Source organism: Streptomyces sp. NPDC005281 (assembly GCF_040607495.1).
GTDB lineage: Bacteria > Actinomycetota > Actinomycetes > Streptomycetales > Streptomycetaceae > Streptomyces.
The window spans coordinates 113164-169054 of the sequence record NZ_JBEXGX010000006.1 but is presented as its reverse complement, the minus strand read 5'-3'; the positions used below and the strand labels follow the sequence as shown (position 1 = coordinate 169054).

Below are 55891 nucleotides of genomic sequence, written 5' to 3'. Positions count from 1 at the left end.
TGAACAGGACGAGCAGCAGCGTCGGGATCACGACCGTCAGCAGGAGCTGCTCGCCGTTGCGCAGCAGCATCCGGGTCTCCAGGGCGGCCTGCGCGCGGATCATGCGGGGCAGCGGGGCGGCGCCCGGCTTCGGGGTGTACGTGCCGGTGGTCACGGACGCGGCTCCTTGCCGGTCGGTTCCGAGCTGGGCCTGGCTCATGAGCGCAGCTCCTTGCCGGTCAGTTCCAGGAAGACGTCTTCGAGGGTGTGGCGTTCGACCGAGATCTTCTCCGGCATCACACCGTGCTGGGCGCACCAGGACGCCACGGTCGCCAGCAGCTGCGGATCGACCTTGCCGCCGATCCGGTAGGCACCCGGTGTCAGCTCGGCCGCCGTGCAGTCCGCGGGGAGGGCCTTCAGCAGCGAGCCCACATCCAGTCCCGGGCGGCCGGTGAAGCGCAGGGTGTTCTCGGCGCCGCCGCGGCACAGCTCCTCGGGGGAGCCCTGGGCGACGACCCGGCCGGCGTCGATGATCGCGACGTCGTCGGCGAGCTGCTCGGCCTCGTCCATGTGGTGCGTGGTGAGGATCACCGAGACACCGTCGGAGCGGAGGTCGCGGACCAGGTCCCAGGTGGCGTGGCGGGCCTGCGGGTCGAGGCCGGCGGTCGGCTCGTCCAGGAAGACCAGTTCGGGACGGCCGACGACCGCCATGGCGAGCGCGAGGCGCTGCTGCTGGCCGCCCGACAGCCGCCGGTACGTCGTGCGGCCGCAGCTCTCCAGGCCGAGCCGCTCGATGAGAGCGTCCACGTCCAGGGGATGGGCGTGCAGTCTCGCGACATGGCGGAGCATCTCGTCCGCGCGGGCGCCCGAGTAGACGCCACCCGACTGGAGCATCACGCCGATGCGGGTGTGCAGCTCACCGGACTGTCTCGCCGGGTCGAGGCCCAGGACGCGCACCGTGCCGGAGTCCGGCTTCCGGTATCCCTCGCAGGTCTCGACCGTGGTCGTCTTGCCCGCGCCGTTGGGTCCGAGTACGGCGGTGATGCCCGCCGTGGCCACCAGGTCGAGGCCGTCCACCGCGGTCTTCGTGCCGTACCGCTTCACCAGGGCCTGGACCTGGACCACGGGCTCGCTTCGCATGAGGAGCAATTCTAGGGACGTCGCCGCGGCTCCGGACCGCCGGGGGCGGCGGCGGTCTCGACGTCCAGGTCCCGCGGCCGGTGCACGGGCAGCCACCGCTGCGCGTACGCCACCGCGTCGGCCACCGGGAAGAGCCGCGCCCGGGCCGCGCCCACGATGCCGCGTACGACGGGGCGGTCCCGTTCGAAGTCGGAGCCCAGCTCCTCGAAGAGATCGGAGTCGATGGACACCTCCCGCACCTTCTCCCAGCCGGTCGGGGACGGGCGTCCGACCTCCACGACGGGCGAGGGCATGCGGTATTCGGCGAGGTGGAAGCTGGTGCAGGAGTCGTAGCCCGCGCCGAGCAGCAGGACCCGGGCGCCGCCGGCCTCCAGCCGGGCCAGCGGGCTGCGCTCGCCGAGCCGGCAGTCGGCCGCGTGCCCGGCGAGGACCGTCGCCGCTCCCGGGCCGATGGCCGCGAACGAGGTCTCCGGATGCGCGCTGCGCAGGGCGCCGGGCCAGTTGCGGACCGTCTCGGGTATCACGCCGACACCCCGGGACGGCGTCACCCGGGGGTCGTAGGCGGGCATGGTCGCCCGGATGGTCGCCCACCACTCCTCGGGAACCGGCGGGCGGCCCCACAGCGCCGGGTCGGAGAGGTCGCCTGACTGCGTCGGGACCACCAGGGTGCCGTCCGGGCCGAGGGCGTCGAGAAGTCCCTGCACGACGGCCACGGGGCCGCCGTTGACCCAGCCGAGGGCGCTGAGCGAGGAGTGCGCGAGAAGCGTCTCTCCCGCTCGTACTCCGAGCGTGCGCAGGTCCGCGGCAAGGGTGTCCCGGGTGACGAGAGGGCCGGTCGGAGGGGGTGTGGGCATGGTCCGGCAGTCTTCCCGAGGGACGGCAGGCGCGCCACCGAATTGATCGATCAAAGATCGTTCGCCCAGGTCACCTTAGGTATGCCTAAGTGACACAGCGCACCGCCCGCCCCGGAGGGCGCGGCTTGTCAGGCCCTGAGGAATTACGCAACAATGGCGTTGTGAAAAACGTTGGCGAGGCTCGGGAGACCCCCGCGGGGGCCCCGCAGGAGGAACTCGCGACCGGTGAGCGCTCGACGCGCAACCGGGTCGCGCGGTCGATCCTGGACCACGGCCCGTCGACCGTCGCCGACCTGGCGGGCCGACTGGGCCTGACCCATGCCGCCGTACGCCGTCATCTGGACGCGCTGGTCGCCGACGACGTCGTGGAAGCACGTGAGCAGCGGGTCTACGGAGCGCGTACGCGCGGCCGTCCCGCCAAGGTGTTCGCCCTCACCGACTGCGGCCGGGACGCCTTCGACCAGTCCTACGACAAGCTCGCCGAGGACGCACTGCGCTGGATCGCCGAGCGCGAGGGCGGGGACGAGGCGATCCTCTCCTTCGCCCGCGCCCGGATCGCCGCGCAGGCCGGGGCGTACCGCGCGGCCATCGAGGCCGCGACCCCCGAGGAACGCACGGAAGCCCTGGCGAAGGCCCTGAGTGCCGACGGATACGCTGCCACGGCGCGCAGCGCACCGGTCGGCGAGCAGCTCTGCCAGCACCACTGCCCGGTCGCGCATGTCGCCGAGCGGTTCCCGCAGCTGTGCGAGGCCGAGACGGAGTTCTTCTCCCAGCTGCTCGGCACGCATGTCCAGCGACTGGCCACCATCGCCCACGGCGACGGGGTGTGCACGACGTTCATCCCCAAGATTTCGCAAGCCACTCATAACGCATCCGCAAGCACGGCCGGGAGGAACCCCGCATGACGCTCCCCACGGAGACTGCTCACCCCGAACTCGAGGGCCTGGGCAAGTACGAATACGGCTGGGCCGACTCCGACACGGCCGGTGCCTCTGCCAAGCGCGGTATCAACGAAGACGTCGTCCGCGACATCTCCGCGAAGAAGAACGAGCCGGAGTGGATGACCAAGCTCCGTCTCAAGGGCCTGCGTCTCTTCGCGAAGAAGCCCATGCCCAACTGGGGATCCGACCTGTCGGGCATCGACTTCGACAACATCAAGTACTTCGTGCGTTCCACGGAGAAGCAGGCGGAGTCCTGGGAGGACCTGCCCGAGGACATCAAGAACACGTACGACAGGCTCGGCATCCCGGAGGCGGAGAAGCAGCGCCTCGTCGCCGGCGTCGCGGCCCAGTACGAGTCCGAGGTCGTCTACCACCAGATCAACGAAGAGCTCGAAGCGCAGGGTGTCATCTTCATGGACACCGACACGGCGCTGAAGGAGCACCCTGAGCTCTTCAAGGAGTACTTCGGCACCGTCATCCCGGTGGGCGACAACAAGTTCGCGTCGCTGAACTCCGCGGTGTGGTCCGGCGGCTCGTTCATCTACGTGCCGAAGGGTGTGCACGTCGAGATTCCGCTCCAGGCCTACTTCCGTATCAACACGGAGAACATGGGCCAGTTCGAGCGGACCCTGATCATCGTCGACGAGGGCGCCTACGTGCACTACGTCGAGGGCTGCACGGCTCCGATCTACTCCTCGGACTCCCTGCACTCCGCGGTGGTCGAGATCATCGTGAAGAAGGGCGGCCGCTGCCGCTACACGACGATCCAGAACTGGTCGAACAACGTCTACAACCTGGTCACCAAGCGCGCCGTGGCGTACGAGGGCGCGACCATGGAGTGGATCGACGGCAACATCGGTTCCAAGGTCACCATGAAGTACCCGGCCGTCTACCTGATGGGCGAGCACGCCAAGGGCGAGACCCTGTCCATCGCCTTCGCGGGCGAGGGGCAGCACCAGGACGCCGGCTCCAAGATGGTCCACATGGCGCCGAACACCTCCTCGAACATCGTGTCGAAGTCCGTGGCGCGCGGTGGCGGCCGTACGTCCTACCGCGGTCTCGTCGAGATCGGCGAGGGCGCCCACGGCTCCAAGTCGAACGTCCTGTGCGACGCGCTGCTCGTCGACACCATCTCCCGCTCGGACACGTACCCGTACGTCGACGTCCGCGAGGACGACGTGTCCATGGGCCACGAGGCGACCGTCTCCAAGGTCTCCGAGGACCAGCTCTTCTACCTGATGAGCCGCGGTCTGACGGAGTTCGAGGCGATGGCGATGATCGTGCGCGGCTTCGTCGAGCCGATCGCCAAGGAACTGCCCATGGAATACGCCCTCGAGCTCAACCGGCTGATCGAGCTCCAGATGGAGGGCGCGGTCGGCTGACGCCGAACACCGCCCCCGTCACGCCACTCACGTAAGAAAGCGAGCAGACCGACAGCCATGGCTGAGGCTCAGAACTCCCCCAAGTCCTCGACTGCGCTCGGACAGGGGGGACCCCCACCGTTGGGCTCGACCACCGCGGGCCAGATCGCGGTGGCCGCCGAGTCGACCGTCGCCACGCGCATGAGCGCGCCTCCGTCCTTCGACGTGGCGGACTTCCCCGTCCCCCACGGCCGCGAGGAGGAATGGCGGTTCACCCCGCTGGAGCGCCTGCGCGGGCTGCACGACGGCACCGCCGTCGCGACCGGCGGAGGCGTACGGATCGACGTGAGCGCCCCCGAGGGCGTCACCGTCGAGACGGTCGCCCGGGACGACGCGCGCGTCGGAAAGGCCGGCACCCCGGTCGACCGCGTCGCCGCGCAGGCGTTCTCGGCGTTCGAGAAGGCCGGTGTCGTCACCGTCCCCAAGGACGCGGTGCTCACCGAGCCCATCCGGATCGCCGTGCACGGCGAGGGCGGTATCGCCTACGGCCACCAGATCATCGAACTGGGAGCCTTCGCCGAGGCCGTCGTCGTCATCGACCACACCGGTGACGCGGTCCTCGCCGCCAACGTCGACTACGTCCTCGGCGACGGCGCCAAGCTGACCGTCGTCTCCGTCCATGACTGGGACGACACGGCCGTCCACGTCGGCCAGCACAACGCGCTGATCGGCCGCGACGCCACCTTCAAGTCCTTCGTGGTCACCTTCGGTGGCGACGTCGTGCGCCTGCACCCGAGGGTCGCCTACGCGGGCACCGGCGGCGAGGCCGAGCTGTTCGGCCTGTACTTCACGGACGCCGGCCAGCACCAGGAGCACCGTCTCCTGGTCGACCACAACACCCCGCACTGCAAGTCCAACGTCATGTACAAGGGCGCGCTCCAGGGCGAGGGCGCGCACGCGGTCTGGATCGGCGACGTCCTCATCGAGGCCAAGGCCGAGGGCACGGACACCTACGAGATGAACCGCAACCTGGTTCTGACCGACGGTGCCCGCGTCGACTCCGTGCCGAACCTGGAGATCGAGACCGGCGAGATCGTCGGCGCCGGCCACGCCTCCGCCACCGGCCGCTTCGACGACGAGCAGCTCTTCTACCTGATGGCCCGCGGCATCCCGGCCGGCGAGGCCCGCCGTCTGGTGGTGCGCGGCTTCTTCGCCGAACTGGTCCAGAAGATCGGTGTCGACGACATCGAAGAGCGCCTTCTCGTGAAGATCGACGAGGAGCTGGAGGCGTCGCTCTGATGCCCGGCACCTTCGTGCGCGTCTGTGGGCTGAGCGAGCTGGAGGAGAACACCCCGAAGCGGGTGGAACTCGACGGCACGCCGGTCTCGGTCGTGAGGACCGAGGGGGAGGTGTTCGCGATCAACGACATCTGCTCGCACGCGAACGTCTCACTCTCCGAGGGCGAGGTGGAGGACTGTCAGATCGAATGCTGGCTGCACGGCTCCGCGTTCGACCTCCGCACCGGCAAGCCGTCCGGCCTTCCCGCGACGCGCCCCGTCCCCGTATACCCCGTTCAGATCGAAGGGGACGACGTGCTCGTCTCCCTCAACCAGGAGTCCTGAGGCACCCATGGCAACGCTTGAAATCCACGACCTGCACGTCACCGTCGAGGCCGACAACGCCACGAAGGAGATCCTCAAGGGCGTCGACCTGACCGTGAAGCAGGGCGAGACGCACGCCATCATGGGCCCCAACGGCTCGGGCAAGTCGACCCTCGCCTACTCGCTCGCGGGCCACCCGAAGTACACGATCACCGGCGGCACCGTCACCCTCGACGGCGAGGACGTCCTGGAGATGTCCGTCGACGAGCGCGCCCGCGCGGGCCTGTTCCTGGCGATGCAGTACCCGGTCGAGATCCCCGGCGTCTCGGTCTCCAACTTCCTGCGCACCTCCGCCACCGCCGTCCGCGGCGAGGCCCCCAAGCTGCGGTTGTGGGTGAAGGAGGTCAAGGAGACCATGGAGCGCCTCTCCATGGACCCCTCCTTCGCCGAGCGCAACGTCAACGAGGGCTTCTCCGGCGGTGAGAAGAAGCGCCACGAGATCCTTCAGCTCGAACTGCTCAAGCCGAAGATCGCGATCCTCGACGAGACCGACTCCGGCCTGGACGTCGACGCCCTGCGCGTCGTCTCCGAGGGCGTCAACCGCGTCCGCGAGACCGGTGAGGTGGGCACCCTGCTCATCACCCACTACACGCGCATCCTGCGCTACATCAAGCCCGACTTCGTCCACGTCTTCTCCGGCGGCCGCATCGTCGAGTCCGGCGGCGCCGAGCTCGCGGACAAGCTGGAGAACGAGGGCTACGAGTCCTACGCGAAGGGTGGCGTATCAGCGTGACGCAGCTGCCGGGCCTCCTCGACACCGAGGCGATCCGCAAGGACTTCCCCATCCTGGACCGCCAGGTCCACGACGGTAAGAAGCTGGTGTACCTGGACAACGCGGCGACCTCGCAGAAGCCGCGCCAGGTACTGGACGCCCTCAGTGGCTATTACGAGCGCTACAACGCCAACGTCCACCGCGGTGTGCATGTGCTCGCCGAGGAGGCCACGGCGCTGTACGAGGGCGCGCGCGACAAGGTCGCCGCGTTCATCAACGCGCCGAGCCGCGACGAGGTGATCTTCACCAAGAACGCCTCCGAGTCGCTCAACCTCGTGGCGAACATGCTGGGCTGGGCCGACGAGCCCTACCGCGTGGACCACGAGACCGAGATCGTCATCACGGAGATGGAGCACCACTCCAACATCGTTCCGTGGCAGCTGCTCTCGCAGCGCACCGGCGCGAAGCTGAAGTGGTTCGGCCTCACCGACGACGGCCGTCTCGACCTGTCGAACATCGACGAGATCATCACGGAGAAGACGAAGATCGTCTCCTTCGTGCTGGTGTCGAACATCCTGGGCACCGTGAACCCGGTCGAGGCGATAGTGCGCCGCGCCCAGGAGGTCGGCGCCCTGGTCCTGATCGACGCGTCGCAGGCCGCGCCGCACATGCCGCTCGACGTCCAGGCCCTCCAGGCCGACTTCGTGGCCTTCACCGGCCACAAGATGTGCGGTCCGACGGGTATCGGCATCCTCTGGGGCCGCCAGGAACTCCTGGAGGACCTCCCGCCGTTCCTCGGCGGCGGCGAGATGATCGAGACCGTGTCGATGCACTCGTCGACGTACGCGCCGGCGCCGCACAAGTTCGAGGCGGGCACCCCGCCGATCGCGCAGGCGGTCGGTCTGGGCGCGGCGATCGACTATCTCTCCGCGATCGGCATGGACAAGATCCTCGCCCACGAGCACGCGCTCACCGAGTACGCGGTGAAGCGGCTCGCGGAGGTCCCCGACCTGAGGATCATCGGCCCCAGCACGGCCGAGGACCGCGGGGCGGCGATCTCGTTCACGCTGGGCGACATCCACCCGCACGACGTGGGCCAGGTTCTCGACGAGCAGGGCATCGCGGTCCGGGTCGGTCACCACTGTGCCCGTCCGGTCTGCCTGCGGTACGGAATTCCTGCGACCACGCGGGCGTCGTTCTATCTGTACTCCACGCCGTCCGAGATCGACGCTCTGGTCGACGGCCTGGAGCACGTACGGAACTTCTTCGGCTGAGGGGCTGGCTGGGAACGTGAAGCTGGATTCGATGTACCAGGAAGTCATCCTGGACCACTACAAGCACCCGCACGGGCGCGGTCTCCGGGACGGCGACGCCGAGGTGCACCACGTCAATCCCACGTGCGGTGACGAGATCACCCTGCGTGTGAAGTACGACGGCGAGCGGATCGAGGACATCTCGTACGAGGGCCAGGGCTGCTCGATCAGCCAGGCCTCGGCCTCCGTACTGAACGACCTCCTGGTCGGCAAGGACGTGTCCGACGCGCAGAAGATCCAGGAGACCTTCCTGGAACTGATGCAGTCCAAGGGCCGGATCGAGCCCGACGACGCGATGGAGGAGGTGCTGGAGGACGCGGTCGCGTTCGCCGGTGTCTCCAAGTACCCGGCCCGGGTCAAGTGCGCCCTCCTCAGCTGGATGGCGTGGAAGGACGCGACGGCCCAGGTTCTGGGCGAGAGCGCCGAGAGGAAGACGGCATGAGCGAGAACACTGTGACATCGGACGAGACCGCGGTGACGCCGGACGAGTCCGCTGTGGCATCGCAGCAGACCGCGGTGGCGCCGGGCGATACCGCCGCGGCACCGGGCGGGAACCTGACGACGAAGCCCGCGTCGGAGGAAGAGGTCCGCGAGGCCCTCTACGACGTCGTCGACCCCGAGCTGGGCATCGACGTCGTCAACCTCGGCCTCATCTACGGCGTTCACATCGACGACGCGAACATCGCGACGATCGACATGACCCTGACGTCCGCGGCCTGTCCGCTCACCGACGTCATCGAGGACCAGGCCAAGTCCGCCACGGACGGCCTCGTCAACGAACTGCGCATCAACTGGGTCTGGATGCCGCCGTGGGGCCCGGACAAGATCACGGACGACGGCCGCGAGCAGCTTCGGGCGCTCGGCTTCAACGTCTGAGTCCTCGCTCCGGAGCTCCGGCTCCCGAGTACCTCGCACGGGGCGGCACCTTCGGGTGCCGCCCCGTCGCGTTTCCCTCGGGAGACGGCCCGGTCTCAGGCCAGGCCTCCCACCAGCCGGAACGCCGAGTCCTCCCCGTAGAGCCGGTCGCGCTCGTAACGCCCGAGGACGAGCTGGAAGTTGCGGTGGCGCAGGAAACGGCCCGGGTAGTTGACCGACTCCAGCGTGACGGCGCCCGAGCGGGAGGAGTCCCGCGGACAGAACGTGGCGTCCTCCCGGAAGAGGGAGGAGCCGTCGTCGCGGTCCGCGTGCAGGACGAAGTCACGGTGGCGCAGATACGAGCCGTCGACGGTGGCGAAGGAGTAGCAGGAGGACTTCGCCAGTCCCGGGACCACCTTGAAGCTGGCGGCCCTCCGGGTCGCGGCCGGACTGGACGAGCTCACCGGGTCGAGCCGGACCTGACCGCCGCTCAGATGCCAGTAGCGGTCCGGGTAGTTGACCGCCTGGACGGACTTCAGCCGCGAGGCCGGCCGGGGTGCGGAAGCGGTGCCGGAGGCGGCCGGCGCCGACTTCCCGGGGGCGGGCCGGCCGTCGGAGCCCTTGCCGGACGGCTCCGGCGAAGTTGAGCTGCGCGAAGCGGAATCCGGTGATGCCGAGCGTGAACTTCCCGGTGAGGACAGCGCGTCCTTTCCGGCCGGAGCCGTGGTCCCTCCTGCGGGAGCGACGGGGGCGCCGAGCAGGAAGGGGTTCGCCGTGTCGGCCGTGGTCCTGTTGTCCGCCTGATGTGATGAGGCGTCAGAGGGGCGTGCCTGCACGGAGATCACGGCTATGACGGCGATGGAGACGGCCATCGCGAGCCCACCGGCGAGCCAGAGCCGCCGTGTTCCCGGCAGCCTGTCCTCGTCGTCCGCCCGGACCGCCTCCCAGGGTGCCGAAGACGCGGGGACGAGGTCGGCCGGCACCGGGTAGGGCGCGCCGCGCGGTGTGGGGCGCCAGGGCACGATCTCCCTGGAGGGGGTGGATCCGTCGGAGCCGGATCCGGGTGTCACTTCTGGCATACGCGTTCCTAAGCGGGGGAGGGCGAGCGCGTGAGGGGGGGCGAAGCGGAAGGTGCGGAATGCGTGCGGCACACGGAGCGGGGCGGCCATGGAGACCCGGTGTGCGGCTGGTGAAACAGTAGTGGAACCGGTGACTACCGAGCGGTCGTTCCTCGTAGTGGCCAGGAAATTACGGACGGCTCTTTTCGGGCAATCACGCACAGAGCCACGGGAGTTGGGCGGGGGAGAGGGGCTCGTCCGGGTGAGGGCCGGCGGCGGCCGAGCGAGAACACCCGCCGGGGTGTGCTCACCGGTGTGTCCCGTGGCGGAGTCTCCGCCGCCGGGAGAGACTGCCGTTCATGGCTGTCTCCCTCTACCAACTGGTCATCGACGCCCACGACCTGCCGGCGCTCGCCCGCTTCTGGTGCCAAGTCCTGGACTGGCAGGTGCTGTTCGAGGACGAGAACGAGATCGTCATCGGCTCGGGCGCGCACGCGCTCCCCGGAATCTGCTTCGTACCCGCGGGCGAGCGAAAGACCGTCAAGAACCGTCTCCACATCGATCTCGCGCCGGACGACCGGGCGGCCGAGGTCGAGCGGATCCTCGCCCTCGGGGCGCGCCGGGCCGACGTGGGGCAGGGCGAGGACGTCACCTGGACCGTCCTCGCCGACCCCGAGGGCAACGAGTTCTGTGTGCTGCGGCCGAAGAAGTCGCTACTCGACTGAGCCGGGAGTTCCCGGCCCGCCTGGTGCCTGCGGCCCGCCGGGTGCGGCGGGTCCCCCGGATGTGTCAGGTCCCCCGGGTATGTCCGTGACAGCGGCCGCGCGCAGCAGTACATCCGCCAGGCCTTCCCTGCGGATGCGCTGGTCGATGTACAGCAGGCTGCTCACCAGGGGCATGAACACCATGAAGAACAGCTGGGCGAAGAGACCCGCGATCGCCGAGAGCACCAGGGCCGGTCCCAGGTCCGGCAGCATCTGGACGTAGACCTCCGCCATGTTCACGGACGCCTGTGTCCCGGGGGTGTACGGCTGCGGGGTCGGCATGGCGAACCTGAACGGCACATTGATCACGATGGAGACGATGAACGCGATCAGGCCGCCCAGCAGGGTGATGCCGAACGTGCGCCACCACGCACCGCGTACCAACCGCGCCGACCGGCGCAGCGCCGTCACCGGGGACGCGCCCTCCAGCACGGCGGCGGCCGGGGCGAAGCTGAACCGGACGAGCAGCCAGACCGTCAGCGGTACGGCGAGCAGCAGGAGCAGGAAGGCGAGACCGGGCGGCATGAACGGCTCGCCGTTCCTGACCGTGGTCAGCATCAGCCCGAAGAACATCAAGGCGAACAGCGCGATCGGGATCGCCAGGAACAGGCCCAGCAGCAGTGTCACCCCGAGCACGGCCGGGGTGCGCGACCAGGCACGCTTCCAGACGGCACCGAGGGGCGCCCGCCGCCCCAGTACGGCGTCGTGCAGGGTCGCCGCGGACGAGGCCTGGACGAAGGAGCTCGCCACCAGCGAGACCAGCATGCCCACGACCCACACGGAGCCGAACGCGATCAGGACGGCGCGCAGGTCGGTCCAGTGGATGGACCGGGGGGCCGCGGTCATGCGGTGCAGCTGGTCCCTGGTCGAGTAGTAGGCGAGGACTTCCAGGCCGATCGTCAGGGCCGCCAGGGCCAGGACGCACAGCAGTGCGAGCCCGAACAGCGGCTTCACGTAGCGGCGCATCGTGACGAAGGCGCCACCGAGGATGTGGTCCACGCCGAGCGGGGCCAGGGGGATCACGCCCGGCTTGGGCGGTGGCGGCGGCATCCAGCCCCAGCCGCCCGGAGGGCCCCAGTGCGGTCCCGGTCCCGACGGTCCCCACCCAGAACTGTCCGACATGCCCCACGCGCTCCTGTTGTCGGGAGTCTGTTCGACTCCGGCCCCCTTGTGATCGCGAACGATATCCGCTGGGGCGCACGATGCCCACGGCATATACGGGATCCGTACACGGACAACCGGACACCTGGGATGCGTACACCTGTACCCATCGCGGGTGCTCCATGTGTACAGTCGTACGCATGGGATACGTACTGCTCGCCGGTGCCATCGCGGCGGAGGTCGGCGCGACCACCGCGATGAAGTACACGGAGGGCTTCAGCAGGCTGTGGCCCTCCCTGCTGACAGTCCTCGGCTACGTCGTCGCCTTCGCGCTGCTGGCGCAGACCCTGAAGACCGTCTCGGTCGGCACGGCCTACGCGATCTGGGCCGGCGTCGGCACCGCCGCCATCGCCGCGATCGGCATGCTGTTCCTCGGCGAGGGGCTCACGGCGGCGAAGGCCGCCGGGATCGTCCTGATCATCGGCGGAGTCGTCGTGCTGAACCTGGGCGGGGCGCACTGATGGCCCGGTCCTGCGCCCCGGACGGCGGACCGTGAAGACGCGGCGGTACGACCCCGAGCGGCGCCAGCGGATCATCGACGCGGCGATCCGTGTCGTCGGCGCCAAGGGCATCGCCGGACTCAGCCACCGCTCCGTCGCGGCCGAGGCCGATGTGCCGCTCGGCTCCACCACGTACCACTTCAAGACCCTCGACGAGCTCATGGTCGCCGCTCTTCGCCAGGCGAACGAGGGCTTCGCCAAGGTGCTCGCCGCGCGCGGCACCCTGGAGGACACCCGCGCGGACCTGGCCGCCGAACTCGCCGGACTCATCGGCGAATGGCTGGCCGGCGACCGCACGGGGGTGGAGCTGGAGTACGAGCTCTACCTCGCCGCCCTGCGCAGACCCGCGCTGCGCCCGGTGGCCGCCGAGTGGATCGACAGCCTCGTCGGACCGCTGACCCGTCGCACGGACCCGGTCACCGCACGGGCGCTCGTCGCCCTGCTGGACGGGATCTGTCTCCAGGTCCTGCTGACGGGGACCTCGTACGACGAGGGGTACGCACGGGAGGTGTTGGAGCGGGTCCTGCGGGACGGCGGGGGCGCCGGCGCGGGACTCCGTGGGGTGGCCGGCGGCAATCCGGACCGACCGGCGGCGGACCCGGCGCGGTGACCCGGTGCCCGGTCGGCGAGACGCCCCGCGTAGCGGTTCGCCCGCGCGGCCCCCGTCAAGTTAGGTTGCACTCATGACCGACACGACTGCTTCTCGTACCACCGGCGCCGTCGCCGCCGGGCTCGCCACCCTCGCCGCCGACGGCACTGTTCTCGACACCTGGTTCCCCGCCCCCGAACTGTCCGCCGCGACCGGCGAGGGCCCCGGCCCGTCCGGCACCGAGCGGCTGTCCGCCGAGCGGGCCGTGGAACTGCTCGGCGAGGGAGCCGCGCAGGCCATCGGCCCCGACGCCCGCCGTGGCGTCGAGGTGGTCGCGGTCCGTACGGTCATCGCGTCGCTGGACGACAAGCCGCTCGACGCGCACGACGCCTACCTGCGCCTGCACCTCCTCTCGCACCGCCTGGTCAAGCCGCACGGCCAGAACCTGGACGGCCTGTTCGGGCTGCTCGCCAACGTCGCCTGGACCTCGCTCGGCCCGGTCGCCGTCGACGACATCGAGAAGGTCCGGCTGAACGCGCGCGCCGCGGGCCTGCACCTCCAGGTGACCTCCATCGACAAGTTCCCGCGCATGACGGACTACGTCGCGCCCAAGGGCGTCCGTATCGCCGACGCCGACCGGGTCCGCCTCGGCGCGCACCTCGCCGAGGGCACGACCGTCATGCACGAGGGCTTCGTGAACTTCAACGCCGGCACGCTCGGCACCTCCATGGTCGAGGGTCGTATCTCCGCCGGTGTCGTCGTCGGCGACGGCTCGGACATCGGCGGCGGCGCGTCCACCATGGGCACCCTCTCCGGCGGCGGCAACGTCCGCATCACCATCGGCGAGCGCTGCCTCGTCGGCGCGGAGGCGGGCGTCGGCATCGCACTCGGCGACGAGTGCGTGGTCGAGGCCGGGCTGTACGTCACCGCCGGGACGCGCGTGACGATGCCCGACGGTGACGTCGTCAAGGCCCGGGAACTGTCCGGGGCTTCGAACATCCTCTTCCGCCGCAACTCGGTCACCGGAACCGTCGAGGCCCGCCCGAACAACGCGGTCTGGGGCGGCCTGAACGAGGTCCTGCACAGCCACAACTGACCTTCGGGGGCCGTGACTTGAGGCCTCCAACCGGATCATCGCCCTGAACTGCTGCCGAGCTGTCGGCAGTTGTCGACGCTGGTCACCATCGAGCGCCCTTCCATGGCCCCAGGACGGCCCGGGAGGGCGCTCGTGCGTCGGGGGAGACAGGTGCCTCGTAAGTTCGATCCGGGCTCTTGCGGCTGGTGTTGCCGCCTGGCCCGGCGACCTGGCAGAGCTGCTGTGTACGCCTCCGCGGTCCAGTCGACGGCGTCTCCTGCTCCCGGACGGGAGGGCATGAGCTGCCTGAGCGTGTCCATCCAACTCATGGCGTCTCTGCCTCCGTGCCAATGAAGATCGCGAGCCGACCCGCCCCGTTGAAGCACTGCATGCGGTCATCGTCCATGACGGAGCCCGGGCCTAAGGGCTGTCCCGTAGTCCCCGGCGGGCGCACGACGACAGCTACGGCTCCCCCAAGCTCTTCGAGCAGGGGGTACCCCCACGCCGCGTTGTCGGATCGCCCGAATACGCCCGGTATGAGGACGACCCTCCGCCTTGCGATGCACCGCATCTGACGCCGCGCGCTGGTCCACCGGGGATTACGGGACAGCCCTTAGGTAGACCAACTGCGGTGCCCTGACGTGATCTCAGCTTGGGAAGCTAAGGTCCTGCACCGTCGAGAGGCTTGCTGGCCTGCTGCGGAGCGGCGTCATGGCCGAGGGCGTGCTGGGTGGGGTCACCGGTGTTCCCCGTGGTTCCCCGCAGCATCTGGCACGGGATTGGCACGGGAGTACGTTCAGGCGGGTGAGTCAGTCGCGCCGCGGACTCGACATGTCAATGTCGGCGCCGAGGGCGTTGGAGGAGGTCAACGAGTGGGCCGCGCTTCTCAGGTCGTGCTCCCATCTTGAGAGCTCGCCGGGGCCTATCCATTCACTGTAGTCCGCTGCGACGGAGAGAAACCGTGTTTCCTCCTGGGTGCCGGCTGCGACCGTCATCGACAACCGGTCAGCCACGTCCTTGGGGCTCAGCTCGCCTCTCGCGAGGCCGAACGCGAGGCTCGCGAGGAGGCGTCGGCCGGCCGCCTCTTCGTCGGGAAGCGGTACGCCGAGTTCGTGCAGGGCCTGGACGTACAGCTCACGGATCTCTGTCGCGTCGCTCCTGCGCGACAGTCCGGCCAGCTCGCGCAAGGCGGGGGAATCATGCCCGTCGACGAGCGCATGAGCAGCGAGCATCGGGAGTTCCTCGGGCGGGAGTACCTCCGCTACGTACTGCCAAGCGCGCTGCTGCAACCGATCCATGCGCTCATCGTGAAGGCGATGAGACGTCCTGGCCAGCCGATTTGCCGGTGGGGCCTCGGCCTCCTCTTGCCCTGGGTCTTGCCGGGGATCTTGGGGACCTGCATTTTCGCTGCTCAGGGGCGGTGGGGTCCGGGCGCCTGGTGGTCGTCGTTGGTCGTCCTTGGCCGCTGTCGAGCGACGTCGGACGGCCCAGCTTTTGCGCACTCGACCGCCGGCACCTCTTTGATACGCCCTGTCTGGACCCCCGCCGACGACAGTCAGCCACGACGGCGAGTCAGCCGACACCACTGGCGCGCGTGCCGCGCTGCACCCCCAGCGGCCTGAGCCGCGCTGTCCGCCGTCAACCAGAGCAAGCCCCCACGGCTCAGACGCGTCATAGGAAGTTCTGTGACCCGCCCCGATGATCCAAAGCGGCCCGGACGGCAGGGGTTTGTGCGACAGCGTCCTTGAGGATCAGGTGCCAGAGTTGTCGACGAACCCCACGATGTCGAGGTATTCGATTTTGGGCGGGACGCCATAGATCCCCGTCACCTTGGCGACGATCTCCTCCGTGAAGAAGGCACGGGCTTTCTCCTCGTCATCCCACACGTAGAAGTTCCTTGCCTGAACGCCGTCTTCGCCGAGCGTGAAGCTCTTGAAGCGAAGGCCGGCCATGCCTTCGAACGGTCCTCGGAGTTCGTCGGCAATCTTTGCGATGGTTGAGCGATCGAACTTTTCGGGCTGCGTGAAAGTCACCAGCACGCCGATCATCGGGCCTCCTGTCGATTGGGTGAGCGACGGTCGATCGAGTGATGCTCGCGGCGGATCCTAGTACACACAGCCGGAGGTTCTGGTCGTTAGGTCGCGAATGTCGGTGAACTCGGACAGATCGCCCTGGGTGGCCGCGGACAGCTCGGTGATGCCGCGGTCGGCGAGCCGCTGGGCGACATCGACCCGTGGTGGAGAGGTCTGCCGTGAGCTGGCCCGCGCTATGAACGCCCTGCCACGATTCTCCTCGGAGTGTCAGTCGCCTCGGACACGTCGGGCACCGGTGGGCGGGGGCCGGCATGGTGATGGTCGGGCATTTACACCATTAGGTGCTGGTTTTGCGGCAGTGGCGGTATGCACCACCGCCATCAGTTCCGCGGTGACGTTCGGGACCCGGAGGCTTCCTGCGGTGGTGGACGTGGGGCTACGTCTCGCTAGTCGCATGCGTCCTACTCGTGCTGCTGGCCTCCGAAGCGTGGCTGGAGCGACGCGGTGGTCGACCTCGGCCCGCGCCCAGAGGGCGGCGAAGATCTGGGGGCATGGGCTACGCGTCGATTCCATGCCCTTGGACATCTGGCGCGATCGCGAACTGCCCGATGTCGCCCGGGATGGACTCGTGATCGGCATCAACTGGAGCGGGCCGCGCCTCGTCGGCTGGAGCTTCACCACGATGGAAGTCCTCAACCGACTGGCGGCGGCCGACTAAGGGCTGTCCCGTAATCCCCGGTGGATCAGCGCGCGGCGTCAGATGCGGTGCATCGCAAGGCGGAGGGTCGTCCTCATACCGGGCGTATTCGGGCGATCCGACAACGCGGCGTGGGGGTACCCCCTGCTCGAAGAGCTTGGGGGAGCCGTAGCTGTCGTCGTGCGCCCGCCGGGGATTACGGGACAGCCCTTAGCTCCTGGCGTCGCCCGCCAGAGCGCGCCGTCGCCGCCGGCGGATGATCCTGAGGGCGAGGGCGAGGGCGAGGGAGACCTCGTCGATGTCGTCGCGTATCTTCCGGCGGATTCGCAGGCGGCGGAACCCATGCGAATGGGCGAACGCGCGCCCCACGACTCGGCGTTGGGCGCCAAGGCCGGATCCGTGCTCGGTGCCGCGGCGCGCGATCGGCGGCTTCACGCTCGGACGCGAGAACGGCATGCACGCGCTTCGTTTGTGGTGGCGGAACGGGTTTTGGCCTTACCCGGGTGGATGGTTGTATATGCATTTCTGAAATGCGGTAATGATTCGATTTGTAAATTCCGATCAAATTCCGATGCCTGCCGCATTGATGCTGCGGTCGACTCAATGAGTTGCTTTCCCGGGCCGGACCGGCGTGCTGCATCGATCTTCCGAATCGGCCCTGTATCCCTTGGGCGTTACGCGAGGCGATGGAGAGGCACAGACGATGTTCGGGCGAAGGAAATTCCTCAAGGCCGGTGCCGTGGGCGGTGCGGTCATGCTTCCGCAGGGTGTTCTGGAGGCGCGGGCGTCCGCGTCGCCGGAGCACGGGACGGGGGCCGCGGACGACACCTCGGTGCCGCAGACCCCTCCACTGGCGAAGTACGTCGACCCGCTGCCCCGGCCGAGGACGGCCATCGCGGACCGATCCGTCTACCCGGGCGCCGACTACTACGAGGTCACGATGAGGGAGGGCTCATGGCGCTTCCACCGGGATCTCGCGCCGGCGGCCACGTGGGGTTACTGGGCCACGAACCCGCATGATCCCCGCAAGCCGATCGGCATGGGCTATCTGGGCCCGACCCTCGACGTCACCAGGGATCGCCCGACTGTCGTCAAGTGGCGCAACGAGCTGCCGACCACCCACATGTTCCAGTTCGTGATCGACGCCATTCGAAGCGGGGACCCCCAGCTCACCCCGACCGCCCCGCCCCCGTACAAGAGCGAACCGCCCTTCCCGTCGAACGTCAACGTGTGGAACGTCGTGCACCAGCACGGCGGTTTCACGGCACCGCAGTCCGACGGTATGCCGTTGCAGTCCTACAGCCCGGACGGAATCCACGCGGAGGCGTACACCACCCTTGACCCGAGCCGGGTCGAAGCCAACGAGGCGATCTGCGCCTACACCAACCACGACCACTCGTGCATGCTCTGGTACCACGACCACGGCATGGGGATGACGAGTCTCAACGTCTACGCGGGTCTGGCCGGCCTCTACCGGATCGGTGACCCGGCCGACGACCGGCTCGGGCTGCCGCAGGGCGAGTTCGAGGTCCCCCTCGTCCTACAGGACCGGACCTTCCACCCGGACGGTTCGCTCGCCTACACGATGACGATGCGGGAAGGCGAGGACACCCCGGTCGTCAACGGGAAGGCGTACCCGTACCTGGCCGTCGAGCCGCGGCGCTACCGGCTGCGCCTCCTCAACGCCTCGAACGAGCGTTTCTGGCGGCTGACGTTCGAGGTTCCCAGGGACGTCCTGCCTCAGCCCACACTGCCGTTCTGGCTCATCGGCACGGACGGCGGTTTCCGTGCCCCGTTGCAGATGCTGAACTTCCTGATCTCGCCGGCCGAGCGGTACGACCTGATCGTCGATTTCAGCAAGATGCCCATGGGCACGAACGTCACCCTGACGAACTACAACGCCCCGGTCCACTTCCCCGGCATGCCGGGCGAAGGGCCGGTGATCACGGAAATCATGCAGTTCCAGGTCACCAAGCCCTTGTCCGGCGGCGGGGACAGGACGAGGCCGCCCAGGAAACTCCAGCTGCCGGCGGTCGTACCCGTCGAGCCGAAGCCGCACATCCGCCGCCGGGAATGGGTCACCTACCAGCACAAGCTCTTCGGCACCATGACATTCAACGCGGTGCCGTTCATGGAGCCGTCCGAGGACTTCATCAAGGTGGGCTCGCCGGAGATCTGGGAGTACATCAACCCCAACCACGACGCCCACCCGATGCATGTTCACCTCGTCAACTTCCAGGTGCTGAACAGGCAGCCGATCGACGCGGCCGCCTATCAGGCGGATTACGAGAAATGGCTCGACGGTGGCCGCAAACCGGAGGACCGTCCGGTGCTGGCGAACTATCTCACCGGCCCGCCGATTCCGCCGGACCCGGACGAGGCGCGGTCGTACAAGGACACGTTCAAGTCCTATCCGGAGACGGTGACCAGAATCATCGTCGACGAATTCACCCCGCCGATGGAGACGATCGGGGGGATTCCGGGCAGCGGCGCCGAGCTCCCGGCGACGTACGTCCACCACTGCCACATCCTCGAACACGAGGATGACGACCTGATGCGCCCATGGACGATCGTCGGCCCGGGTGACGACTCCGGTGACGGTGACCACGATGGTGGCTACGGCGGTCACGGCGGCGGTCACGACGGTGCTCACAGCAGCAGTCACGACGGCGGTCACCGCCACTGACGGTTCGGTCGGCCCGCGTGTGCCACGGTCCCCGCCCTCCCGCTCCGGCGGGAGGGCGTTCGCCTATGTGCCGAGGCTCGTGCCGAACTCCGCCAGGGCCTCGAAGTCGGGCTCACGCAGGCCGAGACGGGGGTCGACGTGGTGCAGCAGCGCGGGGGCCGGGTGATGAGCGGCCACGAACGTGTCGTCGGCCGGGCTCTGTTCGTCGTCCACCCAGGCGAACGGGCGGCCCTCGGCGTGAGCCACGATCCTTGCCGTCTTCCAGTGGACGCCGTCGGGGCGCTCGGCGAACAGGGCGCCGGTGAAGTCGACATAGGGTAGTTCCGGCAGGCCGATCACAGGGGCGATCCAGCGGTTGGCGGCGCCCATCCAGGTGGTGGCCCAGCACAGGTCGTAGCCGAGGGCCAGGAGCGCGCGGCCGTGGTCCGGGTGGAGCCAGACGCGCAGCGGCCGGCCGGGCTCCAGAGCGACCCGGATCGTGGTGTACCCCGCGGGCCGGCGTTCCTTCTGGGCCGCGTACGGATTGAGCGGGCCGTCGACGTCGAGGAACAGCAGTGGCCGGTTCACCTCGACAACGTACGGCAGAAGCCGCATGGAGTCGCGGGAGATTCGCACCCCGCGCAGGGCCCTGGACACGCCTCACGCACGGACAGGCAGCGCACCATGCTGGTGCTGCGCTACTTCGAGGATCTGCCGGAGTCCGAGGTGGCCCGGATCCTCGGGTGCCCCGTGGGGACGTACGGTCCACGACGCACCGCTCGCTGGCCCGGCTGCGCGCCCTCGCTCCGGAGCTGGAGCTGCTGGGCCCCGCCGCGGCCGAGCGGCGGTCGTCCCGTGACTTCTCACCCGTGGAGGTGCGTCCGTGAACGTCGAAGAACTGGTGCGCGATGCCTTCCGCGAGGAGGCCGCGGACACCCCGCACGCGTCTCCGTCGCTCGTCGACCGGGTCCTGGACGTCCGGCGCCGTATCCGGAGGCGCCGGCTCGCGTCGCTCGCCGCGGCCACCGCCGCCGCGGTCGCCCTCACGGTGGCCCTGCCCCTCCTCGGCCGTGGCGGCCACGAGGTGCGCCCCGCCAGCGAGATGAACCGGAGCGACATCATCGGGCACCCGGACCAGTCGCCGCCGAAGACCATGATCGCGGCGGGGGACACCGTGCTGTCCGCCTTTGTGACCAAGTGGGTCAAGCAGCCGGACGGGGACATGGTCTCCCAGCGTGTGTACGGGCTTCTCGACCAGAAAAAGGGCACGTACGAGAAGACCGAATGGGCCTTCCTGGATGTGGCGCCGGGCTCCCGGACCGCCGCCGTGCTGGAGGGCGAACTGCCCGCCAGGCGCATCGGACTGCTCGACCTGATCACGGGCAAGGTGGACCGCTGGATCGCACTGGACCAGGGCGTCGCCAGTGTCGCCTTCTCCCCGGACGGCACGAAGCTCGTCGCGACGACCTACGCCAAGAACCCCGACCGCCGCCTCGCCGCCCATCCGGAGATCGTGGACGGCAGGAAGACCCCGGGGCCCGTGCCGAGCCGTACCGGATTCACCGTCGTGGACGTGGAGTCGGGCCGGTCGGACTGGCACAAGGCGCCGTACTCGACGGACGGGACGGGGTGGTTCGGCAACGCCCGCGAGGATTTCGACTGGAGCCATGAAGGCACGCTCGTCCACTCGGATTCCGTGATGAAGCCCTTCCGCGCCTACTACGGCCTGGACGGCACCAAGGCCGACTGGCCGAAGGACGAGCAGGGTTCCCCCTCCGTGGCGGCGGGACTCTCGCCCGACGGGAAGCTCTCGGCCGGTGACTTCGCGGGCTTCGGCAGCACGGTCGCTGCCGCGATCCTGGACCCGCACACCGGCAGGCGGGTCACCACCGTACCGGTGCAGCAACTTCTCGCCTGGGCCGACAACAAGAGGCTCGTCGCCTGGGGCTGCGACCCGAAGAGGTGCTCCGGAAAGGGCGAGTTCCACAACCAGTTGCTGCTCGTCACCATCGGCACCGACAGAGTCGTACAGCTGAGCGGATTCCGTAAGGCCGATGCCGCGTACCCGGGACGCTGGACGCCGGTCTTCAGCTCGCGCTGACCGAGGTCTCGTACGCCGCCAGCAGCCCGTCGACCGCCTTCCGGTCGGCGGGCCGCAGCGGTGCCCGTACCGGACCGGCGGGCCGCCCCAGCGAGTTGAGCAACGCCTTCGCCGTGACCGCGCCGGGCAAGCCGGCCGACATCATCGACTCGACCAGCGGAAGAACCCGGCGCTGGCCCAGGGCCGCCCCCGCGGTGTCTCCGGCGTCGAACGCGTCGAGGATCGAACGGAACTGACGGGGTGCCACATTGGACACCGTGCTGACGTATCCGGCCGCGCCGATCGCGTACAGCGCGAGGACGTACTCGTCGCAGCCCGCGTAGTACGCCAACTCCGTCCGTGCCAGCACCTTTTGCGTACCGAGCAGGTCGTACGCGCAGTCCTTCACCGCCACGATCCGCGGATGTCCCGCGAGCCGGATCAGCGTCTCCGGCTCGATGCGGGTCCCGGTGCGTCCCGGGATGTCGTACAGCATGACGGGCAGCCGCGAGGCGTCCGCGATCTCCCGGAAGTGCGCCTCGACCGCGTCCTGTGGAGGCCTGCTGTAGTAGGGCGCGACCACCAACAGCCCGTCCGCGCCCGCCCTCTCGGCCGCGCCGGCCAGTTCCACGGTGTGCCGGGTGTCGGCGGTCCCCACTCCCGCCACGATCGGGACCCGGTCGCCCACGGCCTCCCGCACCGCCCGCACCAGCGTGGCCTTCTCGGCGTCCGTCGTGGTCGGCGACTCGCCCGTCGTCCCGGAGAGCACCAGCCCGTCGCACCCCTCGGCCACCAGCAGTGCTGCGAGCCGCTGCGCGCCCTCGACGTCCAGCGAGCCCGCCTCCGTGAACGGCGTGACCATCGCGCAGAGGGCGCGGCCGAAGGGAGGCGCGGGCCGCGTCGGGTGCGGGGTGCCGTCGGTGGAGGTGACGGCAGGCGTGGAGGGGGTGGGGGAGGCGGAGGAGGTGGCGGAGGCGGATGGGGTGACGGTGGCGGGACTGGTCCTCGGAGCGGTCATGAACGTAGTGTCGGCCACTCCATTGTGAAGCTCCACTTAAATCTTCTACGCAATATCGTCAATGATTGCTACGGCTTTTGGGCGGTGGCGGTGGCGGTGGCGACGAGGGTGGCGGCCGCGACGGCGGTGGTGGCTGCCACCGTGGACGCGGGTCTCCGGGTTGCCGCACCGGGCGCCGTCGTGGACTGCCGAAGGAGTCGGAGGGGATCGGTGCGGCGGCGGTCCGGACTGCTCAGCCGGTGTCCCGGCCGGTCCGCGTGCGCGTCGGCACGATCCCCGTGTCCACCTTCTCCCGGGCCGCGCGCAGAGCCCGCAGACGCGGGGGCCACTTGCGGGTGTCCCGCGGTTCGACGTAGGGCTCCTCGGTCGGGGGCCGGCCGTGGGTGATGGCGCGCTGCCGGGCCAGCTCCGCGTCGAACTCGAGGCCGAGGAGGATGGCCAGGTTGGTGAGCCAGAGCCATACGAGGAAGATGATCGCGCCCGCAAGCGTGCCGTACGTCTTGTTGTACGAGCCGTAGCCGGCCACGTAGACGGCGAATCCCCCCGACGCGGCCAGCCAGATCAGGGTGGCGACGACGCTGCCCGGACTCGACCAACGGAAGCCGCGGGCCGAGACGTTGGGGGCCGCCCAGTACAGCAGCGCGATCATCAGCTCGACGAACAGCAGCAGGACGGGCCACTTGACGATCGACCACGCCGTGATCATGGCGTCGCCGAGCCCGAACGCGGTGCCGGCCCGCTCGGCCAGCGGTCCGGTGAACACGACGATGATCGCGCTCCCGATGAGAAGCAGCATCAGCGTGACGGTGAGCGCCAGCCTCAGTGGCGTGATCTTCCAGACCGGACGGCCCTCCGGCAGGTCGTACACCGCGTTGGACGCGCGGATGAACGCGCCGACGTACCCCGACGCGGACCACAGCGCCGCCAGCAGCCCGACGATCGCCAGCACTCCGCCCGTACCGCCGCTGTGTCCCAGTTGCGCGACCGCGTCACGCAGGATGTCGCGCGCGGGGCCCGGTGCCAAGTCTCCCACGCTGGTGAGGAGTCGGTCCGTGACGCGTTGCCCCATGACACCCAGCAGGGAGACCACCACCAGCAGCGCGGGAAACAGCGACAGCACGCCGTAGTAGGTCAACGCCGCCGCACGGTCGGCGAGTTCGTCGTCGCGGAACTCCTTCACCGTGCGCCAGGCCACGGGCCACCACGCTCGCGCGGGCAGTCTGCCGGGGACGTCCTTCCCGGCGGGCTCCGCCGTCGCCGCGCCCGCGTCCGCACCTGTACCCGTACCCGTACCAGTACCTGTATCGGTGCCGGTGCCGGTGCCCGTGCCCGTGCCAGCGCTCGTGCCCGCGCCCGTGTCCGGAAGAGCTCGCTGCTTCGATTCCGGTCGCTTCTCGTCCATGACCGCCGTGTTGCCCGAAACGCGCCGCTGAAGCCCGCCGCGAGGGTGCGGACCCGACTCACCGACGATTCAAGCTGCCTGGACAAGAAAAGTTTTCGGTGGGAGGGTGGAGTCATGTTGGACGTGACCGTGATCGAGGACGCCGAGGCCGCCGCCGTGTCGCTGGACCCCATACGGGCCCGGCTGCTCGCCGAACTGGCCGCCGGACCCGCGTCGGCCGCCATGCTGGCCGGCAGGGTCGGCCTGCCCCGGCAGAAGGTGAACTATCACCTCAAGACGCTGGAGCGGCACGGCCTGGTCGAGCTGGCGGGCGAGCGGCGCAAGGGGAACGTCACCGAGCGGATGATGCGCGCGACGGCGGCGTCGTACGTCATCTCGCCGAAGGCGCTGGCCGCCGTACAGCCCGATCCGGACCGTTTCCGGGACCAGCTGTCCGCCCGCTGGCTCCTCGCGCTCGGCGCCCGGCTCGTCCGGGACGTCGGGTCTCTCGTCACCGGAGCCGCGAAGGCCCGCAAGCGGCTGGCGACGTACGCGCTCGACGGCGAGGTGACCTTCGCGTCGGCGGCCGACCGGGCCGCGTTCATCGAGGAACTGACGGCCGGGGTGAGCGCGCTCATCCGCAAGTACCACGACGGGGACACGGAGACCGGGCGTCCGCACCGGATCGTCGTCGCCGTCCACCCCACGCTCAAACCCGAAGCCGGGGAGGGACCCGAGGCCGTTGCGCAGTCCGATGCGGCGGCAGGGCCCGAAGCCGTTGCGCAGCCCCGCGCGGCGGCCGGACCCGAAGCCCTCGGGCAGCCCGGGGCCGGACCCGAGACAGCCGGGGAAGCCCCCGCGCGCACCGCAGCCACCCACTGATCACCCAGGAGTCGTCATCATGCCCAAGGAATTCGAGGTCGCCCGCGAGTACGAGGTCGACGTTCCGCCCGCCCGGGTGTGGGACGCGATCACCAGCGGCAGCGGCGGCTGGCTGTGGCCCGTGGAGTACGAGGCGCGCGAGGGCGGGGCCGGCCCCTTCGGCAGCACCATCACCACCTGGGACCCGCCGCACCGGCTGACCGTGCGCACCGAGGACGTCAGGTTCCCGACACAGAGCCTCAACCAGATCGACCACACCATCGAAGCCCGCGGTGACGGCAGCAGTTCCTGGGTCCGGTACGTGCACAGCGGCATCTTCACCGACGACTGGGACAACCAGTACGACGGGGCCGACAAGCACACCGACTTCTATCTGCACACCCTGCGCGAGTACGTGACCCACTTCGCGGGCCGCCCGGTGGCCTTCGCGACCTTCGACGGGCCCGGCGCGTCCGCGGCCTCCGACGCCTTCGCGGCCGTCGGACGGGCCCTCGGCCTCGCGGACGGCACCGCGGAGGGCGAGCGGGTACGGGCGCAGGGGCCCGGCGGCGAGGACTTCGACGCCGTGCTCGACTACCGCAACCCGTACTTCATCGGGCTGCGCACCGACAGCGCGCTCATCCGCTTCTTCGGGCGCGGCCGCTGGGGCGCGCCGGTCGGCATGAGCGTCCACGACTTCGCGCCCGACGCCGACGCCAAGGGCAACGAGACCGCCTGGAGGGGCTGGCTCGACGAGGTCTTCGCGGGCTGACCGCGCGCGGCCGAAGCGCCGTGCCCGCAGACTCGAAGAGCCTCGGCTCCGCAACGCGGTGAGCCCCGGCCCCGTAGGCGGGCGGGAACCGATGAGCGTTCCGCGCAGGCGAAGAGCCCGGCCCCCCGGACGACGGGGCCGGGCTCTCGCGTACCCGTTGCGACTACGGACGGAACCGCAGGACCTGCGGGTCGTGGTCGCTGATCTGGTCGGAGAACTCCGAGTTGATGTGCACGCTGTCGTAGTCCAGGTCGCAGCCCTTGCGGATCGAGGGGCTGACCAGGATCTGGTCCAGGACCTGCTGGTTGCCCTGGTAGTCGTACGTGTAACGCTCCTTCTTGGGCAGCGACTTGATCGCCGACCAGAGCTCGCCGTCACCCTCCAGGATCTTGGCGGTGTCGGAGAACTCGAAGTCGTTCATGTCGCCGAGCGCGATGACGTCGGCGTTCTTCTGCGTCTTCAGGATCTCGTTGACGAAGCCGTTCACCAGGGCCGCCTGGGCGTGCCGCTGTACCTCGGAGCTGCGCGTCGGGGGCTGGTACTGCGCGGTCAGCCCCTGGTCACCGCCCTTGGAGTTGAGGTGGTTGGCGATCACGAAGACCGTGTGGCCGCGGAACACGAACTCGGCCGCGAGCGGCTTGCGGCTGCTCTTCCAGGCGTCGTTCGCCGGGTCGACGCGGCCGGGGGACGCGGTGAGCTGCGCCTTGCCGTGCACCTTCGTGACGCCGACGGCGGTCGTCGAGTCGCCGCCCGCGCGGTCGGTGAAGGAGACCCGCTCGGGGTTGAAGAGGAAGACCTGGCGGATGTTGCCGCCGGGCTCGCCGCCGTCCTGGTCGTTGACCGGGTCGATGGAGCGCCAGTCGTACTTCGGGCCGCCCGCCGCGACGATCGCGTCGATCAGCTTGTTCACCGTCTGGTCGGCGGCGACCGTGCCGTCGTCCGTCGCGCCGTTGTTGTCCTGGATCTCCTCCAGGGACACGATGTCGGGCGAGTTCAGGTTGTTCACGATCGCGGACGCGTGCGCGTCGAACGTGCCGTCGCCCGGGTCCAGGTTCTCGACGTTGTACGTCGCCACCGCCAGCTCGCCGCGCGACTGCTTGCGCGTGGTCTCGCGCTCCAGGCCGCCCTTCTGAAGGGTGCCCAGCTGGTTGGCGACCAGGGTGTAGCCGCCGAACTGGTTGTAGTCGAGCGGACCCGCCGTGGTGCCCGCGAGCTTGTCGCCGACGTTCGCGACCGGGAAGTCGGCGGTCGCGCCGAGGGACTGTATCTGTATGCGTCCCGTGTTCTGCGAGGTGTACGAGCCGTACACCGTGCCGCCGCGCCGCGAGGCGTGCTCGTGCGACTTCACCGTGACCCACAGCTCGCTGTACTTGTCGGTGGCGGTGACCACACGGGTGTCGGCGACCTGGACGTTCATGCCCTCGAGGGACTCGTAGTAGTCCAGGGCGTACTGCGCCGGCTCCAGGGCGAGCGCGTTGACCGAACCGGCCGCCGCGGTGTCGCCGGCGGGGGCGTAGTCGTCCGGCACGGACCTGGCGTCGACGACCGTCGCGGCCGGGACGGGGTTGCCGCTGGAGACGACGGTGACCGTCGGCTTGGTGACCTCGGTGACCGACTGGTTGCCGGTGGAGACGCCGCCCGGGACGTACTCCGAGACCGTGCCCGTCACCGTGACCGAGTCGCCGACGGCGACCTTGGGGGCGGAGCTGGTGAAGACGAAGACGCCCTCACTCGTGGCGGGGTCGGCGTCCGGGGTGGGGTCCTGGAACCAGAAACCCTTGGACGAACCGTACGTCCGCACGCCGGTGACGATGCCGGGCACGTCCGCGACCTTCGTGCCCGCGAGGGGCGAGGTCCGGGTGGTGCCCTGGATGTCGTGGATGTGGACGGTGTCCGCCTGGGCCGGTGTGGTGAACACAACGGCGGAGACGGTGGAACAGACCGCGGCGACGGTCAGCGCGCCGATGCGCGCGGTTCTCTTGCTCGGCAAGGGAATCCCTCCGGGGACGTTCGTGAGCGCCGGGACGAGGGTGGACTGGTGGGGGGAGCGCGACCTGCTTGCGGGCCAGTGACGCGCGTAGAAGCGGCCCAGCCACACGGCCGTTGAACTTCTACGCGCGTCAATCTCGTGTGTGGCGGGGGGAGTTGTCAAGGTTTCGGCGCTGTACGAGACCTGCCGGACACATGAACCGGGCGGCATGGGTGGAAATCCGTCTAGGCTGAGCAGTTGGTACGGATCTCCCGGCGCTTGGACCGCTCGGAACGACCCGCCCGCTTGGACCGCTCGGAACGATCTGACCGCCCGGCCTGCTCGGAACGATCGGCTCGCCCGGCGTGCCTGGACTGCTCGGACTGCTTGAAACGATCGGCCCGCCTGGACTGCTTGAAACGATCGGCCCGTCCGGACCGTATGAACCGCTCGGACCGGACTGCTCGGACCGGACCGGACCGTTCGGACCCGTACCGCTTGGACCGGACCGCTCGGACCGTATGAACCGCTCGCCTGCCCGCACTGCTCGTCGTGGTTGTTCGGAGGAGAACCCAGCCGATGTCAGACAGCTCTTCCCTGCCGCCCGTGCGGCTGCACTCCGAGGCGCAGTTGGCGCGGGACGCCCTCGCCGCGCCGCTGCTCTCCCGCGCCGCACGGCTGGCCCGCTGGGCAGGCCCCGCCACCCGTGTCGGCGCCGGGGGCGAACTCGTCGAGGAACAGATTCCCGAGGCGACCGGCGTCCTCGGCCTGTCCGGCGAGGACGCGGCCGCCCTCACCGGTGAGGCCTGGACGGTGGCCGTCGACATCGGGCTCGTCGAGATCGTGGACGAGGAGGAGGGCAGCGTCACGACGGGAGAGGACCTCGCCCTGCTCACCTCGGGTGCCCCGCAGGACGTCCTCGGCGTCTGGCTCGGCGCGCTCGACATCGTGCTGGCCGACGCGAGCGTGCCCGACCTCGGCGATCTCGTCGACGCCATGGACGAGGAGGGCGAGATCGATCTGTCCTCGCTCGACTGGGACCCGGAGGCGGAGTCCGAGTTCCTCGACGGGGTGCTCGGCAACCTGTATCTGCTGACCGTCGGAGAGGACGCGCTCGGCGAGGTGTCGGTGCCGCTGCCCGCGCTCGCCGCCTCGATGATCCTGCCCGACGACATGGGAGAGCCCACCAACGACGTCCTGGAACAGGTCTCGGACGCCATGATGCGGCTCGACGACCAGTTCCGGCTGCTGGAGCCCATCGGACTCGTCGCCTTCCAGCCGGTCGACGAGGCACTGATGGCGGACGCAGCCGAGGAGCCGGTCCCCGCCGACGACATGGACGTGTCGCGGTACGGGGTGGTGCGCCTGACACCGCTCGGACTGTACGGACTGCGCGCCCGGCTGATCGAGGCGGGATTCTCCGCCCCCGCGGTGGGCGAGCTGACCGACAAGGGGGCGGACACGCTGCTGGACGGCACGGCCGGCTTCCCTCCGACCGCCGCTCAGGCCGAGATCGAGCAATGGCTCGCCCGGCGTGAACCGCTGTCCGCCGCGCAGGAGTTGCTCTCCGCCGCACGCGGCGCCGACACGGGCGGCCCGCTGCGCCGCCTGCACTGCCAGCAGGCGCTCGCGCTCGTCGGCGCGGAGGCCGAGACCGCGCTGCGCGAGGTGCTCGACGACGCAGAGCTGGGCGGTCTCGCCCGGGTCTGGCTCTCCGAACGCGACGCGCCCGATGTGCCGCCGCCGTCCGAGGCGATGGTCTTCTGGCTGACCATCGACACGGTGGCGGCACAGCTCGCCGCCGAAGGGAACTCCGCGGAGCTCCAGGCGCTGGTCGAGGGCCTGGCCCAGCAGCACAGCGGCTTCTTCGACATGGCCTGGCGGGTCGACCACCCCGCCGCCCCGGACGTCCTGGAGGCCATGGGCCGGCTGCACCCCGACAAGAGGGTCGCCAAGGAGGCCCGCAAAGCCGCGTTCAAGGCCCGGTCGCAGCAGGGCGCGTGACACGGGCGGTGAGATGACTCGGGTGCCGTGCCGGGCGCTGGGGTGCCGGGGTGTAGGGCTGCCCGGTGCGGGGCTGGGGCTGTAAGTCGGGGGCCCGGTTCCGGTTGTCGGGTGGGGCTCCGCGGAGAGCTGCCTGCGCCGGTCGGGTGGATTCACGTAAGCGGGACCCCGGAAGTCGGCGCGCGTTCAACTCGTGTTCAGGCGGGGACGGGACGGTGTGGCCGCGAACCGAGGTCGCGGCCGCCCCCCCCCCCACGACAGTCCGAGTCCACCGTCACAGGAGACATCACATGTCGCTCTCTCGCAGGGACTTCGCCAAGCAGTCCGCGATCACCGGTGCAGGCGTCGTCCTGATCGGCAGCGTGGGCGCCCTCGCCACCGCCCCCAACGCGCTCGCCGCCGCCGAGACGGAGACCGAGGGCGTCGGTGAGGACTCGGCGGAGGCCCGCCACGGTGGCGTCGGCTACGGCCCGCTCGTCACCGACCCGAAGGGCCTCCTCGCGCTGCCCGCCGGGTTCTCCTACCGCGTCGTCACGTACAGCGGCCGCACCAAACTGGACTCGGGTGAGTTCACGCCGTCCAACCACGACGGAACCTCCACGTTCCAGGGTCCGCGCGGCGCCACCCTCCTCGTCAACAACCACGAGCTCAAGGGCCCCCGCTCCGGCTGGGCACATCCCGTGCCGCTCACCGAGGGACTCGTCTACGACCCCGCCGCGTCCGGCGGCTGCACGGTCGTCGAAGTGCGCCACGACAAGGTCGCCGAATGGGTCGGCATCGCGGGCACCTCCACCAACTGCGCAGGCGGCAATACTCCTTGGGGCACCTGGCTCACCTGTGAGGAGACCGAGGACAAGGCCGGCCAGAACGGCATGACCAAGGACCACGGATACGTGTTCGAGGTCGACCCGCAGGACCACCGCCGCAACAAGAACCCCAAGCCCCTGAAGGCACTCGGCCGTTACGCCCACGAGGCGGTCGTCGTCGACCCCAAGCGGGGCCGGCTCTACCTCACCGAGGACGCCTCGGGCCCCAACGGCCTGCTGTACCGCTGGACTCCTCCGCAGGGCTTCGAGCACGGCCACGGACAGCTCGCCACCCTCGCCGACGACGCCGGGGCGCTCCAGGCCTTCAAGTGCTTCGACTCCGGCGGCAAGTTCGTCGACGACCTCTCCCGCGCCACCAGGATCGGCACGGTGTACGGCGTGGACTGGGTTGACGTCCCGGACCGTGACGCCAGGACGGTCTCCGTCCGCAAGCAGTTCACCGACGTCCAGGTGACCCGTGCCCGCAAGCTCGAAGGCATGTGGTGGGGCGACGGCGGTGTCTACATCGTCTCCTCCTACGCCCGCACCGAGAGCCCCGGCCAGGCGCACGACGGAGCGGTCTGGTTCTACGACCCCAAGCGCCGCACCCTGACGCTGAAGGTCCTCATCGGCGTGAACCCGAACCCCTCCGCCGACGGCGCCTTCGACGGCCCCGACAACATCACCGTCTCCCCCTACGGCGGCCTCGTCATCGCCGAGGACGGCGAGGGCATCCAGCACCTGTTCGGCGCCACCGAGAGCGGCCGTACGTACCCGATCGCCCGCAACGAGCTCAACAACGGCACCGCCGAGGCGCCGGAGTACAGCGAGTTCACCGGCGTCACCTTCTCGCCCGACGGCCGGACCCTCTTCGTCAACATCCAGGAGCCGGGCATCATGCTCGCCATCACCGGCCCGTGGAAGCGCCAGAAGCGCGGCTGAACTCCCTTCGGTTCCAGCGGAATTAAATAGCTCGCCCGACGCGCGGCCGCCCTCCTAAAGTGATGCATGTCCAGGTGCGAAGGCAGGACCTACTTCCACTGATAATGGGGCGGTCGCGGGTTCGAGTCCCGCCATCGGTACAACGCGCCGGTGTAGCTCAGGGGTTAGAGCACCTACGTCGGTTCCGCCGAGACTGAACTCTGGACACCACAACTTCACGCACCTCCCGGTGCGCGGGCCGCGGCTACTTCTCTCTCAAAGAATCCCTGCCGCGGCCGACTTGATCTCGGGAGGCGCAGCTCGTGGTGGGTGCCCGGTGCGCAGGCGGCGGATACTTCGGGACACGGTATGTTGCGGGTTCGAATCCCGTCGTCGACTCTCGGGTCGATGTGGCGGAACTGGCAGACGCGCCGGGTGAATAGGAACCGCAGCCACTCCTGAACTCGGGCACCCTCCATTTGCTGTGCCTCTCTCCGGAACTCTCATGAATTCGGGGGGAATTCACCATGGCACGCTTCAACAACAAGGCGGCGAAGGCACAGCCCACCTCTCGCGTGACGTCCACCGGCCGTGTGCTGCGTACGCACCAGGGCGGCCTGGGCCGCGAGCGCGACGCCCGCTCCGAGCTCTTCCTGCTGGCTGTGACGCACTTCCTCTCGGACACGTTCTACGAGGCCCGTTCCGACCGCGACGACCGGTTCGCCGCGCTCGTGCGCGAGCTCGCCGTCTCCGACCCGTCCTGGACCGCGGGCCTGCTCGGCTGGTTGCGCGGTGAGGGAAACCTGCGCACGGCCTCGCTCGTGGGCGCCGCCGAGTACGTGAAGGCACGGCTGGACGCGGGCGCCACCGACGGCCCGGCCAACCGGCAGGTCATCGCCTCCGTACTGCGCCGTCCTGACGAGCCGGGCGAGCTGCTCGCCCACTGGACCTCCCGGTACGGCCGCAGCGTGCCCAAGCCCCTCAAGCGGGGCATCGCCGACGCCGTACGCCGTCTCTACAACGACAAGACGCTGCTGAAGTACGACACCGCGTCCAAGGGGTACCGCTTCGGCGACATCCTCAACCTCGTCCACGCGGCGCCGGACCCGGACAAGCCGTGGCAGGGCGACCTGTTCCAGTACGCGCTCGACCGGCGCCACAACCCGGACACGGCCGTCGTCCCCAAGTCGCTGCCCGTGCTCGCCGCGCATCGCGACCTGATGGCGCTGCGGCCCGCCAAGCGGCGCAAGGTCGTGACCGGCGCGCAGGGGGCGCGGCGGCTGGCGGACGCGGGAATGACGTGGGAGGCGCTGGCCGGCTGGCTTCAGGGGCCGATGGACAAGGCGGCCTGGGAGGCCGTCATCCCGTCCATGGGCGCCATGGCGCTCGTCCGGAACCTGCGCAACTTCGACGAGGCCGGTGTCAGCGACGAGTTGGCCGCACAGGTCGCCGCGAAGATCAGCGACCCGGCGGAGGTCGCGCGCTCGCGGCAGTTCCCGTTCCGCTACCTTGCGGCCTACCAGCACGCGCCGTCGCTGCGCTGGTCGTACCCGCTGGAGCAGGCGCTCGGTCACTCGCTGGCCAACGTGCCCGCGCTGCCCGGCCGGACCCTGGTGCTCGTGGACCGTTCGGGCTCGATGTTCTACTCGCGGCTGTCGGAGCGCTCCGAGCTCAACCGGGCCGACGCGGCGGCGATCTTCGGTACGGCGCTCGCGCTGCGGGCGGAGGACGCGGATCTCGTCGAGTTCGGCACCACCAGCAAGCGGGTGGGCTTCGGCCCGGGCGAGTCCGTGCTCAAGGTCATCGGGCGGTTCGGCGACCTCGGCGGCACCAACACGACCGAGGCGGTCCGGGCGCACTACAAGAAGCACGACCGGGTCCTCATCGTGACCGACGAGCAGGCCATGTACAGCCAGTTCGGTGAGCCGACCGAGCAGGTACCGGCGAACGTTCCGGTCTACACATGGAACCTCGCCGGTCACCGAGCCGGCCACGGCCCCTCGGGCGAGGGCAACCGGCACACCTTCGGCGGGCTCTCGGACGCGGCTTTCCGGATGGTGCCGCTCCTTGAGTCGGCGCGTGACGCGGACTGGCCGTGGGCCCAGGCAAGTTGAGGTGTGAGGTGTGAGGTTCCGGGCTCCCGGGCCCGGATCGTGGGCGCGGCCCGTACTTCGGTACGGGCCGCGCTCCCGTGCGTCCCGGCTCGGCAGAGCAGCCTGCATAGGCGCCGCGTTCGGCGCGGTTCGCGGTTCGGCTCCGGCCGGTGGGTGGGTCGGGGCCGCGCAGGTACATCCGAACGGATCCCACCGGCGTTTCCAGGTGGGCGTGGGTGACGATCCGTCCGGCCTGCGGGCATTTGATGTACCGGTACGTCCCCTCCCGCGCGCTGCCGACTGCGGGTGCATCGTGGTGACCGTGCCGGTCTCTTCCGCCGGATCACGGCTGCGGGCGCATTTTTAGCCCCGGTCGGCGCAAGCTTCAGCCCCGGCCCGGAACATCCAGTCCCTCCGGCGTCTGAGGAGTGGGGGCTGGGGCGGAGGGGGCGAGGAAAAGGGGGTGCCGGACCCGGCCCGGATTCTCGCCCCCGGCCATAGGGGTTCGCCGTGGGTCAGAGGGACTCGGCTGCCGGTTTCACCATGCCTCGGACCGTGCGGGACTTGACGAAGTTGCCCATGGCCGTCATGTCCCACTCGCCGGAGAACTGCTTGATCAGCTTGGCCATCATGACGCCAGTCTGGGCCTCGGCGTTGGTGAGGTCGAAGCGGACGAGTTCCTCGCCGCTGGCCGCGTCGATGAGACGGCAGTAGGCCTTGGCCACCTCGGTGAACTTCTGGCCGGAGAAGGAGTTGACCGTGAAGACGAGGCCGGTGACCTCCTGGGGGAGGCGGCCGAGGTCGACGGTGATCACCTCGTCGTCCCCGCCGCCCTCGCCCGTGAGGTTGTCGCCGGAGTGCTTGATCGCGCCGTTGACGATGGAGAGCTTGCCGAAGTAGCAGCTGTCGATGTGGTTGCGCTGCGGACCGTACGCGATGACCGAGGCGTCCAGGTCGATGTCCTTGCCACGGAAGGCGGGCTCCCAGCCGAGGCCCATCTGGACCTTGGACAGGAGCGGGGCGCCGCCCTTGACCAGGGACACCGTCTGGTTCTTCTGGAGGCTGACCCGGCCCTTGTCGAGGTTGATCTTGCCGGTGGCGGCGGGAGCCGCGGCGGGCATGGGCGGGACCGGGGGAGCGGCCGGGGGCTGCGGGGCGGTGAGGCGGGGTTCCGCCGGCGGGGCCGGGGCCTGCGCCGCGGGGGCGGGCTGGGCGGCCGGAGCGGGTTCCTCCACGCTCACGCCGAAGTCGGTGGCGATGCCCGCCAGGCCGTTCGCGTAGCCCTGGCCGACCGCACGGGCCTTCCAGGCGCCGTTGCGGACGTAGACCTCGACGATCACCAGGGCCGTCTCCGCGCCGAGCCGGGGTGGGGTGAAGGTGGCCAGGACCGTGTTGTCGTCCGCGTTGCGGATCGTCGCGGTGGGCTCGATGCCCTGGAACGACTGGCCCGCGGCGTCGGGGCTCGCCGTGACGACGATCTTCTCGATGCCCGGCGGCACTGCGGCCGTGTCGACCGTGATCGCGTCGGGCGTCGTACCGCCGCCGGAGCGGTAGGTCACGCCGGGGCCGGACGGCTGGTTGTAGAAGATGAAGTCGGCGTCGGAGCGCACCTTGCCGTCGGCGGTGAGCAGCAGGCTCGACACGTCGAGCCGCACGGGGGCGGTGACGTCCACCGTCACACGGGAGACGGGGAGAGGGATGTTCGAGCCGGGCGTCATAGCTGTCATGACTGGGGTAACGAGCGGAGGCGCTTTACCGTTCCCTTACTCAAAGGGTGAGATGCGGGCCGGCCTCCGGGCCGGGGCGCGTGGGCCGTTCCCGGGCCGGTGCCCCGGGAACGGCCCACGCGATCCCTCAGGGCACCACGACGATCTTGCGTCCGACTCCCGACGCGAACTGCTCCAGTGCCTGCGGGTAGCTCGCCAGCGGGAGGCGGTCGCTGATGAAGACGGACGGGTCGAGGACACCCGCGGCGAAGAGTTCCGCGGCGCGTTCGAAGCTGTGCAGGACGGCCATCGAGCCGGTGATGGTGATCTCCTGGTTGTAGATGCGGTACGGGTCGACGGTGACCCGGGTCGCGTAGTCGGCGACGCCGAACTGGAGGAAGGTGCCCGCCTTGGCCACCCGGTCCAGGCCGTCCTGGATCGCCGCCGCGTTGCCCGTCGCGTCGACGACCACGTCCCAGCCCTGCGGGCGGTCCAGTTCGGCGGGGTTCGCCGCCGCCCCGGAGGCGCCGAGCAGCCGGGCCGTGGCCAGCCGCTCGGGGTTCACGTCGACGACGTCCACGCTCGCCGCGCCGGTGCGCTTGGCGAGTTCCAGCATCATCAGGCCCATCGTTCCGGAGCCGTAGACCAGGACATGGGCGCCGAGCCGGGAGCGCAGGACGTCGTAGCCGCGTACGGCGCAGGAGAGCGGTTCGACCAGGGCCGCGTCCTGGGTGGCGACGTGTTCGGGGAGCTTGACGCAGTTCGCGACGGGGGCGCTCGCGTACTGGGCGGCGCCGCCCGCGGTGGTCACGCCGATCGCGGCCCACCGTTCGCAGAGGTTGTTGTGGCCCGTACGGCAGTACCGGCACTCGTGGCAGTACAGGGACGGGTCGACGGCCACCCGGTCGCCGATCGCGAGCTCCGTGACCCGGGTGCCCACGCCCACCACCTCACCGGCGAACTCGTGGCCCGGCACGATCGGCAGCCTGGGCGCGAACTCGCCCTGGAGAATGTGCAGATCGGTGCCGCACAGGCCGCAGGCGGCGACCTCGACCACGACCTCACGGGGGCCCGGCGTCGGGTCGGGGACCTCGGCCACGACGGCACGGCCCACGGACTCGATGACTGCGGCCTTCATTTCACGGCTCCCAGCGACAGGCCCTGGACCAGTTTGTCCTGGGCGGCGAACCCCGCGGCGAGCACCGGCAGGGAGACGACGAGCGACGCGGCGCACACCTTCGCCAGGAACAGGCCCTGGCTGGTGATGAATCCGGTCAGGAAGACGGGGGCGGTCTCCGCGACCACACCGGTGAGCACCCGGGCGAAGAGCAGCTCGTTCCAGCTGAAGATGAAGCAGATCAGGGCCGTTGCGGCGATGCCGGGGAGGGCTATGGGGGCTACGACCCGGGTGAGGACCGTCGGCAGCCGGGCGCCGTCGATCCGCGCCGCCTCGATCACCGCGACGGGGACCTCGGCGAGGAACGACTGCATCATCCACACCGCGATCGGCAGGTTCATCGAGGTGTAGAGGACGGCCAGCAGCCAGATGTTGTCGAGCATGCCGGTGTTCCTGGCGAAGAGATAGATCGGCAGGAGGCCCGCCACCACGGGCAGCATCTTGGTCGACAGGAAGAAGAACAGGACGTCCGTCCACTTCCTCACCGGGCGGACCGAGAGCGCGTACGCCGCCGGGAGGGCCAGCAGCAGGACGAGGAGGGTGGAGGTCACCGAGGCGACCGTGGAGTTGATCAGCGCGGGCCAGGGGCTCGCGCCGCCGCCCGTGCCGAAGAAGTCCCGGTAGCCGTCGAGGGTGAGGGCGGCGCCGAAGGCCGGCGGGTTCTTCGCCGCGTCCGGTTCGGAGTGGAAGGACGTCAGGGCCATCCAGGCGATGGGCAGGAAGAACACGATGCCGAGCGCCCAGGCCGCCAGGCCCAGGCCGGTGCCCCTGGCACGGCGGGGGCCGGCAGGTGTCGCGGTGGTGCTCATCAGCGGGAGCCCTCCTCGCGGAACAGGGACGACACCACGCGCAGGGCGAAGGTCGCGATGACGATGGAGCCGATGACCACCAGGACGCCCGCGGCGGAGGCGAGGCCGTTCTCGTGGGCCTGGTAGAAGCTCTGGTACACGGTGTAGGGCAGGTTGGCGGTGCCCAGGCCGCCCGAGGTGATCGTGAAGACCGCGTCGAAGTTCTGGACGATGTAGATCGAGCCCAGCAGGGCGCCCAGTTCGAGGTAGCGGCGCAGGTGGGGAAGGGTGAGATGGCGGAAGACCTGCCAGTCGTTCGCGCCGTCCACCCGCGCCGCCTCGATCTGCTGGTGGTCGCGGCTCTGGAGGCCGGCGAGCAGGATCAGCATCATGAACGGTGTCCACTGCCAGACCAGGGACGTCTCGACCGCGAGCAGCGGGGTGTTCGAGATCCAGTCGGGCTGAGGACCGCCGACGGAGTGCAACAGGCCGTTCAGCAGACCGTACTCGGGGTTGTAGAGCACGTGCTTCCACAGGAGGGCGGCGGCGACCGGGACCACGAGGAACGGTGCGATCAGCAGGGTGCGGACGATGCCGCGCCCGCGGAACCTCCGGTCCAGGAGCAGGGCCAGGACCAGGCCGAGGACCAGGCTGACGAGGACGACGGTGACGGTCAGCAGGATCGTCGTCCGGACGGAGTGCCGCAGATCGGCGTCGGTCAGCACCTGTGAGTAGTTGCCGAAGCCGGTGAAGCGGCGGGCCTTCGGATAGAGGGAGTTCCAGTCGAAGAACGAGATCACCAGCGTGGCCACGAAGGGCAGTTGGGTCACCGCGATCATGAAGATCAGCGCCGGGAGCAGCGGGGCGCGGGTGGCCCAGGCGCGCAGCCGGGCCGACGGTTGTCCGTGGGTGCGTACGGGAGGAGCGGCCACGCGGGCCGTTGTCGTCGCGGTCATCGTCCCTCGTACTCCTTGGAGATCTTCTCGGCGAGTTTCTGGGACCTGCTCAGGGCCGCGTCGACGGACTGGCGTCCGGCGATGGCCGCGCTGATCTCCTGCGAGACCTTGGTGCCGAGGTCGGTGAACTCGGGGATGCCGACGAACTGGATGCCGGGCGCGGGGCGCGGCTGGACGCCGGGGTCGCGCGGCCGGGCACCCTCGATGGCCGCGCGGGTCATGTTCTGGAAGGCGGCGGCCTCTTTGACGTAGGCGGCGTTCGTGTAGGTCGAGGCGCGTTTGCCCGCCGGGACGTTCGACCAGCCGGCGGTGTCGCCGACCAGTTGTTCGTAGCCCTTGCCGGAGGCCCAGGAGATGAACTTCCAGGCCTTGTCCGGGTTGTGCGAGGCCTTCTGGAGTCCCCAGGCCCAGGTGTAGAGCCAGCCGGAGGACGCGGTCCTCTCCACCGGCGCGGGCACGTAGCCGAGCTTGCCCCGGACAGGGGAGTCCTTGGCCTCCAGCAGGCCCGCGGCGGAGGTGGCGTCGTACCACATGGCCGTCTTGCCCTGGGTCATGTTGTTGAGGCACTCGGCGAAGCCGGACTGGGCGGCGCCGGACTCGCCGTGCTCGCGTACGAGGTCGACGTAGAACCTGGTGGCCTTCTCGAACTCGGGGGAGTCCAGGCGTGCCTTCCAGTCCTTGTCGAACCAGGTGCCGCCGAAGGTGTTGACCACGGTGGTGAGCGGGGCCATGAGTTCGCCCCAGCCGGGGAGTCCGCGCAGGCAGATGCCCTTCATGCCGGATTCGGCGCCGTCCGCCTTCGCCGCGAGGTCGCCGACCTGCTGCCAGGTGGGGTGCGCGGGCATCGTCAGGCCCTTCGCCGCGAAGACGTCCTTGCGGTACATCAGGAAGGACGACTCGCCGTAGAACGGCTGTCCGTAGAGCTTTCCGTCGTCGGCGGTCAGCGACTGCCGCATGGGCTTCAGGATGTCCCGCTCGTCGTACCCGCTGTCCTGGCGCACGTACGAGTCCATCTCGTGCAGCCAGCCGTTGCGGGCGTAGATCGGTATCTCGTAGTTGGAGAGGGTGGCGATGTCGTACTGGCCCGCCTGGTTGGCGAAGTCCTGGCTGATCTTGTCGCGGACGTCGTTCTCCGGCAGGACGGTGAAGTTCACCTTGATGCCGGTGTCCTTGGTGAAGTGGGCCCTGGTGAGTTTCTGGAGCTCGACCATCTGCGGGTTGTTGACCATCAGTACGTTGATGGAGTTCCCGCCGGAGCCCGACCCGCCCGCTCCGGTCCAGCAGCCGGAGACGAGAGGGGAGAGCAGCGTCCCTGCGGCTGCCGCGGCGAGCAGTGCGCGCGGCCTCCGTCGGCTCGGGGTTCGCATGGATCACTCCTGGAAGGGTGGGTGCAAATGGGGAGAAAAGGGGTGGGGTGAGGTGTGAGGATGCCTGTGGCCGTCGCGGCGGTGCGGAGGGGGTGGTGGCCGGGGCGTCGGGTCGGCGGGGCTCTCAGACGCGGATGACCTGGGGGCCCAGCAATGAGTAGCGGTGCGCCTCGGAGGCCGGGAGCAGTGTGCTCGTGACGATCGTCTCCAGTGCGCCGATGCCGGCGAACCGGCAGAAGCTGACGGCGCCGAACTTGGTGTGCACCCCGGCGAAGACCGTGCGCCGGGAGGCCCTGATCGCCTGCGCCTTGACCTCGCTGACCGCCGGGTCGGGGGTGGTGAGGCCGTGTTCGCGGGAGATGCCGTTGGCGCCGATGAACGCGAGGTCGATGACGAAGCCGGCGAGCATCTTCGTCGTCCAGTGGTCGACGGTGGCGAGCGTGCCGGGGCGGACCCGGCCGCCGAGCAGCAGGACGCTCGTGTTGCCGGCCCCGGTGAGGGCTCCGGCGGTGGCGAGGGAGGCGGTCACCACGGTCAACGGCCTGTCCCTGGGCAGCGCTTCGGCGATGAGCTGCGGGGTGAACCCCTCGTCGACGAAGACGGTCTCGGCGTCCCGGGCCAACTCGGCCGCGGCGGCGGCGATCCGGCGTTTTTCGGGCACATGGCTCGTGGTGCGGAAGGCGAGCGTCGTCTCGAAGCCGGCGCTCTCCACGGGATAGGCGCCGCCGTGGGTTCGGCGTACCAGTCCGTGGTCCTCGAGGGTGCGCAGATCGCGCCGTACGGTCTCCTTGGCGACGCCCAGTTCGCCGGCGAGTTCGGTGACGTCGACCGAGCCCGTGCGGCGCGCGGCCCGGACGATCTCGCGCTGTCGTTCTTCCGCAGTCATGGCTGTCATCGCCGTCACCCGCTCCCTCGCGCTCCGTCGCGCATGCCCGTTCGGACCCGGTGGGCCCTTGAGGGAAGTTCTACAGCGGGTGTCGGCCACTGGCCAGGCCTGTTCCGGGCCCGATGCTGCCCGGCTGTGCCCGTTCCGTGCCGTCGCCGCCCGTCGCGGACCTGGGGCGGAGCGGGGGCGGTGGGGGAATCGGGCAGGGGCCGTGCCCGAACACGGGGGTGGGCGGGCCCGTTCCCTGCCCGCCCGCCCACGGGTCTTCAACCGCCGTGTCAGTAGGGCCAGATCGGCGGGTGCGTGGTGAAGTGGCCGCCGAGGTGGGCGTGGTCGGGGTTGCCCGGGTCGAGCTCCCCCTGTTCGGCGATGAGCTTCTCGGCGTACGGCTCGGAGTCGTCGCGCGGCTCGTAGCCGAGGGCCCGCGCTGTCGAAAGGTCCCACCACAGGCGGGTGTTGGCGGACGAGCCGTAGACGACCGAATGCCCCACGTCCTCGGCGGTCAGGGCCGCGTGGAAGAGGCGGGCGCCGTCCTCGGGGCTCATCCACACCGAGAGCATGCGCACACTGGTGGGCTCCGCGAAACAGGACCCGATGCGTACCGAGACGGTCTCCAGGCCGTGCTTGTCCCAGTAGAACTGCGCCAGGTCCTCGCCGAACGACTTGGAGAGGCCGTAGAAGGTGTCGGGGCGGCGTGGTGTGCCGACGGGGATCAGGGGGTCGTCACCCTGCGGGCGCGGGGTGAAGCCCACCGCGTGATTGGAGGAGGCGAAGACGACTCGGCGGACGCCCTCCTCGCGCGCCGCCTCGTACAGGTTGTACGTGCCCTCGATGTTGGCCTTGAGGATCTTGTCGAAGGAGGCTTCCAGGGAGATGCCCGCGAGGTGGACGACCGCGTCGACGCCCCGCACCGCCTCACGCAGCGCAGCCCGGTCGGCGAGGTCCGCGGTGATCGCCTCCGGTTCGCCCTCGACCGGGAGCATGTCGAGCAGGCGCAGCTCGTAGCCGTACTCCGGCAGCAGCCCGCGCATCAGGGTGCCGAGTCCGCCGGCGGCGCCGGTGAGCAGAACGGTGCGGGGAGCGGGCATGCGGGATGTCCTCCGTAGGGGCCGGTGCGGCGGGGCGGGGAGCCGCGGCGAGTCGGCGAGGGCCCTTGCCAGGTAATCGTATTCGTGTACGCCATTCACATCCATGGACACGCTATGAAGTGCTGACGTGCCGCGTCAAGTGTCGCGCGAAGGGGAGGAATCCGCCTCCGTGTTGCGGGTTTGCGTGCTTGACCGGCCCCGAGGTGGCGGCTTAGCGTGGGCGCGTTCAGAGATATGGACATGGATCAGAAACGTGCACCCGGTGTGCATCTTTCAAGGGAGAGTCCGTGACGTCAGCCCCTCTCGCCGCTCGGCTGAGCATCCCCAGCGGGCCGCTGTTCTTCCCCGTCACCGCGTACGGCCCCGACGGCACGGTCGCTCCCGCCGTCCTGCGGGAGCATGTACGGCGCGGCGTCGAGGCCGGAGCGGCGGCGGTCTTCGCGTGCTGCGGCACCGGAGAGTTCCACGCGCTCGTGCCCGAGGAGTTCGAGGCGTGCGTCAGGGCCGCGGTGGAGGCGGCCGAGGGGCGCGTCCCGGTGGTCGCCGGCGCCGGATACGGGACCGCCCTCGCCGTGCGCTACGCGCGACTCGCGGAGGCCGCCGGGGCCGACGGGCTGCTCGCCATGCCGCCGTATCTCGTGAACGCCGGGCAGGAGGGCCTGCTCCGGCACTACCGGGAGATCGCCGCCGCCACCTCGCTGGACGTCATCGTCTACCAGCGCGACAACGCCGTCTTCACCCCCGAGGGCGTGGTCGAACTCGCCCGCACCGAGGGGATCATCGGCTTCAAGGACGGGCTCGGCGACCTGGACCTGATGCAGCGGATCGTCAGCGCCGTACGGAGCGAGGCGCCCGGCGACTTCCTCTACTTCAACGGCCTGCCCACGGCCGAACTGACCGGTCTCGCCTACCGGGGGCTGGGGATCACGCTCTACTCCTCGGCGGTCTTCTGCTTCGCCCCCGGGGTCGCGCTGGCCTTCCACCGGGCCCTGAACGCCGGGGACGACGACACGGTGAACCGGCTGCTGGACGGCTTCTACCGGCCCTTCGCCGACCTGCGGGCGCGGGGACGCGGCTACGCGGTCGCCCTCGTCAAGGCGGGTGTCCGGCTGCGCGGACTGGACGTCGGCGAGGTCAGGCCCCCGCTGAACGAACCTGCCGAGGACCATGTCAAACAGCTCGCGCAGCTGATCGACCGCGGATACGCGCTCATCGAGGAGGAACTGTGAGGACGTCCGCGTTCCTCTATCCCTGGGATGTCAACGGTGACCCCGGGGCCGCCGCCAGGACCGCCGCTCTCGGCGTCCGCCAGGTGACCCTCGCGTCCGCCTACCACTCCACGCGCGCGCTGACGCCCCGCCACCCGGAGCACCGGATCGTCACGGCGTCGCACGCCGCCGTGCTCTTTCCCGTGGACGAGGCGCGGTGGCGAGACATGGTCCTCCGCCCGTACCCGGCCGGGGACTGGGCGCCCGGTGACGCGTACGGCGAGGCCGCCGCCGCGCTCGCCGGGGCCGGGCTCGACGTCCACACCTGGGTCGTGCTCGCGCACAACTCCCGTATGGGGCAAGAACATCCGACGACCTCCGTCGTCAACGCCTACGGGGACCGCTACCCCTGGGCCCCCTGCGTCGCCCAGCCCGCCACCCGCGCCCACCTGGCCGACCTCGCGGCGGAGGCCGCGGTGCGGCCCGGCGCGACGGGTACGGAACTGGAGTCGCTCGGCTGGTACGGGCTCGCCCATCTGCACGCCCACGACAAGACCGGCGGGGTGCCGCTCGGCGACGCCGGGCAGTACCTGATGTCCCTCTGCTTCTGCGCGGTGTGCGCGGACGGATACGGCCGGCAGGGCCTCGACGCCGAGGAGCTGGCGTCCTTCGTGCGCGGGGCGCTGGAGCCGGTGTGGCGGGGGGAGCCGTCGGGCGGGGGCTGGGCCGGAGTGGAGAAGCTGCTCGGGGCGGGGACCGCGGCGGCCACCCGTCTCTGGCGCGACCAGGTGGCCCGCTCGCTCCAGGAGGAGACGGTCTCGGCGGTCCGCTCCGCCGCGCCGGCCGGGTTCCAGGTGCTGCTGCACGCCGACCCCGTCTCCTTCCACTGCGGCGCCAACGCCGGGGTGGATCCCGGGCACATCCTCTCCGTGGCCGACGGGGTGGTCGTGCCGTGCACCGGCGGAGCGGGTCTGCTGACACCGTTCGCGGAGGCGCTGCGGGCGGGGGCGCGGGGCAGGGTCCTGGCCGCCAACTTCACCGTGGTGTCCGGGATGGGCGGCCGGCCGGAGGGTCTGGCGGCAGACGCGGCCCGCGCGGCGGAGCTCGGCGCGACGGAACTGCGGCTGTACCACGCGGGGTTGGCCTCGGACGCCGATCTGGAGGCGGTGCGGAGGGCGTTGGCGGGGCTGGGCTAGAGGGCTCTCTCCGCCCCGTCCCGCGGTCCACGCCCGCCGGCGGTTCCGCCTTTTCCTGCGGCTCCGCGTTCTCCTGCGGCGCTATCCCTCCTGCGACTCCGCGTCCTCCAGCGGTGCCATCCCTCCTGCGGTTCCGCCTCTTCCTGTGGCTCCGCGTTCTCCTACGACTCCGCCCCTCCTGCGGCTCCACGCCCGCCCGCGGTTCCGTCCCTCCTGCGGCTCCGCCCCCTCCGTCGACCGGCCTCGGACGGGGCGAGTCGGCGGAGGGGGCGGGGCGGGTCGCGCCTTCAGCCGGTCACCGTACGGGCGTTGATGTCGCCGTGGGCGGTGGTCGCCCGGATGGTCAGGCCGGGGGTGGCGCCGGTGTTCCTGAGCGTGTTGCTGATCCGGCCCTGGGTGGTGCCTGCGTCCAGGGCGGCGGAGACGCCGGGGGCGGCGCCGACGGTGATGTCGCCCTTGAGGGTGCTCAGTGTGACGGTTCCGGCGGCGGCCGCCTCGGTGATGGTCAGGTCGCCCTTCTGGGTGCTGATCTCGGCGGGGCCGTTGAGGCGGCCGACGGTGATGTCGGCGTCCAGGCCGGCCAGGCGGACGCTGTCGGCCTCGTCGAGCTTCACCGAGCGGTGGCCGCCCTCGAAGGTGACGTCGCCGAGCCGGCCAACGCCCCGGAACTCGGCGGCCGCCGCCTTCGCCTCGACACGGGAGCCGGCCGGCAGCTGCACGGTCACCTCGACGGACCCGGAGGAGCCGAGGCTCCGGTTCCTCGCCCCGGGGATCTCGACGCGCAGGACGCCGTCGGCGTAGGAGACCTCGGTCTGCTCCGCCGCCTTCACGTCCCGGCCCTTCGAGGCGTCCGCGGGCAGGACCTCGACCGTCGTGTCGGCGCGGTCAGTGGCGCTGAAGCGGATGCGTCCCGCGGGGATGTCGATGATCGCGGAGACGGGGGCGGGGGTGTCGAACTTCTGCATGGTGCTCTCCTTGGTCTGCGTCACGTGCGTTCCCTGCTGGTTTCTGATAGTGGAAACGCTACGTTGCGTTCAAGGATCGGGCAACATGCTTGTTGCGCAATATTGCTGTTATTGCAGGTGAATGCCGAAAATTCGTTGCAATGGCTGTGATTTCAACGCAACAGGGTTGGTGGGTTTCATTGCAATGACTGAGGGGTGAACGTGGTGAACGCTCTGCGGGGCGCCCCTATGGCAGGGGCGCCCCGCGAAGGAGTCGTTCAGTTCTTCAGCAGGGCGCAGACGAAGTTCTCCTCGACCTCGCGCAGCTTCTTCAGCAGCTCGGGCTTGTTCGTCTTGTTCACCTGGGTGGTGAGCGAGAACGTCAGTGACCGCCGGCCGTCCGGTGTGGCGGCGATCAGCTGGGTGTAGCCGGGGAAGTTGCCGGTGTGGCCGAGGACCACTCCGCAGCGGGTGGAGTAGCGGAAGATCGCCTCCCCCGCCTTGTTCGTGCCGGGTCCCGCCGGCTCCGAGGCGCCGTCGATCCAGCGGCGCTGCTCGCGCAGGGTGGCCTTGGAGATCAACGCCCCGCCCGCGTACCCGCGGATGAAGCGGGTCAGGTCCGCCGGGGTCGAGATGATCCCGCCCGAGGCCCAAACGCCCGACGCGCTGAGCGCCTCGCTGACGTCCTCCGGGGGATTCGGCGGCGTGACGTCGTAGCCGTGCATGTACGGCTCGGGCATCTCGAAGCCCTGCGGCAGGCTCGTGTCGCGCAGGCCGAGCGGCCGGTAGACGAGCCCTCGCAGCAACTGCTCGTAGGGCAGGCCGGTCACCGCCTCGGCCATCAGCGCGACCGCGATGTTGTCCGAGTTGGAGTACTGGTAGCGCGATCCCGGCCGGAAGAGCAGCGGTTCGCCGGCCACGTAGTCGAGCAGCCGGCGCGAGTCGAAGTGGTGGTGCGGATCCGCGGTGAGGACCTTGATGAACTCGGGGCTCTGCGAGTAGTCGGGCAGCCCGCTGGTGTGGTTCAGCAGCTCGCGCAGCGTCACGGCGTGCCACTGCCGCGGCAGGGACGGCAGCCGGCGGCCGATCGTGTCGTCGAGGGAGAGGGCGCGCCGGTCCACCAGGCGCAGCGCCACGGCTCCGCTGAACGCCTTCGCGGTACTCGCGATCCGCGTGTGGTCGTCCGGATCGACCGGGCGTCCGGTGGCGAGATCGGCCACTCCGGCGCGCACGACGCGGGACCGGCCCTCGCGGTTGAGGACGGCGATCACACCGGGCGGGCCGCCGGGACTGCGCACCAGTCCTTCGAGCTGCTTCCGCAGTGTGCGGTCCTGGTCGCGGTCCGCGGGGCCGGAACCGGAGCCGGCGTCGGCCGGTCCGGACACGGCGCCGGTCAGGCAGGCGGCGGCCAGCAGTACGCCGAGGGACGGACGCAGCCGGGGGCGGCGGGGCAGGGGCATGGGGGTCTCCCGAGTCGGGCGGGGCCTGGGCACGCCCAGCTTCGGCCCGTGGTGATCGCTTCGCCTGCGCCGCTGCTGCATACGGAGGAGCGGGCCGCCCGCTGTTGGGCCATCCGGCTGCCCCGGTGCGGGAACCCCGCTCCGGGGAACCGATGAGTTACCGGCGCCGCCGGGGTCTACCTCATGGGAGTGCCCCCACGGGCCTGCCCCCGCAGGCCTCTCTCGCGGGAGCGTTCTGCGATCTGCACGGATACGCGTTCTGAGGAGAATCGGATGACCGGCCAGACCTTCGATTTCGGGCCGCAGGCCCTCGTCGTGGCGCGCTTGGCGGAGGGCGTCACGGACGCGCAGCTCGACGGGGCGACCCCCTGTCCGAAGTACGCGGTACGCAACTTGCTCGGGCACCTGGCCGGACTGGCCGTCGCCTTCCGCGACGCGGGGCGCAAGGACCTGGGCCCCACGACCGACACCAGCCCGGCCGACACCTTGCCCGACATCGAGCCGGGCTGGCGCGAGGCCCTGCCGAAGGCGCTCGACGGACTCGCCGACGCCTGGCGGGACCCGGCCGCCTGGACGGGGACGACCCGGGCGGGCGGAGTGACGCTGCCGGCCGAGGTCGCGGCGGCCGTCGCCGCCGACGAACTGGTGGTGCACGGCTGGGACCTCGCGCGGGCCACCGGCCAGGAGTACACCCCCGACGAGACCGCCCTCCAGGTGACGCACCAGTTCCTCGCCGGCGTAGCCGACGACCCGACCCGCCTCGGGGGCATCTTCGGCCCCGTCGTCGAGGTGCCCGACGACGCACCGCTCCTCGACCGCGTGATCGGGCTCAGCGGCCGCGACCCCGGCTGGAAGCCGTAGCGGGAGGCCGGTGACCGCAGGCCGCGAACCGCCATTACCACCACCACAACTTCGCGGGAGCACACGGATTCCGTGAACTCCGGAGTGGCCCTGGAGTCATCGTCCAGTGCGAACTCACTTCGCCGGAACCGCTGTTGAAGTGCCGTCACCTCGACATGTCACGGGCCGTCCGCCGAGCGGGCGGCCCGTAGGCGTCTCCCGGTAGAGCATCGCGCGAGCGAACAGCCGGCACGCCCCGCCCCGGGAGTGAGGGATCCGGAACCTCCGATGTCCCGTGCCCCGTACGTCATTTGAACTTCCTCTGCCGGAAGCGTTGACGAAACACGGTCACGCTCCTACCTTCAACGCGTCGTACTTCGTACGTCATATATGAGACGCGATATGCGAGAGACCCGGAGATCGGTGTCCGCCACCGATGCCCGGCTCCCGTGATCCGAGACGTGAGACCGGAGAGGCGCGCATGACCTCTGTGCCCACCCCGATCCCCTCCCGCACGCAGTTCGTGCTGGAGGGGATCAAACACCGCATCCTCACCGGGCAGTTGACCCCGGGACAGGCCCTGGTCGAGACCGACCTCGCCGCACAGTTCGGGGTGTCGAAGACCCCGGTGCGCGAGGCGCTCAAGACCCTGGCCGGTACCGGGCTCGTCGTGATGAACCAGTACAAGGGCGTCACGGTGCGCATGGTGGACGCGGACATGGCGCGCGAGGTGTACGACGTACGGCTGCTCCTCGAACCCGAGGCGCTGCGGCGGGTCGTGAGCCGCAAAGCCTCCCTCGATGCCGCCCGCGACGCGCTCACCCGGGCCGACGCGGCCGCCGACACAGCCGAACGTTCCCTGGCCAACCGGGAGTTCCACCGCGCCCTGTACGCGCCGTGCGGAAACCCGCTGCTCGGCCGGATGCTCGACGAGGTGCGCGACCAGGCGGCCCTCGTCTCGGCGGTCGCCTGGGCGTCCGACCCCTCCTGGGAGCGCGAGGCCGGCGAGCACCGGGACATCCTGCGGCTCGCCCTCGACGGCGACGCCGACGGGGCGGCCGCGGCACTGCGCGCGCACATCGCCTCCTTCGTGCGACGCGCCTTCCCCCAGGACCCGGAAGAGGACGGCCCGGAAACGGACGTCCCGGAATCGGGCGGCCCGCGAAAGGTCGGACGGGAAGAGGGCGGCCCGGAAACGGACGGACGGGAAGAGGGCGGACGGGAATGACAGCGACGTTCGAGACCCAGCGGGCGGCGCTCGCCGAGGTCGTGGCGATCCCGGTGACCCCGTTCGCCGAGGACGGCACGATCGACCGGGACGCCCACCGGGCCCTGCTGCGCCGGCTGGTCGACGGCGGCGTCCGCACCCTCACCCCCAACGGCAACACCGGCGAGTTCTACGCCCTCAGCCCCGAAGAGCGCCGCACCGTAACGGAGTTGACCATCGAGGAGGCCGGTGACCGCGCGGCCGTCCTCGTCGGCGTCGGGCACGACGTGCCGACCGCCGTCGCCTCCGCACGGCACGCCCGGGAACTCGGCGCACCGATGGTGATGGTTCATCAGCCCGTGCATCCCTACGTCTCGGAGAGCGGCTGGGTCGACTACCACCGGGCCGTCGCCGAGTCCGTGCCGGAGCTGGGCGTCGTGCCCTACATCCGCAACCCGGTGCTCGCGGGTGCGCGGCTCGCCGAACTCGCGGACACCTGCCCGAACGTCATCGGTGTGAAGTACGCGGTCCCCGACGCGGCGCGCTTCGCGTCCTTCGCACGGGACGCCGGCCTCGAACGGTTCGTGTGGGTGGCCGGACTCGCCGAGCCGTACGCCCCCTCGTACTTCTCGGCCGGCGCCACCGGCTTCACCTCTGGCCTGGTGAACGTCGCCCCGGCGGTCTCGCTGAACATGATCGAGGCGCTCCGCGCGGGCGACTATCCGGCGGCGATGAAGGTCTGGGAGCAGGTCCGCCGCTTCGAGGAACTGCGCGCCGCCGACGCCTCCGCGAACAACGTGACCGTGGTCAAGGAAGCCCTGTCCTCGCTCGGTCTGTGCCGCCGTGACGTCCGCCCGCCGAGCAGGCCGCTTCCGGCGGACGAGCGTTCCGAGGTCGCCGCCATAGCCGCCGGATGGTCGCTGTGAAGCGGCCCGAGGATCTCAGAAGCCATCAGTGGTACGGCACCGACGGGCTGCGTTCGTTCAGCCACCGGGCCAGGACCCGGCAGCTCGGCTACCTCCCCGAGGAGCATCTGGGCAAGCCGGTCGTCGCGATCCTCAACACCTGGTCCGACATCAACCCGTGCCATGTGCACCTGCGCGACCGCGCCCAGGCCGTGAAGCGGGGAGTGTGGCAGGCCGGCGGATTCCCGCTCGAATTCCCGGTGTCCACGCTGAGCGAGACCTTCCAGAAGCCCACCCCGATGCTCTACCGCAATCTGCTCGCGATGGAGACCGAGGAGCTGCTGCGGTCGTATCCGGTGGACGGGGCCGTGCTGATGGGCGGCTGCGACAAGACCACGCCCGCGCTGCTCATGGGGGCCGCCTCGGTGGACCTGCCGACCGTCTTCGTCCCCGCGGGGCCGATGCTTCCGGGCCACTGGCGCGACGAGGTCCTCGGCTCAGGCACCGACATGTGGAAGTACTGGGACGACAGGCGCGCCGGTCTCATCGGGGACTGCGAGATGACCGAGCTGGAGAGCGGGCTCGCCAGGTCGCCCGGGCACTGCATGACGATGGGCACGGCGTCCACGCTGACGGCCGCCGCCGAAGCGCTCGGGGTCACCGTGCCCGGCGCGTCGAGCATCCCCGCCGTCGACTCCGGGCACGACCGGATGGCGGCCGCGGCAGGGCTCAGGATCGTCGAACTCGTCCACAAAGGACGGACGTTGTCCGACATCCTCACAGCGGACGCCTTCACGGACGCGGTCACGACGGTGCTCGGCCTCGGCGGTTCGACGAACGCCGTGATCCATCTGATCGCCATGGCCGGACGGGCCGGAGTCGCCCTCACGCTGGACGACTTCGACCGGATCGCCCGGACCGTGCCGGTCCTCGCCGATGTCAGGCCCGGTGGACGGAAGTACCTCATGGAGGACTTCCACTTCGCCGGCGGCCTGCCCGGGTTCCTGTCACGGATCACCGATCTGCTGCACCTGGACCGGCCCACGGTGTCGCACGACAGCATGCGCGAGCAGCTGGCGGGCGCCCGCGTGCACAACGACGACGTCATCCGCACCCGGGACAACCCGGTCGCGGCCGAGGGCGGAGTGGCCGTCCTGCGCGGCAACCTGTGCCCCGACGGCGCCGTCATCAAGCACATCGCCGCCGAGCCGCACCTGCTCGAGCACACCGGTCCCGCGGTCGTCTTCGACGACTACCGCACGATGCAGCGGACCATCGACGACCCGTCGCTCGGCATCACCGCGGACAGTGTCCTCGTGCTGCGGGGCTCCGGCCCCAAGGGCGGTCCCGGGATGCCCGAGTACGGCATGCTGCCCATCCCCGGTCATCTGCTGAAGCAGGGCGTCCGGGACATGGTGCGGATCTCCGACGCCAGGATGAGCGGCACGAGTTACGGCGCGTGCGTGCTGCACGTGGCACCCGAGTCGTACGTCGGCGGCCCGCTCGCCCTCGTACGGAGCGGGGACAGGATCACCCTCGACGTCGAGTCACGGTCGCTCCACCTCCACGTGGACGACGCGGAGCTGGAGCGCAGGCGAGCCGCGTGGACCCCGCCGCCCGTCCGGTACGAACGCGGCTACGGCGCGCTCTACAACGACCAGATCACCCAGGCCGACACCGGCTGCGACTTCGAGTTCCTGGCCCGGCCGGGCCAGGTGCCGGACCCGTACGCGGGCTGAGGCCCCCGCAACACCCGCACGTGGAAGTACTCGACCCATGCGGTCGTAGCAAGCGCTTCCTGTACCCGCTGTACCTGCCCCACTGCGAACGGAGAACAGTCATGGCCCAAGCCGCAGCCGTGGCGAAACCGCCCGCGCCACCCCGGCGGCGCCGTGCTTCCGCGACCCCGCGCAGGCTTCCGTACCTGCTGATCGCCCCGGCGGCGCTGCTGATGCTGGGCTTCATCGCCTACCCCGTCATCAGCGTCTTCTACTACAGCCTCCAGAACTACAACCCGACCAAACCGTGGCGCAACGGCTTCGCGGGCTTCGCCAACTTCACGCACGCCTTCACCGAGGACCCCCAGTTCTGGGACACGCTGACCTTCAGCGCGAAGTGGGTCGTCGTCGAGGTGGGCCTCCAGCTGCTGTTCGGCCTGGCGCTCGCGCTGATCGTCAACCAGACCTTCGTCGGCCGGGCGGTGGGGCGAGCGCTCGTCTTCTCGCCCTGGGCCGTGTCCGGGGTGCTGACCTCGGCGATCTGGGTGCTGCTCTACAACTCCCAGACGGGCCTCACCCGTTACCTCGCCGACGCGGGCATCGGCTCGTACGGGACCAGCTGGCTCTCGGACACCTCCACCGTCTTCCCGGCGGCGGTGGCCGCGGATCTGTGGCGCGGGGTCCCCTTCTTCGCGATCCTGATCCTCGCCGACCTCCAGTCCGTCTCCAAGGACCTGTACGAGGCCGCCGAGGTCGACGGCGCGAGCCGCGTCCGCCAGTTCCTGCACATCACACTGCCGCACCTCAAGGACGCGATCGTCCTGTCCACACTGCTGCGCGCCGTGTGGGAGTTCAACAACGTCGACCTGCTCTACACCCTGACCGGCGGCGGACCCGCGGGCGAGACGACGACCCTCCCGCTCTACATCGCCAACACCAGCGTCGACGCCCACAACTTCGGCTACGCGTCGGCCCTCACCACGGTCGCGTTCGTGATTCTGCTGTTCTGCTCGATCGTCTATCTGCGGTTGAGCAAGTTCGGAGGCGGGGACAAATGATCACCAAGGACGCCGGAACGATCGCCGCCCCGCCCGCACCACCCCCGCCCGTCGAGGAACCCCGACCGCGCGAAGCGGGGAAGCGGCGCGCCTGGGACGAGGTCCCGCGCTGGCAGATCTACGTACCCCTGGGCGGCTATCTCCTCTTCACCCTCATCCCGTTCTACTGGATCCTGCTCTTCGCGCTGCGCCCGGCCGGGTCCACCGCGCTCGTGCCCTGGCCCATGACCCTCGACCACTTCGCCAAGGTGTGGACCGAGCGCAGTTTCGCGACCTACTTCCAGAACAGTGTGATCGTCGCGGTCGCCACCCTGGTGATGACCACGCTCGTCGCGCTCGCCGGCGGCTACGCGCTCGCCCGCTTCGACTTCAGGATCAAACGCGGCTTCATGCTCGCGCTGCTCTGCTCGCAGTTCGTGCCGGGCGCGCTGCTCCTGGTCCCGCTCTTCCAGATCTTCGCCGAACTCCGGATGATCAACTCGCTGGTCAGCGTCGTCATCGCCGAGACCGTCTTCCAGCTGCCGCTGTCGATGATCCTGATCAGCGGGTTCATCCGGAACGTGCCGTACTCCCTCGAAGAGGCCGCCTGGGTGGACGGCTGCAACCGCTTCGAGGCCTTCCGGATCGTCGTCCTGCCGTTGCTGCGGCCCGGGTTGATCGCGGTGGGCTCCTTCGCCTTCGTCCACGCCTGGAACCACTTCCTGTTCGCCCTGATGTTCCTCAGCGACCAGAGCAAGCAGACCATCCCGGTCGGCCTCAACACCCTGATGAGCTCCGACAGCGTCGATCTGGGCGCGCTCGCCGCGGGCGGCATCGTCGCCGCCGTCCCCGTGGTCGTCGTCTTCGCCTTCATCCAGAAATGGCTGATCACCGGATTCAGCGCCGGGGCGGTGAAGGGATGACGGCCACCTCGCGCCAGGACCGCGACCGGCACCCCGACGGCCACCGCACCACGCCCGCCGGCACACCGCGGCTCCCGCTGCCCGTCGTCCTCGCGGGCGCCCGGGGGCACGGTCGCCGGCACCTGGAAAACATCCGCCGGCTCCAGGACAAGGGCCTGGTACGCCTCGTAGGAGTCTGCGAGCTGACCCCGCTCACCGAGGAGGAGCTGGGCGGGCGACGCGTCGTGCAGTCCACCGACCTCGGGGCTCTCCTCGACTCCACCGGCGCCGCGGCAGCGGTGATCTGCACCCCCATCCCCACCCACACCGACCTAGCGCTGACCGCCGCGCGCAGGGGCGTACACCTGCTCCTGGAGAAACCGCCCGCGCCCTCCTACGCCGAGTTCCGGCGGATGGCCGACGGGGTCGCGGCGGCCGGAGTGGTCTGCCAGATCGGCTTCCAGTCGCTCGGCTCGCACGCCGTGCCGGCCATCAGGAAACTGATCACCGAGGGCGCGCTCGGCCGGGTCACCGGCATCGGCGGGGCCGGCGCCTGGGCGCGCGACGAGGCCTACTTCCGGCGCGCGCCCTGGGCGGGCAGGCGCAGGCTCGACGGCGTGGACGTGGTCGACGGGGTCCTGACCAACCCGCTGGCCCACGCCGTCGCCACCGCCCTCGCGCTGGACGGCTCGACCCGCGCCGAGGACGTCACCGGCGTCCGGACCGAGCTGCTGCGCGCCAACGACATCGAGTCCGACGACACCTCGTGCGTACGGGTCACGACCGCCGGGGGCGGCCGGATCACCGTCGCCGCGACACTCTGCGCCGAACAGCCCGGCGAACCGTACGTCCTGGTGCACGGCACGGGCGGCCGGATCACCTTCTGGTACAAGCAGGACCGGGTGCTCGTGCAGCGGACAGGACACGGGCCCGAGGAGACCGCCTACGGCCGGACCGACCTGCTGGAGAACCTGGCCGAGCATCTGACGGGCGGCGCCGAACTGCTGGTCACGCCCGAGTCGACGGGCGCCTTCATGAAGGTCGTCGAGGCGATCCGGCAGGCGCCCGACCCGGTCGCGCTGCCCCCGGACGCCTGGGAGACGCTCCCGGGCGAGCGGCGCCGAGTCGTGCCCGGCATCGACGGACTGGTCGCGGCGGCCGCCGACACCCTCGCCCTCTACTCCGAGCTTGGCGCCTCCTGGGCGCTCCCGAAAGAGGTGAGCACCCCGTGAACGACGACCCGCCGCTCGTCCTGCGGATCGCGGGACGCCCCGTCGCCCGCTACGTCACCCGGCCCGCGCTGCCGGCCCGGCTCTCACCGCGGCCGTATCTGCACCCCGTCACCACCCTGGCCGGCACGGCCGTCACCGAACTCGGCCCGGCCGATCACCCGCACCACCTCGGCGTCGGTGTAGCCGTACCCGACGTCGAGGGGCACAACTTCTGGGGCGGGCGCACCTACGTCCGCGACCAGGGGCCGACCGAGCTCGACAACCACGGCGCCCAACGGCACATCGGCTTCCTCCAGCGCGACCCGGACGGCTTCGTCGCGGAGCTGCGCTGGATGGCCGCGGGGAGCGAGCTGCTGCGCGAACGACGTACGGTCGCGGCCGTCGCGCTCACCGACACGGCCTGGGCGCTGGACTTCACCTTCTCGCTCACGAACGTCTGCGCGCGAGAGCTCTCGATCGGCAGCCCGGCCACCAACGGACGGCCGGGCGCGGCCTACGGCGGCTTCTTCTGGCGGGCCCGCAGGGAACAGGACGCCCCGAGCGTGTTCACCGCCGACGCCGAGGGCGAGGACGCCGTGCACGCGCGCCCCGCCGACTGGCTGGCCCTCGCGGGCGCCGGCTGGACGGTCGTCCTCGCCGGGGCGACCGGAGCGACACGCCGTGACCCCTGGTTCGTGCGCACCGCCCAGTACCCCGGCGTCGGTTCCTCCCTCGCCCACGACGAGCGGCTCACCGTCGAGGCGGGCGGCACGCTCGTCCGCAGGGTCGTCACAGTCGTCGCCGACGGCACCCTGGACCGGAGCGGAGCCGCCGCGCTGGTCCGCAAGGCGGTGAGCCGCTGATGGCCCTTCCCTCCGCCGACCTGGGTGACGGCACCTACCGCAATCCCGTCCTCGACGCCGACTGGTCCGACCCCGATCTGCTGTGCGTCGGCGACGACTTCTACCTCACCGCCTCCAGTTTCGGCCGCGTCCCCGGCCTGCCTCTGCTGCACTCCCGGGACCTGGTGAACTGGACGCTGATCGGACACGCCCTCCAACGCCTGGAACCCGCGCACGAGTTCAGGACTCCGCGGCCCGACGGCGGTGTGTGGGCGCCCGCGTTGCGCCACCACGACGACCGCTTCTGGATCTTCTGGGGCGACCCCGACCATGGCATCTTCCAGGTCAACGCCCCCCGGATCAGGGGCCCTTGGACGCAGCCGCATCCGGTGAAGGAGGGCAGGGGACTCATCGACCCGTGCCCGCTGTGGGACGAGGAGACCGGCGAGGCGTATCTCGTGCACGCCTGGGCCAGATCCCGTTCGGGGGTGAAGAACCGGCTCACCGGTCACCGGATGCGCCCCGACGGCACCGGGCTGCTCGACGAGGGCAAGGTGATCGTCGACGCCGACCTGATTCCCGGCTGGTTCACCCTCGAAGGACCCAAGGCCTACCGGCACGACGGCTGGTTCTGGATCTTCGCGCCCGCCGGGGGAGTCGAGACCGGCTGGCAGGGCGCCTTCCGTTCGCGCGGCTTCTTCGGACCCTACGAGGCGCGGGTGGTGCTGGAACAGGGGAACACCCGGGTCAACGGCCCGCATCAGGGCGGCTGGGTGCGTACGGCGGCGGGCGAGGACTGGTTCGCCCACTTCCAGCAGCGCGGGGCCTACGGGCGGGTGGTCCACCTCCAGCCGATGCGCTGGGGCGACGAGGGTACCTCCCGCTCAGGGGAGTCCCCCCACTCGAGCGAAGCAGGGAGCGGGGGAGAAGCCGGGAGTGGAGGAGAAGCCGGGAGCGGGGGAGGCTGGCCGGTGCTCGGCGACCGGGGCACCCCCGTCGCCGTACACCGCAAGCCGGACCTGCCCGCCCAGCCGCCGTCCGCTCCCGCCACGGACGACGACTTCCCCGGGGGCCGCTTCGGGCGCCAGTGGCAGTGGACCGCCAACCCCCAGGACGGCTGGGCCACCCAGCATTCAGGCGACGGACTCAGGCTGAGCTGTGTCCGTACGCCGCATGCCCACGACCTGCGC

51 protein-coding genes, 1 tRNA gene and 2 pseudogenes (2 of these 54 running past the window's edge) are annotated in these 55891 nt (G+C 70.2%); 33 read left to right on the top strand and 21 right to left on the bottom strand.

Annotation, left to right across the window (positions count from 1 at the left end; genetic code table 11):
* The 3 genes in view from ABZV42_RS11345 to ABZV42_RS11335 are tightly spaced (at most 11 nt apart) and all read right to left on the bottom strand, a layout consistent with a single transcriptional unit that may run on beyond the window.
* Nucleotides 1–199, bottom strand: partial view of an ABC transporter permease gene (locus ABZV42_RS11345; protein WP_356051719.1) — the start only. The gene continues 614 nt to the left of window position 1, outside the view; 199 of the gene's 813 nt are visible here — the first part of the coding sequence; it begins with the start codon at nt 197–199; its stop codon lies off the left edge, out of view.
* Nucleotides 196–1119 carry an ABC transporter ATP-binding protein gene (locus tag ABZV42_RS11340; protein WP_356051717.1) on the bottom strand — a complete coding sequence of 308 codons (924 nt, stop codon included), beginning with the start codon at nt 1117–1119 and terminating at the stop codon, nt 196–198. The genes ABZV42_RS11345 and ABZV42_RS11340 overlap by 4 nt, the downstream gene beginning before the upstream one ends.
* A gap of 11 nt (nt 1120–1130) precedes the next feature.
* The gene (locus ABZV42_RS11335) at nt 1131–1973 is read right to left on the bottom strand and encodes an AAC(3) family N-acetyltransferase (RefSeq protein ID WP_356051715.1); all 843 of its coding nucleotides are present in this window, start codon (nt 1971–1973) and stop codon (nt 1131–1133) included.
* A 161-nt stretch (nt 1974–2134) separates the two neighbouring features.
* Here ABZV42_RS11335 and ABZV42_RS11330 point away from each other — a divergent pair, with 161 nt between their 5' ends.
* The 8 genes from ABZV42_RS11330 (at nt 2135) to ABZV42_RS11295 (ending at nt 8837) form a co-directional block, all read left to right on the top strand.
* Nucleotides 2135–2878, top strand: coding sequence for a metalloregulator ArsR/SmtB family transcription factor (locus ABZV42_RS11330; RefSeq protein WP_355990876.1), 744 nt, complete (start codon nt 2135–2137; stop codon nt 2876–2878).
* On the top strand, nt 2875–4296 hold the full coding sequence (sufB, locus tag ABZV42_RS11325) for a Fe-S cluster assembly protein SufB (protein WP_355990873.1): 1422 nt from the start codon (nt 2875–2877) through the stop codon (nt 4294–4296). The genes ABZV42_RS11330 and sufB overlap by 4 nt, the downstream gene beginning before the upstream one ends.
* Before the next feature lie 57 nt (nt 4297–4353).
* Nucleotides 4354–5574, top strand: a complete 1221-nt coding sequence (gene sufD / locus ABZV42_RS11320) for a Fe-S cluster assembly protein SufD (protein ID WP_356051713.1) — start codon at nt 4354–4356, stop codon at nt 5572–5574.
* Nucleotides 5574–5897: a bifunctional 3-phenylpropionate/cinnamic acid dioxygenase ferredoxin subunit gene (locus ABZV42_RS11315; RefSeq protein ID WP_355990867.1), complete on the top strand. Its 324-nt coding sequence runs from the start codon at nt 5574–5576 to the stop codon at nt 5895–5897. Before sufD ends, ABZV42_RS11315 begins: the two co-directional genes overlap by 1 nt.
* Before the next feature lie 7 nt (nt 5898–5904).
* Nucleotides 5905–6669, top strand: coding sequence for a Fe-S cluster assembly ATPase SufC (gene sufC / locus ABZV42_RS11310; RefSeq protein ID WP_355990865.1), 765 nt, complete (start codon nt 5905–5907; stop codon nt 6667–6669).
* Complete coding sequence (locus ABZV42_RS11305) at nt 6666–7922, top strand: cysteine desulfurase (protein ID WP_355990863.1); 1257 nt, start codon at nt 6666–6668, stop codon at nt 7920–7922. Before sufC ends, ABZV42_RS11305 begins: the two co-directional genes overlap by 4 nt.
* 16 nt (nt 7923–7938) lie before the next feature.
* Nucleotides 7939–8403 (top strand): Fe-S cluster assembly sulfur transfer protein SufU, encoded by a 465-nt coding sequence (gene sufU / locus ABZV42_RS11300; RefSeq protein WP_351873601.1) that lies wholly within the window; start codon nt 7939–7941, stop codon nt 8401–8403.
* 113 nt (nt 8404–8516) lie between these two features.
* Nucleotides 8517–8837, top strand: coding sequence for a metal-sulfur cluster assembly factor (locus ABZV42_RS11295; protein ID WP_355990895.1), 321 nt, complete (start codon nt 8517–8519; stop codon nt 8835–8837).
* 95 nt (nt 8838–8932) lie between these two features.
* On the opposite strand, the gene ABZV42_RS11290 is transcribed toward ABZV42_RS11295, so the two are convergent.
* A complete protein-coding gene (locus tag ABZV42_RS11290) occupies nt 8933–9895 on the bottom strand; it encodes an AbfB domain-containing protein (protein WP_356051712.1) in 963 nt (320 codons plus the stop codon).
* 338 nt (nt 9896–10233) lie between these two features.
* On the opposite strand from ABZV42_RS11290, the gene ABZV42_RS11285 reads away from it, so the two are divergent.
* Complete coding sequence (locus tag ABZV42_RS11285) at nt 10234–10599, top strand: VOC family protein (RefSeq protein ID WP_355990858.1); 366 nt, start codon at nt 10234–10236, stop codon at nt 10597–10599.
* Here ABZV42_RS11285 and ABZV42_RS11280 read toward each other — a convergent pair.
* The gene (locus tag ABZV42_RS11280) at nt 10588–11760 is read right to left on the bottom strand and encodes a hypothetical protein (protein WP_355990856.1); all 1173 of its coding nucleotides are present in this window, start codon (nt 11758–11760) and stop codon (nt 10588–10590) included. The genes ABZV42_RS11285 and ABZV42_RS11280 overlap by 12 nt on opposite strands.
* Before the next feature lie 179 nt (nt 11761–11939).
* Between ABZV42_RS11280 and ABZV42_RS11275 the strand changes: the two genes are divergently transcribed.
* The 3 genes from ABZV42_RS11275 (at nt 11940) to dapD (ending at nt 13984) form a co-directional block, all read left to right on the top strand.
* Nucleotides 11940–12260 (top strand): multidrug efflux SMR transporter, encoded by a 321-nt coding sequence (locus tag ABZV42_RS11275; RefSeq protein WP_355990854.1) that lies wholly within the window; start codon nt 11940–11942, stop codon nt 12258–12260.
* A 31-nt stretch (nt 12261–12291) separates the two neighbouring features.
* Complete coding sequence (locus ABZV42_RS11270) at nt 12292–12909, top strand: TetR family transcriptional regulator (protein ID WP_355990851.1); 618 nt, start codon at nt 12292–12294, stop codon at nt 12907–12909.
* A gap of 73 nt (nt 12910–12982) precedes the next feature.
* Nucleotides 12983–13984: a 2,3,4,5-tetrahydropyridine-2,6-dicarboxylate N-succinyltransferase gene (gene dapD / locus ABZV42_RS11265; RefSeq protein ID WP_355990849.1), complete on the top strand. Its 1002-nt coding sequence runs from the start codon at nt 12983–12985 to the stop codon at nt 13982–13984.
* 788 nt (nt 13985–14772) lie between these two features.
* Here the strand turns inward: dapD and ABZV42_RS11260 are convergent.
* Both ABZV42_RS11260 and ABZV42_RS11255 read right to left on the bottom strand, forming a co-directional pair.
* On the bottom strand, nt 14773–15261 hold the full coding sequence (locus ABZV42_RS11260; RefSeq protein WP_356051710.1) for a hypothetical protein: 489 nt from the start codon (nt 15259–15261) through the stop codon (nt 14773–14775).
* Between the two features lie 453 nt (nt 15262–15714).
* Nucleotides 15715–16011 (bottom strand): hypothetical protein, encoded by a 297-nt coding sequence (locus tag ABZV42_RS11255; RefSeq protein ID WP_355983982.1) that lies wholly within the window; start codon nt 16009–16011, stop codon nt 15715–15717.
* A gap of 556 nt (nt 16012–16567) precedes the next feature.
* Here ABZV42_RS11255 and ABZV42_RS11250 point away from each other — a divergent pair.
* Nucleotides 16568–16714 carry a hypothetical protein gene (locus ABZV42_RS11250; protein WP_355983981.1) on the top strand — a complete coding sequence of 49 codons (147 nt, stop codon included), beginning with the start codon at nt 16568–16570 and terminating at the stop codon, nt 16712–16714.
* A 189-nt stretch (nt 16715–16903) separates the two neighbouring features.
* Here the strand turns inward: ABZV42_RS11250 and ABZV42_RS11245 are convergent.
* A pseudogene (locus ABZV42_RS11245) lies at nt 16904–17128 on the bottom strand (hypothetical protein); the annotation flags it as partial.
* 268 nt (nt 17129–17396) lie between these two features.
* On the opposite strand from ABZV42_RS11245, the gene ABZV42_RS11240 reads away from it, so the two are divergent.
* Nucleotides 17397–19379: a multicopper oxidase domain-containing protein gene (locus ABZV42_RS11240; RefSeq protein ID WP_356051708.1), complete on the top strand. Its 1983-nt coding sequence runs from the start codon at nt 17397–17399 to the stop codon at nt 19377–19379.
* Nucleotides 19380–19442: 63 nt separating this feature from the next.
* Here ABZV42_RS11240 and ABZV42_RS11235 read toward each other — a convergent pair whose 3' ends face one another.
* Nucleotides 19443–19946: an HAD domain-containing protein gene (locus tag ABZV42_RS11235; RefSeq protein ID WP_356051706.1), complete on the bottom strand. Its 504-nt coding sequence runs from the start codon at nt 19944–19946 to the stop codon at nt 19443–19445.
* Nucleotides 19947–20030: 84 nt separating this feature from the next.
* On the opposite strand from ABZV42_RS11235, the pseudogene ABZV42_RS11230 reads away from it, so the two are divergent.
* Nucleotides 20031–20245: pseudogene (locus ABZV42_RS11230) on the top strand (sigma factor-like helix-turn-helix DNA-binding protein); the annotation flags it as partial.
* On the top strand, nt 20242–21459 hold the full coding sequence (locus ABZV42_RS11225) for a WD40 repeat domain-containing protein (RefSeq protein WP_356051704.1): 1218 nt from the start codon (nt 20242–20244) through the stop codon (nt 21457–21459). The pseudogene ABZV42_RS11230 and the gene ABZV42_RS11225, both read left to right, overlap by 4 nt.
* On the opposite strand, the gene dapA is transcribed toward ABZV42_RS11225, so the two are convergent.
* A complete protein-coding gene (gene dapA / locus ABZV42_RS11220) occupies nt 21446–22456 on the bottom strand; it encodes a 4-hydroxy-tetrahydrodipicolinate synthase (protein ID WP_356051703.1) in 1011 nt (336 codons plus the stop codon). The two genes, ABZV42_RS11225 and dapA, sit on opposite strands and share 14 nt — an antisense overlap.
* A gap of 232 nt (nt 22457–22688) precedes the next feature.
* Nucleotides 22689–23858: a YihY/virulence factor BrkB family protein gene (locus ABZV42_RS11215; RefSeq protein WP_356051701.1), complete on the bottom strand. Its 1170-nt coding sequence runs from the start codon at nt 23856–23858 to the stop codon at nt 22689–22691.
* Nucleotides 23859–23972: 114 nt separating this feature from the next.
* Between ABZV42_RS11215 and ABZV42_RS11210 the strand changes: the two genes are divergently transcribed.
* Nucleotides 23973–24719, top strand: a complete 747-nt coding sequence (locus ABZV42_RS11210) for a winged helix-turn-helix domain-containing protein (RefSeq protein WP_355983975.1) — start codon at nt 23973–23975, stop codon at nt 24717–24719.
* Between the two features lie 19 nt (nt 24720–24738).
* The gene (locus tag ABZV42_RS11205; protein WP_356051699.1) at nt 24739–25470 is read left to right on the top strand and encodes an SRPBCC domain-containing protein; all 732 of its coding nucleotides are present in this window, start codon (nt 24739–24741) and stop codon (nt 25468–25470) included.
* 163 nt (nt 25471–25633) lie between these two features.
* Here ABZV42_RS11205 and ABZV42_RS11200 read toward each other — a convergent pair whose 3' ends face one another.
* Nucleotides 25634–27460: an endonuclease/exonuclease/phosphatase family protein gene (locus ABZV42_RS11200; protein ID WP_356051698.1), complete on the bottom strand. Its 1827-nt coding sequence runs from the start codon at nt 27458–27460 to the stop codon at nt 25634–25636.
* 558 nt (nt 27461–28018) lie between these two features.
* Here ABZV42_RS11200 and ABZV42_RS11195 point away from each other — a divergent pair.
* The 4 genes from ABZV42_RS11195 to ABZV42_RS11180 all read left to right on the top strand — a co-directional run bounded on the left by ABZV42_RS11195 (nt 28019) and on the right by ABZV42_RS11180 (nt 33284).
* Nucleotides 28019–29443, top strand: coding sequence for a hypothetical protein (locus ABZV42_RS11195; protein WP_356051697.1), 1425 nt, complete (start codon nt 28019–28021; stop codon nt 29441–29443).
* A gap of 290 nt (nt 29444–29733) precedes the next feature.
* Nucleotides 29734–31191, top strand: coding sequence for an alkaline phosphatase PhoX (locus ABZV42_RS11190; protein WP_356051695.1), 1458 nt, complete (start codon nt 29734–29736; stop codon nt 31189–31191).
* Between the two features lie 67 nt (nt 31192–31258).
* A tRNA-Ile gene (locus ABZV42_RS11185) sits at nt 31259–31328 on the top strand.
* Nucleotides 31329–31697: 369 nt separating this feature from the next.
* Nucleotides 31698–33284 (top strand): TROVE domain-containing protein, encoded by a 1587-nt coding sequence (locus tag ABZV42_RS11180; protein WP_356051693.1) that lies wholly within the window; start codon nt 31698–31700, stop codon nt 33282–33284.
* 494 nt (nt 33285–33778) lie between these two features.
* Here the strand turns inward: ABZV42_RS11180 and ABZV42_RS11175 are convergent, their stop codons facing one another.
* The 7 genes from ABZV42_RS11175 to ABZV42_RS11145 form a co-directional block, all read right to left on the bottom strand.
* Nucleotides 33779–34981: a TerD family protein gene (locus ABZV42_RS11175; protein WP_355984048.1), complete on the bottom strand. Its 1203-nt coding sequence runs from the start codon at nt 34979–34981 to the stop codon at nt 33779–33781.
* A 136-nt stretch (nt 34982–35117) separates the two neighbouring features.
* On the bottom strand, nt 35118–36107 hold the full coding sequence (locus ABZV42_RS11170; protein ID WP_355983969.1) for a zinc-dependent alcohol dehydrogenase family protein: 990 nt from the start codon (nt 36105–36107) through the stop codon (nt 35118–35120).
* A complete protein-coding gene (locus tag ABZV42_RS11165) occupies nt 36104–36955 on the bottom strand; it encodes a carbohydrate ABC transporter permease (protein ID WP_355983968.1) in 852 nt (283 codons plus the stop codon). The genes ABZV42_RS11170 and ABZV42_RS11165 overlap by 4 nt, the downstream gene beginning before the upstream one ends.
* On the bottom strand, nt 36955–37890 hold the full coding sequence (locus ABZV42_RS11160; RefSeq protein WP_355983967.1) for a sugar ABC transporter permease: 936 nt from the start codon (nt 37888–37890) through the stop codon (nt 36955–36957). Before ABZV42_RS11160 ends, ABZV42_RS11165 begins: the two co-directional genes overlap by 1 nt.
* A complete protein-coding gene (locus ABZV42_RS11155; RefSeq protein ID WP_355983966.1) occupies nt 37887–39257 on the bottom strand; it encodes a sugar ABC transporter substrate-binding protein in 1371 nt (456 codons plus the stop codon). Before ABZV42_RS11155 ends, ABZV42_RS11160 begins: the two co-directional genes overlap by 4 nt.
* 124 nt (nt 39258–39381) lie before the next feature.
* Nucleotides 39382–40152, bottom strand: a complete 771-nt coding sequence (locus ABZV42_RS11150; RefSeq protein ID WP_355983965.1) for a DeoR/GlpR family DNA-binding transcription regulator — start codon at nt 40150–40152, stop codon at nt 39382–39384.
* Between the two features lie 269 nt (nt 40153–40421).
* Nucleotides 40422–41231 (bottom strand): NAD(P)-dependent oxidoreductase, encoded by an 810-nt coding sequence (locus ABZV42_RS11145; RefSeq protein ID WP_355983964.1) that lies wholly within the window; start codon nt 41229–41231, stop codon nt 40422–40424.
* 287 nt (nt 41232–41518) lie between these two features.
* On the opposite strand from ABZV42_RS11145, the gene ABZV42_RS11140 reads away from it, so the two are divergent.
* Both ABZV42_RS11140 and ABZV42_RS11135 read left to right on the top strand, forming a co-directional pair.
* The gene (locus ABZV42_RS11140; RefSeq protein WP_355983963.1) at nt 41519–42460 is read left to right on the top strand and encodes a 5-dehydro-4-deoxyglucarate dehydratase; all 942 of its coding nucleotides are present in this window, start codon (nt 41519–41521) and stop codon (nt 42458–42460) included.
* Complete coding sequence (locus ABZV42_RS11135; RefSeq protein ID WP_355983962.1) at nt 42457–43635, top strand: hypothetical protein; 1179 nt, start codon at nt 42457–42459, stop codon at nt 43633–43635. The genes ABZV42_RS11140 and ABZV42_RS11135 overlap by 4 nt, the downstream gene beginning before the upstream one ends.
* Nucleotides 43636–43922: 287 nt before the next feature.
* Here ABZV42_RS11135 and ABZV42_RS11130 read toward each other — a convergent pair whose 3' ends face one another.
* Entirely contained in the window at nt 43923–44600 is a 678-nt protein-coding gene (locus ABZV42_RS11130) for a DUF4097 family beta strand repeat-containing protein (RefSeq protein WP_356051808.1), read from the bottom strand.
* Nucleotides 44601–44857: 257 nt separating this feature from the next.
* Nucleotides 44858–46039: a serine hydrolase domain-containing protein gene (locus tag ABZV42_RS11125; RefSeq protein WP_355983961.1), complete on the bottom strand. Its 1182-nt coding sequence runs from the start codon at nt 46037–46039 to the stop codon at nt 44858–44860.
* Between the two features lie 273 nt (nt 46040–46312).
* On the opposite strand from ABZV42_RS11125, the gene ABZV42_RS11120 reads away from it, so the two are divergent.
* The 9 genes from ABZV42_RS11120 to ABZV42_RS11080 form a co-directional block, all read left to right on the top strand.
* A complete protein-coding gene (locus ABZV42_RS11120) occupies nt 46313–46900 on the top strand; it encodes a TIGR03086 family metal-binding protein (RefSeq protein ID WP_355983960.1) in 588 nt (195 codons plus the stop codon).
* A 460-nt stretch (nt 46901–47360) separates the two neighbouring features.
* Nucleotides 47361–48107 carry a GntR family transcriptional regulator gene (locus tag ABZV42_RS11115; protein WP_355983959.1) on the top strand — a complete coding sequence of 249 codons (747 nt, stop codon included), beginning with the start codon at nt 47361–47363 and terminating at the stop codon, nt 48105–48107.
* A complete protein-coding gene (locus ABZV42_RS11110; RefSeq protein WP_355983958.1) occupies nt 48104–49012 on the top strand; it encodes a dihydrodipicolinate synthase family protein in 909 nt (302 codons plus the stop codon). The genes ABZV42_RS11115 and ABZV42_RS11110 overlap by 4 nt, the downstream gene beginning before the upstream one ends.
* Nucleotides 49000–50730, top strand: coding sequence for an L-arabinonate dehydratase (gene araD, locus ABZV42_RS11105; RefSeq protein WP_355983957.1), 1731 nt, complete (start codon nt 49000–49002; stop codon nt 50728–50730). The genes ABZV42_RS11110 and araD overlap by 13 nt, the downstream gene beginning before the upstream one ends.
* 101 nt (nt 50731–50831) lie before the next feature.
* The gene (locus ABZV42_RS11100) at nt 50832–51767 is read left to right on the top strand and encodes a sugar ABC transporter permease (RefSeq protein ID WP_356051691.1); all 936 of its coding nucleotides are present in this window, start codon (nt 50832–50834) and stop codon (nt 51765–51767) included.
* Complete coding sequence (locus tag ABZV42_RS11095) at nt 51764–52669, top strand: carbohydrate ABC transporter permease (protein WP_355983955.1); 906 nt, start codon at nt 51764–51766, stop codon at nt 52667–52669. The genes ABZV42_RS11100 and ABZV42_RS11095 overlap by 4 nt, the downstream gene beginning before the upstream one ends.
* On the top strand, nt 52666–53880 hold the full coding sequence (locus ABZV42_RS11090) for a Gfo/Idh/MocA family oxidoreductase (protein WP_355983954.1): 1215 nt from the start codon (nt 52666–52668) through the stop codon (nt 53878–53880). The genes ABZV42_RS11095 and ABZV42_RS11090 overlap by 4 nt, the downstream gene beginning before the upstream one ends.
* A complete protein-coding gene (locus tag ABZV42_RS11085) occupies nt 53877–54722 on the top strand; it encodes a PmoA family protein (RefSeq protein WP_355983953.1) in 846 nt (281 codons plus the stop codon). Before ABZV42_RS11090 ends, ABZV42_RS11085 begins: the two co-directional genes overlap by 4 nt.
* A protein-coding gene (locus ABZV42_RS11080) for a family 43 glycosylhydrolase (RefSeq protein ID WP_355983952.1) crosses the window boundary here: on the top strand, nt 54722–55891 show its 5' portion. 486 nt of this gene lie beyond the right edge of the window; only the first 1170 of its 1656 coding nucleotides appear in the window; the start codon lies at nt 54722–54724; its stop codon lies off the right edge, out of view. Before ABZV42_RS11085 ends, ABZV42_RS11080 begins: the two co-directional genes overlap by 1 nt.

Coding starts and splice junctions, on each gene's coding strand:
- ABZV42_RS11340 (WP_356051717.1), bottom strand. CDS start 1,119: ATGCGAAGCGAGCCCGTGGTCCAGGTCCAGGCCCTGGTGAAGCGGTAC.
- ABZV42_RS11335 (WP_356051715.1), bottom strand. CDS start 1,973: ATGCCCACACCCCCTCCGACCGGCCCTCTCGTCACCCGGGACACCCTT.
- sufB (WP_355990873.1), top strand. CDS start 2,875: ATGACGCTCCCCACGGAGACTGCTCACCCCGAACTCGAGGGCCTGGGC.
- sufD (WP_356051713.1), top strand. CDS start 4,354: ATGGCTGAGGCTCAGAACTCCCCCAAGTCCTCGACTGCGCTCGGACAG.
- ABZV42_RS11315 (WP_355990867.1), top strand. CDS start 5,574: ATGCCCGGCACCTTCGTGCGCGTCTGTGGGCTGAGCGAGCTGGAGGAG.
- sufC (WP_355990865.1), top strand. CDS start 5,905: ATGGCAACGCTTGAAATCCACGACCTGCACGTCACCGTCGAGGCCGAC.
- ABZV42_RS11290 (WP_356051712.1), bottom strand. CDS start 9,895: ATGCCAGAAGTGACACCCGGATCCGGCTCCGACGGATCCACCCCCTCC.
- ABZV42_RS11285 (WP_355990858.1), top strand. CDS start 10,234: ATGGCTGTCTCCCTCTACCAACTGGTCATCGACGCCCACGACCTGCCG.
- ABZV42_RS11280 (WP_355990856.1), bottom strand. CDS start 11,760: ATGTCGGACAGTTCTGGGTGGGGACCGTCGGGACCGGGACCGCACTGG.
- ABZV42_RS11275 (WP_355990854.1), top strand. CDS start 11,940: ATGGGATACGTACTGCTCGCCGGTGCCATCGCGGCGGAGGTCGGCGCG.
- dapD (WP_355990849.1), top strand. CDS start 12,983: ATGACCGACACGACTGCTTCTCGTACCACCGGCGCCGTCGCCGCCGGG.
- ABZV42_RS11260 (WP_356051710.1), bottom strand. CDS start 15,261: ATGGATCGGTTGCAGCAGCGCGCTTGGCAGTACGTAGCGGAGGTACTC.
- ABZV42_RS11255 (WP_355983982.1), bottom strand. CDS start 16,011: ATGATCGGCGTGCTGGTGACTTTCACGCAGCCCGAAAAGTTCGATCGC.
- ABZV42_RS11250 (WP_355983981.1), top strand. CDS start 16,568: ATGCCCTTGGACATCTGGCGCGATCGCGAACTGCCCGATGTCGCCCGG.
- ABZV42_RS11240 (WP_356051708.1), top strand. CDS start 17,397: ATGTTCGGGCGAAGGAAATTCCTCAAGGCCGGTGCCGTGGGCGGTGCG.
- dapA (WP_356051703.1), bottom strand. CDS start 22,456: ATGACCGCTCCGAGGACCAGTCCCGCCACCGTCACCCCATCCGCCTCC.
- ABZV42_RS11215 (WP_356051701.1), bottom strand. CDS start 23,858: ATGGACGAGAAGCGACCGGAATCGAAGCAGCGAGCTCTTCCGGACACG.
- ABZV42_RS11210 (WP_355983975.1), top strand. CDS start 23,973: ATGTTGGACGTGACCGTGATCGAGGACGCCGAGGCCGCCGCCGTGTCG.
- ABZV42_RS11205 (WP_356051699.1), top strand. CDS start 24,739: ATGCCCAAGGAATTCGAGGTCGCCCGCGAGTACGAGGTCGACGTTCCG.
- ABZV42_RS11195 (WP_356051697.1), top strand. CDS start 28,019: ATGTCAGACAGCTCTTCCCTGCCGCCCGTGCGGCTGCACTCCGAGGCG.
- ABZV42_RS11190 (WP_356051695.1), top strand. CDS start 29,734: ATGTCGCTCTCTCGCAGGGACTTCGCCAAGCAGTCCGCGATCACCGGT.
- ABZV42_RS11180 (WP_356051693.1), top strand. CDS start 31,698: ATGGCACGCTTCAACAACAAGGCGGCGAAGGCACAGCCCACCTCTCGC.
- ABZV42_RS11175 (WP_355984048.1), bottom strand. CDS start 34,981: ATGACGCCCGGCTCGAACATCCCTCTCCCCGTCTCCCGTGTGACGGTG.
- ABZV42_RS11170 (WP_355983969.1), bottom strand. CDS start 36,107: ATGAAGGCCGCAGTCATCGAGTCCGTGGGCCGTGCCGTCGTGGCCGAG.
- ABZV42_RS11165 (WP_355983968.1), bottom strand. CDS start 36,955: ATGAGCACCACCGCGACACCTGCCGGCCCCCGCCGTGCCAGGGGCACC.
- ABZV42_RS11160 (WP_355983967.1), bottom strand. CDS start 37,890: ATGACCGCGACGACAACGGCCCGCGTGGCCGCTCCTCCCGTACGCACC.
- ABZV42_RS11155 (WP_355983966.1), bottom strand. CDS start 39,257: ATGCGAACCCCGAGCCGACGGAGGCCGCGCGCACTGCTCGCCGCGGCA.
- ABZV42_RS11150 (WP_355983965.1), bottom strand. CDS start 40,152: ATGACAGCCATGACTGCGGAAGAACGACAGCGCGAGATCGTCCGGGCC.
- ABZV42_RS11145 (WP_355983964.1), bottom strand. CDS start 41,231: ATGCCCGCTCCCCGCACCGTTCTGCTCACCGGCGCCGCCGGCGGACTC.
- ABZV42_RS11130 (WP_356051808.1), bottom strand. CDS start 44,600: ATGCAGAAGTTCGACACCCCCGCCCCCGTCTCCGCGATCATCGACATC.
- ABZV42_RS11125 (WP_355983961.1), bottom strand. CDS start 46,039: ATGCCCCTGCCCCGCCGCCCCCGGCTGCGTCCGTCCCTCGGCGTACTG.
- ABZV42_RS11120 (WP_355983960.1), top strand. CDS start 46,313: ATGACCGGCCAGACCTTCGATTTCGGGCCGCAGGCCCTCGTCGTGGCG.
- ABZV42_RS11115 (WP_355983959.1), top strand. CDS start 47,361: ATGACCTCTGTGCCCACCCCGATCCCCTCCCGCACGCAGTTCGTGCTG.
- ABZV42_RS11110 (WP_355983958.1), top strand. CDS start 48,104: ATGACAGCGACGTTCGAGACCCAGCGGGCGGCGCTCGCCGAGGTCGTG.
- araD (WP_355983957.1), top strand. CDS start 49,000: ATGGTCGCTGTGAAGCGGCCCGAGGATCTCAGAAGCCATCAGTGGTAC.
- ABZV42_RS11100 (WP_356051691.1), top strand. CDS start 50,832: ATGGCCCAAGCCGCAGCCGTGGCGAAACCGCCCGCGCCACCCCGGCGG.
- ABZV42_RS11095 (WP_355983955.1), top strand. CDS start 51,764: ATGATCACCAAGGACGCCGGAACGATCGCCGCCCCGCCCGCACCACCC.
- ABZV42_RS11090 (WP_355983954.1), top strand. CDS start 52,666: ATGACGGCCACCTCGCGCCAGGACCGCGACCGGCACCCCGACGGCCAC.